Here is a 57,377-nt window from a genome sequence, read left to right as displayed (position 1 = left end):
CGCCGGAGATCAGGACCGCGGCGTACTTGTAGGTGTAGACGTTGACGCCGAGGGACTCCGCGGCCGTCGGGTTCTCTCCGCAGGAGCGCAGGCGCAGGCCGAATGACGTGCGCCAGAGCACGAAGTAGCTGCCGACGATCAGGCCGACGGCGAGGATGGTGATCAGCGAGAGGTCGGTGACCAGGCCGCCGAGGATCCCCGCGGTGTCCGAGATCAGGAACCAGTGCTTGCCCTCGATCGTGGCCAGCCCGTCGGAGAGGCCTGGCACCGTGACGGTGGGCAGCGCCTCGGAGGCCGGTGACTGGCGAGGGCTGCCGCCGCGGGCGGCAGCCTCCGGGGTGGTGAAGCTGATCTTGGCGAGGTACGAGGTGACCCCGAGCGCCAGGATGTTGATCGCCACACCGGAGACGATGTGGTCGACGCCGAAGGTGACGGTGGCGATGGCGTGTATCGCGCCGCCGAGGACGCCGCCGAGCACTCCGGCGAGCAGGCCTATCCAGGGGCTGGTCTGCCAGCCGGCCCAGGCGCCGAAGAAGGTGCCGAGGATCATCATGCCCTCGAGGCCGATGTTGATGACCCCGGCCCGTTCGGCCCACAGGCCTCCGAGACCGGCCATGCCGATCGGTACGGCGAGTTGGAGCGCGCCCGCCACCAGGGCGGAGGAGGTCAGCGTGTTGGTGCCGGCGACGGCACGTACCGCGGAGAGGGCGAGCAGTCCGGCGGCGACGATGAGCAGGACCATCGCCGGTGACAGCTTGCGGCGTCCGCTCGTTCCCGTGTTGGGGAGCTGCTTCACCGTGGTCGTGGCGCTCATACCGTCGCCTCCTGCTTGTCCTTGGTGGCCAGGGCCTGTGCCGCCAGCTCGGCGCCGACCTTCTGCTGCTGTCGTTTGAGCCCGTAGCGGCGGACCACCTCGTAGGAGATGACGACGCACAGCACGATGGCGCCCTGCATGATGCCGACCAGCTCGCGGTCGTACTCCTCGAACTCCAGCTTGCTGCTGGTGCGTTCGAGGAAGCCCCAGAGCATGGCGCCGATCGCGATGCCCACCGGGTGGTTGCGGCCGAGCAGCGCCACGGAGATGCCGGTGAAGCCGATCTCTGTGGGGAAGTTGTTGCCGTAGGAGAAGCTGTTGTTCAGCAGGATGGGCATACCGACCAGGCCGGCCATGGCGCCGGAGAGGACCATGCTGGTGACGACCATCCGCTTGACGTCCACCCCGCTGGCCTGGGCCGCCGGTTCGGAGGCTCCCACGGCCCGCAGGTCGAATCCGAAGCGGGTGCGGCTGAGCACGAACCAGTAGGCGAGGCCGGCGAGCGCGGCCACCACGATGAAGCCCCAGAGGGTGCCGCCGGCGGTCTCGATCTCGAAGAAGTGCGCGGACTCGGGGATGGGGTGGGTGGAGACGGTGGTGCCCGCCTCGTCCAGCTCGCCGAGCCTGCCGTCCTTGAGGAAGTAGACGATGATCGAGGTCGCGATGAAGTTCAGCATGATCGTCGTGACGACCTCGCTGATGCCCCGGGTGACCTTGAGGAGTCCGGCGAGCCCGGCCCACATGGCGCCGACGGTCACCGCGACCAGCATGATCATGAAGATCTGCAGCGGCCCCGGGAGGGTCAGGGCGCCGCCCATGGCGGCGGCGAAGAAGGCTGCCAGCCGGTACTGCCCGTCGACACCGATGTTGAACAGGTTCATCCGGAAGCCCAGGGCGACGGCGAGACCCGCGAGGTAGTACGTGGTGGCCTTGTTGAGGATGTACACCTGGCTGTCGGCCTTGACGCCGTAGTCCAGCATGATGGCGAAGGCGTTGAACGGCTGCTTTCCGGTGGCCAGCAGCACCAGCGCGGTGATCAGGAAGGCACCGAGCAGCGCGAGGAGCGGGGCGGCGATGCCCAGGACCAGCCGGTCTCCGGCCTTCTCCCGCAGGGCGGTCAACTTGTTCATGAGTCCTCTCCCCCGGCCGCCGGGGCGTCGGCGCCCGCTTCGGACTGGTCGAGGTGGCCGGTGCTGGCGCCGGTCATGGCGCTGCCCAGCTCCTCCGGGGTGACGGTCGCGGGGTCCGCGTCGGCGGTGAGCCGGCCGCGGTACATGACACGCAGCGTGTCGGACAGGCCGATCAGCTCGTCGAGGTCGGCGGAGATCAGCAGGACGGCGAGGCCCTCCCGGCGGGCCTGCCGGATCTGCTCCCAGATCTGGGTCTGCGCTCCGATGTCCACACCGCGGGTGGGGTGAGCGGCGATCAGCAGCTTGGGGGCGTGGCTCATCTCGCGGCCGACGATGAGCTTCTGCTGGTTTCCGCCGGACAGCGAGGCGGCGGTGACCTCGATCCCGGGCGTGCGCACGTCGTACTCCTCGACGATGCGCTCGGTGTCCTGGCGGGCGGCCTTGGGGTCGAGCAGCCCTCGGCGGCTGTTGGGGGGCTCGGTGACGTGGCCGAGCATGCGGTTCTCCCACAGCGGCGCTTCCAGCAGCAGCCCGTGGCGGTGGCGGTCCTCGGGGATGTACCCGAGGCCGCTCTCCCGCCGGGTGCGGGTCGGCGCCCCGGTGATGTCCTGGCCGTCGAGGACGATGCTGCCGGAGTCCGGATGCCGGATGCCGACGATCGCCTCGACGAGTTCGGACTGGCCGTTGCCCTCGACCCCGGCGATGCCGAGCACCTCGCCGCGGTGGATGGTGAAGCCGATCTCGTCGAGCACGGTCCGCTCGGTGCCGTCGGAGTCGGTGGCGCAGAGCCGGAGGGCGTCGATGGAGAGCACCGGCACGTCGGTGACGGTGGACTCGCTGGTCTGCGGCGAGGGCAGTTCGCTGCCCACCATCAGCTCGGCCAGCTGCTTGCTGTTGACGCTCCCCGGTTCGACGGAGGCGACGGTGGTGCCGCGCCGGATCACCGTGATCTCGTCGGCGACGGCCAGCACCTCGCCGAGCTTGTGGGAGATGAAGATGACGGTGAGCCCTTCGCTCTTGAGCTCCCGGAGGTTCTCGAAGAGCGCGTCCACCTCCTGCGGGACGAGGACGGCGGTGGGCTCGTCGAGGATCAGGGTGCGGGCGCCCCGGTAGAGCACCTTGAGGATCTCCACCCGCTGCCGGTCGGCCACTCCGAGGTCCTCGACGAGGGCGTCGGGGCGCACCCCGAGCCCGTAGGCGTCGGAGATCTCCTTGATCCGGGCGCGGGCCCTGCCGGCGATGCCGTGCCGCTTCTCGGCGCCGAGCACGACGTTCTCGAGGACGGTGAGGTTGTCGGCGAGCATGAAGTGCTGGTGCACCATGCCGATGCCGCGGGATATCGCGTCGGCCGGGGAGTGCATGTCGACGGTCTCCCCGTCGATCGCGATGGTGCCTTCGTCGGGGCGCTGCATCCCGTAGAGGATCTTCATCAGCGTCGACTTGCCGGCGCCGTTCTCACCGATGAGCGCGTGCACGCTGCCGCGTCGCACGGTGATGTCGATGTCGTGGTTGGCGACCACTCCGGGGAAACGCTTGGTGATCCCGCGAAGCTGGACGGCGGGCTGTTCCGCCGCTGCGCCGGTCGCTGTCTGAGGGGCGCCGGTCGGGGCGCTGGAGGCTTGAATGGCGCACTCCTCGTCGTGGGGAGGGACACGTCTGGGCCCGGGGACCGGAGGCGCGTCCGGCGCGCCTCGCCCCCGGGCCGGTGTGGTCGGCGGCGGCCCGGGAGGGGCTGCCGCCGACCGCCTGGTTACTTCGCGGGGGTGGTCGGGACCTTGATCTCGCCGTTGGCGATCTTCTCGCGGGCGGCGTCGATGTCGGCCTGGATGTCCTTGAGGTGGTCGCCGGTGGTGGCCAGCTTCACCCCGTCCTCGGCGAGCGAGAACGACCGGGTGCCGGTGATCGGCTTGCCGTCCTTGACACTCTTGACCATGTCGAAGACCGCGACGTCCACGTTCTTCATGGCGGAGGTCAGGATGCGGTCCTTGTAGTCGGCCAGCCCCGGGTCGATCGCCTGGTCGGAGTCGACGCCGATGGCCCAGGCGTTCTTGTTCTTCGCCTTGCCGACGGCCTCGATCACACCGGAGCCGGAGCCGCCCGCCGCGTGGTAGATGACGTCGGTGCCGCGGGCCAGCATGCCCTGGGCCGTCTGCAGGCCCTTGTCCGGCATACCGAACCCGGCCTCGTCCTCGGCGAGGAACTCGGAGGTGACCTTGGCCTTCGGGTCGGTGTCGGCGACGCCCTTCTCGAAGCCCGCCTGGAACTTCAGGATCAGCGGGTTGTCGGTGCCGCCGATGAACCCGATGTCACCGCTCTTGGACTTGTGGGCGGCGGCCACACCGGCGAGGTAGGAGACCTCCTGCTCGGCGAAGACGAGCCCGGCGACGTTCTTCGCGTCGACGGTGGAGTCGACGATGGCGAAGTTGACGTCCGGGAACTTCTTGGCGACCTTCGCGAGGGAGGGCTGGTAGGCGAAGCCGACGCCGATCACCGGGTTGTAGCCCGCCTCGGCCAGCTGGGTCAGCTTGTCGACCCGGTCGGCCTCGGTGTCGCTGGTGGTGGCGGTGAGCTCCTTCACCTCGGCCCCGAGCTCGTCCTTGGCCTGGTCCAGGCCGCGGGCGGCGGAGTCGTTGAAGGAGTGGTCGCCACGGCCGCCGACGTCGTAGGCGACGCCGACCTTGAGGCCGTCGGAGCCCTTGGAGTCGCTGTCCGTGGACGAGGCGCCGCAGGCTGCGGTGGTGGACGCGAGGGCCGCGGCGGCGAGGGCCGCGACAGTGATCTTGGATACCCGGCGCAAGAGGACTTCCCCTTCGGACGAAAGCGCCTCTTTCGGCGCTGGTTTTCGCCAGATCGTAACGCGCGTAGATGCCAAGATTCTCCGGCCGTTATCGGATCGTCGCGAAGCTCTGCGCGACAGCGACCGTCCGCTTACGGACGGTGCCCGTCGAGCAGCGCGGCGGCGGTGAACAACTCCACTCCGACCTGCACCGCACCCTCGTCGACGTCGAAGTCGCCGGCGTGCAGATCACCGCGGACGGCCTCGCCCACCGGACGCACACCGAGCCGGACCATCGCCCCCGGCACATGCTCCAGGTACCAGGAGAAGTCCTCTCCGCCCAGACTCTGCTCGGTGCCCTCGACGGACAGCGGGCCGCGCCGCACGCTCATGGCGTCGTACAGCAGCTCCGTCACCGCGGGCTCGTTGACGACCGGCGGCACGCCCCGGATGTAGTTGATGGTGGCCTTGGCCCGGTGCACGGCGGCCAGCTCGTCGATCGCCTCGTGGACGATGTCCGGGGCCGACCGCCAGGAGGGCAGGTCCAGGCAGCGGACGGTGCCGGAGAGTTCGGCGTGCTGCGGGATGACGTTGCAGGCGTGGCCGGCCTCCAGCCGCCCCCAGGTGACGGCGAGCCCGGACCGGGCGTCGATCCGGCGGGCGACCAGGGCCGGCACCTCGGTGGCCACCTTGGCGGCCGCCATCACGAGGTCGGTGGTGAGGTGCGGGCGCGCACTGTGCCCGCCCGGGCCGTCCAGCGAGACCTCCAGCCGGTCGCAGGCGGAGGTGATCGGGCCGGTCCGCAGGCCGATCTTGCCGACCTCGACCTTGGGGTCGCAGTGCACGGCGATGATCCGGCCGACGTTGTCCAGGACGCCGCACTCGATCGCGTCTGTGGCTCCGCCCGGCAGCACCTCCTCCGCCGGCTGGAAGATCAGCCGGACGCGGTGCGGCAGCCGCCCCTGTTCGGCCAGTTCGGCGAGGACCAGCCCGGCTCCCAGCGCGGCCGTGGTGTGGACGTCGTGGCCGCAGGCGTGCGCCCGGCCGGAGACCTTGGAGCGGTAGGGCACGGTCTTGGTGTCCGGGATCGGCAGCGCGTCGATGTCCGCCCGGATGGCGAGGAAGGGGCGGGTCCCGTCCCACGGGCCGATGTCGCAGATCAGCCCGGTACCGGAGGCGAGCACGCGGGGCTCCAGGCCGGCCTGCTCCAGCCGCGCCTTGAGCGCGGCGGTGGTCCGGAACTCCTGGTTCCCGAGCTCGGGGTGCATGTGCAGGTCCCGGCGGAAGGCGATCAACTCGTCCCGGAGGGCTTCGGTCAGCAGGCCGGGCACGGCGGACTCGGCGGTCGGCCGTTCGGCGGCGAAGACAGTGGCGGACCGCTCGGCCCCGGGAGCGAGGGACATCAACTGGTTCACCCTGTGCAGGTTACGGGCCTGGACCTGCCTCTTGTCTGGCGATCAACAAAATTTCAGCCCCCCGAGGGACGAAAAAATCTTGCAGACGGCGCATGACTCCCCTCTGGGTTGGGTATGACCCGTTGCTTACCCTCCTCCTGACCTGCATAGTTATGCCCCTGTTGGCAACCCCCTTCGTGATCATGTGACGACTCCCTGGAGATCACGGGGCCGGATGTGAGTCCGCGCACGTCCACTGCGGTGAGCGCCTGGTCCGGGAGACCGCCTCCACACGCTGAGGGCTCACGCCGTCACCCGTTCATCCGGCGGATCGCCGCCGACCGCCCCGGACCGCCCCGCGAGGCGGCCGTCCAGCGCGGGACGTCAGCCGCTCAGGTGTTCCAGAAGCTTGCTCTGGGCGCGCTCCAGGTGCTGGAGGCCCACCTCGCCGGCGCGGCGGACCTCACCGCCGCGGATGGCGCCGACGATGCTCTCGTGCTCCTCGGCGATCTCCGTGGGAGCCAGGAGGTGCGCGTTCTGCACCTGGGCGAGGCAGAGCCGCATCTCGTTGATGATCAGGCTGTGCACCCGGGTGAGGCGTTCGCTCTCCAAACTGTCGATCAGCGCACGGTGGAAGGCGACGTCGGTCTGCACGATGGAGGCCACGTCGGAGCCGGTCGAGGAGGCCAGGAACTCTTCGTGGGCTGCCAGCACCTCGGACGTCAGCAACCGCCGCGCGGCAAGTAGCTCGTAGGCCCGCACCTCGACGACACCGCGGGTGAAGTACAGGTCCCGGACACGATCCTCGTCGAGCAGCGGCACGCGTGCGCTGCGGTGCGCGGTGCGCTCCAGCAGTCCCTCTCCGACCAGTCGCTCGATCGCCGCCTTGGCGGTCTGCCGAGCGACCTCGTACTTCTGGGCGACCGACGCCTCCGTGACCGCGGTACCGACCCTGATCTCGTCCGTGAGGATGCGTTCGCGCAGGGACGCCACCAGGGCGTCCCCCACTGATTGGGTCACGAGCCGGATCGGCATGGGTCAGGTCCTTCGTCTAGTTGGGCTCTCAGGTTCGCAAAGATTACCGACTCAAGCCTGGACAACCCGACAAGACGAGTGAGATAACTTGACGAACATTTTTTGGAGGGAGGAGCGTTCATGCAGCTAGACGCCGCTCAGCGCGTCGTTCTGGCCCCTGACAAGTTCAAGGGGACGGTCTCCGCCCGGCATCTGGTCGGCGTCATGGCGGCCGCCATCGCCGAACTGTCCCCCACCACGGTCGTCTCCGCGCTACCCGTCGCTGACGGAGGTGACGGAAGTGTCGAGGCCGCGCTCTCGGCGGGCTGGCGTGCCGATACCGTGCCCGCCTCCGATGCCTGGGGCGATGAACTGGTCGCCACCGTCGCCCGGCTCGACGACCGAGCAATCGTCGAGGTGGCGTCCATATGCGGGCTGGGATCCCGGCAACCCACTCCCGACCAGGCAGCGTCCGCTACCACCCGCGGCGTCGGTCGCGCTGTCGCCGTGCTGCTGGACCAGGGTGTCCGGGAGATCACCCTCGCGCTCGGCGGCAGCGTCACCACCGACGGCGGTGCGGGGCTGCTGGAGGCACTGGGCTGCGAACTGTGCGACTCGGCCGGGCAGCCGCTCGCCCCGGGCGGCGCGGCGCTCGGCACCCTGGCACGAGTCCGGACGACCGGTCTCCACCCTGGTCTGCGCGATCTGCGACTGGTCCTGGCCGGTGACGTCGACACGCCGATGGTGGGGCCCGACGGGTCGGCTGAGATGTTCGCCCGCCAGAAGGGGGCCGACGACGACCTGATCGCCCGGCTCTCCGCAGGCCTGGCCCACGCGGCGCCTCTGCTGGAGGACGCCTTCGGGGCTCGGGGAGCGGCGCTGCGGCCCGGCTCGGGCGCCGCCGGCGGGCTCGCCTGGGCAGGGCTGCTGCTCGGCGGTCAGTTGCGATCCGGCGCCGGCGTCTTCCTGGACCTACTGGACGCGGCGGACACCATCCGCGGGGCCGACCTCGTCATCACCGGGGAGGGCCGACTCGACGCACAGAGCCTCCGCGGCAAGGCCCCCGTGAGCGTTGCTCGGCTCGCCGGCGCCTTCGGTGTGCCGACCGTCGCGATCGTCGGCAGCAACCGTCTCCCCCTGGAGTCGACGGGCACCGCGCCTTTCGCGGAGGTCATCGCTTTGGACCGGATCGACCCCGCCTGCGCACGGGACTCCGGCCTGACCTGCCGTTTGGTGGGCCAGGCGACCCGCACCTTGGTCGAGGCCACCCTCGACCTCAGCACCAACACGGAGAACGGAGCCAGACCATGACGGACCGCCCCTGGAGCTGTGACACCGTCGTCGCACTCCCCGACGCCACCGGCCGCCCGGCTGTCCTCTTCGGCAAGAACAGCGACCGGCCAGCAGGCGAGGCCCAGCCACTGCGCCGCCAGCCCGCCCGACCCGCCGGCCCCCCGCTGCGGCTGGCCTACGTCACGGTGGACGACGCGCCTGCCTACGCCCATATCGGCTCGGCCCCCTTCTGGTGCTGGGGATACGAGATGGGTGTCAACGAACACCGGGTCGCCATCGGCAACGAGGCTGTCTTCAGCCGCCTCTGGGCAGAGGCCGTAGCACGGGAGAAGGCGGGCGCGGAGCAGGAGGCGGGCATCCTCGGCATGGAGTTGCTGCGCCTGGGGCTGGAGCGGGGCAGCACCGCGCGTGAGGCCCTGGACGTCATGACCGGTCTGCTGGAACGGTACGGCCAGTGGGGTTCGGCCAAGGTGGCGACACCGCACGCCGAGGGGGCTTACGACAACGCCTTCGTCATCGCGGACCCGCACGAGGCTTGGGTGCTGGAGACGGTCGGCCGCGAGTGGGCTGCCCGACGGCTCACCAAGGGCGTCGCCACTCTCAGCAACGAGCTGTCCATTCGGACCGACGCCGATCTCACCAGCGCCGGACTACGGGAAGCGGCGGCCGCGGCCGGTTGGCCGGCCGACCGGCCTCTGGACGTGGCGGACGCCTTCACCGACCCGGGGACACCGCTCCAGGTTTCGCACATCCGACGCCGCCGCTCCCACCAGTTGCTCTCGGAGAGCGCGGACACCTCGGGGGTCGGTGTCCGGACGCTGAAGCGCGTCCTGCGCGACCACTTGGAGGACACCTTCCTCGGAGGCCCTTCCTTCGACGCCGCCCGCCCGGACTTCCACACGCTGTGCATGCACGAGCACCCGTCCGGTTTCACCTGGGGCAACACCGCCGCCTCACTCGTCGTCGAACTCTCCACCGAAGGCCCGATCACCCTCTGGTGGTGCCCGGTCACCCCCTGCACGGGCGTCTATCTGCCCGTTCCACTGGACGGTGACACCCTGCCCGAGGCCCTGACCCGTCCCCTGCCCCTACCCGCCTCCTCCTGGGATCCCCGGGACCACCGGCAGCCCTCACACGACCCCGCCTCGGTCTGGTGGCAGTGGCAGCACCTGCTCGACGCGGCCAAGGACCCGAGCGCCCAGGACTTCACCGCACGGGCCGCACGCCTGCGCACTGCTTTCGACGCACTGGAGGAGCGCTGGGCGGCCGCCCTCCCCGCCGCTGCCGACACCCCCGCGGCCGGAACCGCGTTCGCCAGCTCCTGCCTGGACGAGGCCCGTGCCACGGCCACCGCACTCGCCCGGGAGTTCGGAGCCGACCCGGCCGTCGCGCTGGACGACCGCTGGTCCGCACCCACCGCCTGATCGCCCGAAGCCCCGAGCAGAACCCTCCCATCTGGAGAACCGCCCATGTCCATCAGAGACGCCTTCCGCGGCCCGGAAGCCTCCATCGACGACCAGGTTGAGAGCTTCGCCACGGACCGGGTGCCAGCCGACAAGCGCTGGCCGATTCCCGCCATCAGCTTGGTGCTGCTCGGCAACGCCACCGCGATGTTCTTCTTCACCTTCGGCGCCCAGCAGAGTTTCCTCGTCGGCTGGCCGATGATGCTCCTGCCGATCGGCTACTTCTTCTTCGGCGCGATCCTCATCGGCGCCCTCACCATGCGGGTGGCCAGCCGTGAAGGGCTCTCGCAGAGCCTGCTCTCCCGCGGGCTGGGTTTCGGCCGCCGGGGCGCGGCCGTGGCGTCCTTCATCTACGCCATCAACTTCGTCTACTACTTCCTCTTCGAGGGCACGATCGTCTCGCACGCCATCGCCTACTACTTCGATATCGAGATCCACTCCCTCGCGGGCATCGGGATCTTCGCTCTCGTCGGCCTCGCGACGATCGCGTTCGTGTGGCGCGGCATGTACGCCATGTCCGCACTCCAGAAGTGGGGTTTCCCGCTCTTCGTCGGCCTGTTGATCTGGGCACTGATCAACCTCGACTCGATGCACGACATAGCCGGCTTCAGCGCCTGGGAGTCCACCGCCACCGGCGGCGGCGCCGCACTGTGGACCGCGATGAGCCTGGCTAACGGCCAGATGATCTTCCAAGGCCTGATCGCCACCGACTACGGGCGCTTCGCCAGTCGCGGTATCCGCTACCGCGGCACCGGCACCATCATGCTGCTGGAACTCGTCCCGATGTTCACCATCATCTTCCTCGGCGCGATGCTGGGCGCCTCCCTTGTCGGGGCATTCGGGGAGGACCGGGCCCAGGACCCCGGCTTCGTCTTCGTGCACCTGATGGGCCTGGTCGGTGTCTTCTTCGTCGTCATCACACAGATCCGCATCAACGTGATGAACCTCTACGGAGGGTCCATCGTTCTCTCCAGCGGTGTCGACGCGGCTACCGGCTACCGGCCCGGACGCCCCTGGTGGATGTTCGCGGTCTGGCTGTTCGGCGTGGTCTTCTACGCCACCGACGTCATCAGCAACCTCGGGACCTTCCTCGCCATCACCGGTGTCCTGACCAACACCTGGGTACTGATCATCCTCGCCGACTACTTCGTCTGCCGCCGGTGGCTGAAGCTCGGGCGGGCGGAGAACATCGAGTTCCGCGAGGGCGAGGTACGCGAGTGGAATCCCTGCGGTCTGGTCTCGCTCGGTATCGCGGTCTTCGCCGGTGCCCTCGGTATCGTGGGCGTCTACCCGGTGGCGTACGCGTCCTTCATCGCCATGTTCCTCGGGCCGATCACCCACGTGGCCATGACCACGGCTACCAAGGGTCGTTACTACACCCCCGTTGCCGGCGAGCCGGTCTCGGAACCTGCCACGGCCGACCGCTGACGCGTCGTGGACGTCCGGACACGGGACACACCGACGGCGGTGCCGCCGCGGTCGCCGGGCGCGGAAGCGGATCTCAGCGCCCGCGCCTGGTCCCCCTTCTTTCTCCGTTTCTTTCTCTGTCGGGCCGCTTCGCGCTCACGGGCTGGTCCCCGGGCTGATCACCTGCGCGGAGGTGAGTCGGCGTACGTCCGAGGCCGCGCGGGTGACCTCCGCGAGGAAGCCGCGGGCCCGGGAGGGGGCGGCGGCGGTGAACCAGCTCGGGTCCACGTCGCAGACGGTCACCCGGGCTCCGGTGTCGGCCAGGACGAGCGGCAGGGTGTGCACCACGGTGGAGGGGAAGCTGAGGACCGTCCGGCCGATGGGCCCCCGTCGACCGATCAGCTCCAGCGGGAGGTCGGGGCGGACGATCTCCACCCCGGTCTCTAGGGCGACCCGGCGCAGCTTGTCCGGGCTCTCCCGGCGGTGCGCGAAGTAGCGGGTGGCCCCGTGGGTCCGGACGAGCGCGGTGACCGCCTGGAGGTAGTGGTCGGGTTCGATGACCCCGCTCTCGACCAGGGAGGTTCCGACCAGGTCGGTGCCCGCGGTGACCGCGGGTGGGCCGAAGCGGGACCTGGTCCAGCGGAAGTCGTTGCGGGTGACCGAGGCGCCGTCCGGGGCCTCGACCGGCATCGAGCTGAAGACCGTGATCCCCCGGTCGCCGCGCGGGCCGGGGGTGAGCCGGCTGCGCGCGGCGGCCGAGACGGGGGTGAACAGCGCGCCCCGCGGTCCGCGGCGTCCGCTCCGGTGCCAGCGCACCAGGGGCACGCCGCGCCCCAGTTGGGAGACGAACTCCAGGGTGGCCGTGCCGTCGTCCACCACGACGACCTGGGGTGCCCGGGTGAGGGCCAGCAGCAGTTGCACGTACTGGGAGAAGGGGTCGCCGATGACGACCCGGCGGGCTCGCCGCAGGGCTGCGGTCAGACCGGCGACGGTCCGCAGCGCCGCGGCCGGCCCGCCCCGGGCGTCCTCCCAGCGCACCGTGAGCCCCTCGTCCCGGGCGAGTCCGGCCATCCGCCGGAGCTGGCCGCGGGTCATGGGGTCGTTCGGCGCCAGCACCACGACGGTGACGGCGTCGTCCGCGGGGCGTTCCCGGTGCCTTTCGAGGTGGTCCCATTCGAGGACGTTCAGCAGTTGGGCGGGGCTTTCGACGAAGGCGAGGGTGCCGGTCGGCCGGCCCCCTCGACGGGGTGGCTGGTCTGTCATGGCCTGTGCCTCCTGGGCGATGGTCGGCCGTTCACACCGTCAGGCCGAGTGGGGTCTGCTCGTCGGCCTCGGCCACGGTGCCCGCCACCCGGCGGAGCTTCCGCATCGGGCCGAGTTCGCTCTCGTAGACCTTCTTGACCCCGTCGCCCAGCGACTCCTCCACCACCCGGATGTCGCGCACCAGGCGCTGCAGCCCCTGCGGCTCCACGGAGGCGGCCTGGTCCGAGCCCCACATGGCGCGGTCCAGGGTGATGTGGCGTTCGACGAAGGCCGCCCCGAGGGCGACCGCCGCCAGGGTGGTCTGGAGCCCGGTCTCGTGGCCGGAGTAGCCGATGGGGACGTTCGGGTACTCGGACCGCAGTGTGTCGATCATCCGCAGGTTGAGCTCCTCGGCCTGCGCCGGGTACGTGCTGGTGGCGTGGCAGAGCACGATGTTCTCGCTGCCGAGCACCTCCACCGCGTGCCGGATCTGCTTCGGGGTGGACATCCCGGTCGACAGGACGACGGTGCGGCCGGTGGCGCGCATCGCCCGGAGGAGTTCGTCGTCGGTGAGGGAGGCGGAGGCCACCTTGTAGCAGGGCACCTCGAACTTCTCCAGGAAGGCCACCGACTCGACGTCCCAGGGGGAGGCGAACCAGGCGATCCCGCGCTTCTCGCAGTACGCCGCTATCGCCCGGTAGCCGTCCTCGTCGAACTCGACGCGGTGCCGGTAGTCGATGTAGCGCATCCGCCCCCAGGGGGTGTCGCGTTCGACGTCCCACTGGTCGCGCGGGGTGCAGATCTCGGGTGTCCGCTTCTGGAACTTGACGGCGTCGCAGCCGGCGTCGGCGGCGGCATCGATCAGGGCGAAGGCGTTCTCCAGGTCGCCGTTGTGGTTGATGCCGATCTCGCCGGTCACGTACACGGGGTAGCCGGGGCCGACGATCCGGTCGCCGAGCTCGCGGAGACGGGAGGGGGTGTTCATTTCGGGGTGAGTTCCTTTCCGAGGATCCAGGAGGCGATCTCGCGGATAGCGCCGCCGCCTCCGGGTGTCGAGGTGACCGCGCGGGCGGCGGCCCGCACGGTGTCGTGGGCGTCGGCGACCGCGACCGGCCAACCGACGAGTTCGAAACAGGGCAGGTCGTTGACGTCGTTGCCGACGTAGAGCACGCGCTCGGGCCGGAGGCCCTCGCGCTCGCACCACTGCCGGAGCGCCTCGCCCTTCCGGTCGATGCCGTGGAGCACGGGTATCCGCAGTTTCCGGGCCCGGGCGGCGACGACCGGGTTCTCCTCGGTGGAGAGGATCAGCAGCTTCAGCCCGGGGGTGCGGCGGAGCGCTGCTATCCCCAGCCCGTCGCCGCGGTGCACGGCGACCGTCTCCCGCCCGGTGGAGTCGATGTAGACCCGGTCGTCGGTCTGGGTGCCGTCGAAGTCGAGCACCACCGCTTCGACGTCCTCCCGGGAGGGGAGGCGCGGCTCGGGCGGCTCCGGCTCGGAGCGCCGTGTGTCGAGGAGGGGTGCCAGGGCTCGGGCCCGGGCCAGATCGTGCGGGTCGTCGATCTCCAGTGCCCGGGCGGGGTCGGTGGCCACCAGGGCGGTGCGGCCGAAGAAGCGGTGACCGGCCTTACGGAATCCCTCGACCCGCATGGCGTACGCGGCTCCGGTCTCCAGGTGGTCCTGCGGCCGGTCCTGGCGGCGTGGGCGGTGCGACCGGTCGTGGTTGACGCCGTGCCCGTCCGCTCCGCCGGGCTCCGCGGCGCGCCAGACGAAACCGTGGAAGGGGGCGACGGTCAGGGCGGTGTCCGCGCCCTCCTCGGTCACGGCTCTGGCCACGCCGTCGAGGTCGGCCCGGTCGAGGAAGGGGCTGGTGCACTGGACGAGCAGCACCACGTCGACGCTCCGCCGGTGCCCGGACTCGTAGGCGTCCAGGGCGTGCAGGACCGCCGCCTCGCTGCTGGCGGTGTCGCCGGCGATCTCCGCCGGGCGGTGCAGGACGTCCGCTCCGGCGCCGCGCGCCGCGGCGGCTATGGGCGCGTCGTCGGTTGAGACCAGGACGTCGGTGACGTACTCGCTGGCCAGGCAGGCGTGGACGGCCCGCACCACGAGCGGGACACCGCCCACGGTGGCGAGGTTCTTGCCGGGCACGCCTTTGGAACCGCCTCGGGCGGGGATGACGGCCAGCACGGTCGGGGCGCTCACAGCTCCCCCATCCGCCGGATGACGGGGGCGACGCGCTGCACTCCGTGGCGGTAGGCGCTGCGCGCCACTCCCCGTACGGCGCCGCGGACGGCCTCCCGCATCCCCCCGCCGCCCACCGCGGCGGGCTCCGCGGTCGGCTGTGGTGAGCCGTCGGGGGCCAGGCCGTGCCGGGCGAGCAGACCGGATAGGTAGGCGGGCGCGGTGCGGGGTGTGTAGTAGGGGGTGATCGGCGGCAGCTCGGTCGCGCCGACCAGCTCGGCTACCCGGTCCCGGGCTGCGCGGAAGGCGTTCTCGTACCGGCCGCCCGTGGTGAGTCCCTGGCGGTCCAGCCAGCCGGGGTCCGGCTCCGGCCGGTGTCCGGCGTCGAGCTGGTCCCAGGACGCCAGGCAGCCGGAGCCGATGAAGTAGTGGTTGCCCAGCGACTCGCGTACTCCGAGGTCGGTGAGGACGGCGGTGGGGATGCGGCGGTGCAGCGCCTCCAGGGCCGCGGTGGAGCTGACGGTGACGAGCAGGTCGGTGCGGTCCAGGACTTCGCCCATGTGCCCGTAGACGAGGCGGCAGTTCTCGGGCAGCCCGCCCGGCCACCGGGCGGCGAGCCGCTGGTACGGCAGCTCCTCGACGTGCGTGGTCTGCTCGCCGGGCAGGCTCCGCAGCTTGACGAGCACTTGCCGCTCGGGATGGCGGCGGGCGTGCTCGATGGCGCGTCCCAGCAGGTAGCCCCGGTCGGTCCGGTTGTTCGGCACCGAGGGCTGGACGGCGAAGACGACGGTCCGGGGGCGGTCGTCGGCCGCCTCGGGGGTGTGCGGGGTGCCGCCGAGGAAGGGCAGCGCCGTCTCGACGACGCTGCCGGAGTCGGCTCCGACGCCCCGGTAGACGCCCCGGAAGCGCTCGGCGTCGAACGGAGAGTTGGCGAGCACCACGTCCGCGCCGTGCCGCAGCAGGAGGCCGTCGGTGAGCTTCTCGTAGACGACCCCGACGTAGCCGGTGACGACCACGGGGCGGCTCCGGCGCCCCTCCCAGGCGCGGGCGAGTCCGTGCAGCATCGCCTGGATGGCGCCGCCGACACAGGCCAGCACGACCACCTGGTAGGCATCCCGGCCCAGTAGCTGGAGGACCTCACCGGTCGTGACCTCGCGCAGCGAGTCGGCGCGCACCCCGACCTCGTCGAGTTGCCGGGCGGTCGGGGTGGCGCGTCCGCGCAGGAGGTAGCCGTCGAGCCGGTGTTCCGGGACGATGCGGCGCACGGTGAGCGCACCCCATTTCCAGCGGGTGTCGGAGTCGGCGAGTACGGCCACCCGTAGGGGGCTGCTGATGCTTTCTGGCACGCTCGGAACGCTAGGAGCGAATTCCGTTGACTGGCCCAACTCAGCCGCAACGGAGGGTTAACAGAACGTCGCCGGACGGCGAATCGAGTGCCGGGAAAGGATGGTTAACCTTTCCGCTGCTCTTCGTTCATGTTCTCTTCCGTCGCAGGTCGAGAAGGCGGCCGGCGGTACGCCTAATGTCAGCCGGGTGGTCAAGCTCTCCGTCATCGTGCCGTTCTACAACGTGCGCGAATACGCCCCCGACACCCTGCGGAGTCTCCGTGCGAACGCGCGCCGGGATTTCGAGTTCATTCTCGTCGACGACTGTTCGACGGACGACACCGCGGAAATACTGGACACGGCCGCGAGATCCCTTCCCGGTGCCGTCGTCGTGCGGCATGCGCGGAACGAGGGGCTGGCCACCGCCCGGAACACCGGGATCGACGCGGCCACCGGGGAGTATCTGACCTTCCTCGACGGCGACGACTGGCTCGCCCCGGGCTACTACCCTGAGCTGGTCGCCGCGATCGAGCGGCTCGGCTGCGACTTCGTCCGCACCGACCACGTCCAGTGCACGGCCCGGTCCCGGACGGTCCACCGGGTGCCCCACGGCCGCCGCGGTGTCGTACAGCCGCCCCGTGACGCGATCCTGCCCGCGGACCGCAGCACCTCCGTCGACTACGCCTACGCCTGGGCCGGGATCTACCGGCGGCGCCTGGCGGACACCGGGCTGCTCCGGTTCGACGACGGTCTGCGCACCGCCGAGGACCGGCCCTGGGTCTGGCGGCTGCACCGCGAAGCCGAGAGCTTCGCGGTCGTCGGACTGCTCGGCGTCTTCTACCGGCGGGGCGTCCCCTCGTCGCTCACCCAGATCGGAGACGTGCGCCAACTCGACTTCATCCGCGCCTTCGACCGGGTCCTGGAGGAGACGGCGGGTGATCGGGAGGCGGATCGGCTGCTGCCGAAGGCGGTGCGCACCTACTGCGCGATCATCGCCCACCACCTGGACCGGACGGAGCGGTTCGAGGCCCCGGTGGCCCGGAGGCTGCGGGCGCTCAGCGCGGCGTCGCTCCGGCGGATGCCGCCGGACCTGCTCCGAGAGGCCCTGGACGCCATGGACGGAGAGCGGGCTTCCCGGCTGCTGCGGACGCGTCGCCGTCCGCTGTTCGGTTCGGCGGAGGTGGCCTGATGAGCGCCGTGCCCGCTTCCCCCGCCGCCAGCCGCCCGCGCCGGCGGACGCAGATCTTCCTCGCCTCCACCCTGTACGGTGCGGCCACGCTGGCCGCCGCCCTGGACGCGGAGTGCTTCGCCCCGGCCGGTCGCCGGCTGCTGCTCGTCACCAACAACGCGGCCACGCCGGAGACCACCCCGCCCCTGGACGCCGCGCCCGGCTTCGAGCGGTTGCGTGACCGCTTCGACCGGGTGGTGTCGTGGAACGAGGCGATCAGCCCGTACCACCCCGGCGGTTGGGCGCCCCGGCCGGGCGACGTACCGCTGTGGGAGCGTCATCTGCGGCTGCTCTGGGCGCTCGGTGACGACGAGGTGGAGCTCGTCGTGGAATCGATCCAGGTTCGGCCGGCGCTCGCGCTCGTCCAGCTCTTCCCGGACGCCCCCGTCGATGTCTACGCGGACGGGCTGATGAGCTACGGCCCGACCCGCAACCGGCTGGATCCGCTGGTCGGCACCCGGGTGCGCCGCCTGCTCCACCTGGACCTCGTCCCCGGACTGCGCCCGCTCCTGCTCGACGAGTTCGACGTGGAGCGGCGGATCGTGCCGGCGGAGGCCTTCCTCTCGGTACTGGACGCGCTGGCCGCGGCCCCGGACGGGTTCGCTTCCGCGGAGCCACCTGGCGAGGAGGCTCCGGCGCTGCTGCTCGGCCAGTACCTGTCGGCGCTCGACATCCTCGACGTCGAGGAGGAGGAGGAACTGCACCTCGCGATGGTGCGCGGAGCGGCGGCCCTCGGGCACCGGCGGATCGTCTTCAAACCGCATCCGACCGCGCCGGCGCACTGGTCCCGGCGGCTGGCCGAGGAGGCGGCGGGGCTCGGCGTCGAACTGGTGGTCCTGGAGGCACCGGTACTCGCCGAGGCGCTCTACCGCAGGATGCGGCCCGCTCTGGTCGTCGGCTGCTTCTCCACCGCCCTGCTGACGGCCCGCACCCTCTTCGGCCTGCCCACCGCCCGGACGGGCACCGGGCTGCTGCTGGAGCGGCTCACCCCGTACGAGAACGGCAACCGCGCGCCGGTGACCATCGTCGACGCCCTCCTGCCCGACCTCGCAGGGGACCGGGACCTCCTCGCCGATCCGGCGACCGCCGGGACCGCCGGACGGGAGCCCGCGGAGGTCCGGCTGGGCGAACTCCTCGACGCCGTCGGTTACGCGATGCAGCCGCTGCTCCGTCCCGACCTGCGCCCCGCGGCCGAGCGGTACCTGAAGGAACATCCGGAGGCCGTGGTCCGGCGCTACTTCAAGCGGCGGCGCCTCACCGCCCTCGCCCTGCCCGGCGGGGGCACGCGGCGGCGGCTCCCGATCCCGGGCGAGGCGGTTCTGCGGCGTGCGGCGCGGTTCGCGCGGCGGCGGCTGACCCGGGCGAGTCGGGCCGGGGCGAAGCCGGTCACATCCGGCTGAACCATCCGCAGGCGTCGCCCTGCCCGGCGGGGCGACGCGTCCGGTGGCCTTGCAGCTTGTGGACAGGCCGGGACTCTTGTCAGGTTCATGGTTCGTCACTTAGCGTGAGCACGTTTTCGGCCGTCGTCGCCGTTCCTGAAGGAGTGTCCCCCCGTGTCCGCACTCAGCCACAGACGCCTGCCACTGGCCTTCGCCGCCCTGCTGGCCGCGTTCGCCGTGCTGTTCGCCCTCCCCGCACCGTCCTGGGCCCGCACCACCGCCGCCACCGGGCCCCAGCTGGCCGCGGCCCCCAACTTCAAGGCCCCCTACCCCTGCGGGCAGAACTGGACCTACAGCCACCACTCCGCCGAGGTCCGCCGCGCCCTGGACTTCGTCCGGGCCGACGGCGGCTCCACCGCCGGCACGCCCGTGCTGGCCTCCGCCGCCGGAACCGCCACCCGGATGTCGGAGCCGAACGGCGCCGGCAACTACATCGTGATCGACCACGGTGGCGGCTGGAAGACGTACTACTTCCACCTCGCCTCCTACTCCGTGCCCAGCGGCTCCTCCGTCGCCCAGGGGCAGCAGATCGGCGTGACCGGCAGCACCGGGAACTCCTCCGGCGCGCACATCCACTACGAGCAGCTCCTCAACGGTGTCGGTCAGAACATCGTCATCAACGGCGTCGCCCTGCCGTACCCGGGCAGCTACTACCAGAACTACCTGACCAGCGACAACGGCTGCGGTGGCGGCGGGGGCAAGGCCTTCACCACCTGGGGCAGCGGGGTCAACGTCCGGGCCGACGCCCGACTCAACGCGCCCATCGTCGCCCAGCTCGCCGGACCTACCAACGTCATGGTGGTCTGCCAGAAGCAGGGCGACACGGTGAACGCCGAGGGCTACACCAACAACTGGTGGAGCAAGCTGCGCGACCAGAACGGCTTCATCTCGAACATCTACATCAACGACCCGGCCGCGAAGCTGCCGGGCGTACCGGACTGCTGAACCCACGGCTGAGCTGAGAGCGAGGGGGCGGGGCTCCGATCACGGAACCCCGCCCCCTCGCAGTCGTCGGGCGTCGCGGCGATCCGCCGTCAGACCACCGCCCACAGGCCGAGCGAGACCACGAAGGCCGACAGGCCGAGCGTCGACTCCATGACCGTCCACGTCCTCAGGGTCGTCTTCTCACTCATCCCGAAGAAGCGGCTCACCAGCCAGAAGCCGGAGTCGTTCACATGCGACAGGACCGTGGCACCGGCCGCGATGGCCATCACCAGCAGGGCGATCTGGAAGTCGCCGAGCTGGGCGTCGGCCACCGAGCCGGCGATCAGCCCGGCGGTGGTCGTCAGGGCGACCGTCGCCGACCCCTGGGCGACCCTCAGCAGGGTGGCGATCACGAAGGCCTGGAAGATCAGCGACATTCCGAGGTCGGAGAGCGACCCGCTGAGCGCAGCACCGATACCGCTGAGCCGGAGCACGCCACCGAACATGCCACCGGCTCCGGTGATCAGGATGATGGAACAGACCGGCCCGAGCGCACCGTCGACGATCCGGGTGATGTCGGCCATCGAGCCACGGGGACGCCCGAGGACCACGACCGCGACGATGACGGTGATCAGCAGGGCCACGGGGGTGTTGCCCAGCAGGCTGAGGAACTCGACCCAGCCCTGCCCCTCGTCCAGCACGCCGGCGGTGACCAGGGTGTCCAGGACGGTGTCGAACGAGATCAGCACCAGCGGTACGAGCAGCAGCAGGAGCACGGTCCCGAAGGCGGGTGGCCGCCTGCCGAACACGTCGCCGTCGCCCTGCTCCTCACCGTCGCCGCGCTTCCGACCGCCGTTCACCTCACCGAAGAGCACATCGGGAATGGCCACATGAATCCTGGTGCCGAGGAATCGGGCCACCAGTACGACACCGACGTACCAGGCCACGATCGCCACCGGAATTCCCACCAGCATGGTGACGCCGATATTCCCGCCCAATACCTCGGTCGCGGCGACCGGGCCGGGGTGGGGCGGTGTCATCGCGTGCATGGCGGCGAAAGCACCCGCCGCCGGGAGCGCGTACAGCAGAAGTGATCCGCCGAACCGCCGCGCCACCGTCAGGATGATCGGCAGGAACACGACGAGACCGGCGTCGAAGAAGATCGGGAATCCGAAGAGCAGGGCCGCGACGCCGAGTGCGATCGGAGCCCTTTCCGCCCCAAAACGGCCGACCAGCGTGTCGGCGAGCACCTGGGCACCGCCGGTGACCTCCAGCAGTCGGCCCAACATCACCCCGAACGCCACCAGCAGGGCTACGGAGCCGAGCGTCCCGGCGAATCCGTGCATCAGCGCGTCGGGGATGTCCGCGAGCGGGAAGCCGACGACGAGCGCCGTCACCACACTCACCAGGACGAGGGACACGAAGGCGTGCAGTTTCACCTTCATGATGAGGAACAACAAGAGGGCGACGGCGCCCGCCGCTATCAGCAGCAGCGTCGCGGTGCCGTAAGCCGGCTCAATTGCTTCCACGAGGACACCTCACAGTGAATTCTCCAAACTCTGCTGTCCGGAGAATTCCGGACGCGTGGCCGATCACCATGCCGGGCACCCAACGGCCACGACAAGCCCCCGAAGTCAGAAAACAAGCGGGGCTAAGCCCCTTTTCGGAATCCGAATGAATGGCGTCATTTCCCGGCTCCACCCCGCGCTGACTCGCGGGGCGCGGAGCCGGAGAGGGCGGCGCGACCGCTGGCCGAGAGCGCGGCCGCGGCTCGCTCCGCCACACGCTCCGGCGCGTCGGTCACCGCGAGCGTCACGCCGGACTCGTCCGCCTGGAGCGGTTCGAGGGCGGCGAGTTGCGAGTCGAGCAGGGCCCCCGGCATGAAGTGGTCCGGGCGCTCCTGCAGCCGTCCGGCGATCAGGTCGCGCTCACCGGACAGGTGGACGAAGAAGAGACCCGGGGCGGCGGCGCGGAGCCGGTCGCGGTACGCGCGCTTGAGGGCGGAGCAGCTCACCACGCCGCCCTGGCCGGCCCGGCTCCGAGCCCAGGCGCCGATGGCGTCGAGCCAGGGCGCGCGATCGCGGTCGTCCAGCGGGCGGCCGCTGGACATCTTGGCGATGTTGGCCGGCGAGTGGAAGTCGTCGGCCTCGGCGTACGGGACCCCGAGCTCGGCCGCCAGCAGCCGGCCCACGGTGGTTTTGCCCGTCCCGGACACACCCATCACGACCACGACCTCGGGGGCGGCCATCACTACCTCGCTAAAGACCTCTCGCTGGCTCGGGTCGGCTTTGACACCGCCCCACACCTAAGCCCATGAGTACGATGTAATCAAGAGTAAGTCCTTAAAAAGTCATACTTAAAATCGGTCTCTGCCCCAACACGTAGGCTGAGTCCTGGATCGGGGGCGGAAGAGCGGACGTGGACGGGGCGCGAGGAAGCATGGGGACCCAGACGCAGGGCCTGCACGCGAAGCTGCTGGACTCCCTCGGGCCCGCGATCACCGCGGGCGAGCACCCTCCCGGCACCGTCCTCCGCACCGACGAGCTCGAAGAGCGCTTCGGGGTGTCCCGCACCGTGGTGCGGGAGGCGGTGCGGGTGCTGGAGTCGATGCACCTGGTGGAGTCGCGCCGCCGGGTCGGGGTCACCGTGCTCCCGCCCGAGGAGTGGAACGTCTACGACCCGCAGGTCATCCGCTGGCGGCTGGCCGGTGCTGACCGACCGCGCCAGCTCCGCTCACTCACCGTGCTCCGCTCGGCGGTGGAGCCGATCGCCGCCGGCCTCGCCGCGCAGTCGGCCTCGGCCGAGGAGTGCGCGGAGCTCACCCAGCACGCCCTGGGCATGGTGGCCACCTCCCGCGGCCAGCAACTGGAGGCGTACCTGGTGCACGACATCGCCTTCCACCGGGTGATCCTGCGCGCCTCCGGAAACGAGATGTTCGCCCGGCTCGGCGATGTGGTGGCGGAGGTTCTGACCGGCCGCACCCAGCACCAGGTGATGTTCACCGACCCGGATCCGGCCGCGGTGACCCTGCACGTCCGGCTGGCGGAGGCCGTCCGCGCCCGGGAGGCCGAGCAGGCCGAGGAGCTGACCCGCAAGATCACTCTCGGCGCGATGGCCGAACTCGAGGTGCTCGCGCCCTGACCTCGGGGGCGCGGCGGCGCTCCACCGACGGTCCGCCCCGGCATCAGCCCGCGCTGCTGCCCGGGATCAGCCCGCGCTGCTCAGGGAGAGCTTCGCGGCGAAGCCGAGGAACAGCGCACCGGCCGCCGAGGTCGCCCCCGCCGACAGCGCCCTCCGCCGACGGAACTGCTCCGCCAGCCGGCTGCCGCAGAAGATGAGCACCGTCAGGTAGAGGAAGCTGACCACCGTGGCGAACGTGCCGAGCAGCAGGAACGACAGGCCCGGGTGGGCGTAACCGGGATCGACGAACTGCACGAAGAACGACACGAAGAACAGGATGGCCTTCGGGTTGAGCAGGCTGATCACCAGGGCTCGGCGGTACGGCCGCTCCGGGGCGCCGGATTCGACCGCGGCGGCCGGTTCGGCCGCCACCGCCGCTCCCCGCTGGCGCCACATGGCCCAGGCCGACCGCAGCATGCCGATCGCCAGCCAGGTCAGGTAACCCGCCCCCGCGTACTGCACCACCCCGTACAGCACCGCGTTGGCCTTCAGCAGCGAGGCCACGCCCACCGCGGAGAGCAGCATCAGCACCGCGTCACCGCAGAAGACTCCGCAGGCGGCCGTGTAACCCCGACGCACTCCGCTCCGCGCCGACACCGAGACCACGTAGAGCGAGTTCGGCCCCGGCAGCAACACGATCAGCACAAGTCCGACGAGATAGGTCGGAAGATCCGTAACTCCCAGCACATTTCGGAGTCTCGCACACCTGTCGGATCCTCGATCAGGCTGCCCCCGCCCTGGATTTGGGAGAGGAGACGCCGCCGCCGCGGAGGCTCCGCCAGGGGGCGTGTGGTGATGGGGTTTGAGGGCGCGGGCGGGGTCGGGGGAACGTACCCCGCCCGCGCCGGGTGCGCGGAGCCTGGGTACGGGGGGAACCCTAGCTCGCGCGCCGCCGATGACCAGTCGGCTCATTCAGTACTGCGTCACCGGCTCGAAAAACGTCACACGTTGATTGAACTGTTGACTGAAAAATCTCTCCGGCCGTCCGCGGCAGCGGAAAACCGCAGGTCAGCCGGGCCGACGGCGATCAACCGCGGCCGACGAGTCCGCCGAGCCCGATCCGTTCGACGGCTCCGCGGGCATCCAGGCCCAGCGGGCCACGGGTGGTCGCCGGGGAGCCGGGAGCCTCCTGGGTGGAGTCCGGCTCGGCCGACTGGCCCGCTCCCCCGGGCCGGGGGGACTCGCTGTGGGGCAGGACCGTCGGGGGCGCCGCGCCGACGGAGCCGCTCTGCCCCGGGATCCCGTCGGGCAGGACGTGGCTGCCACCGTGGCCCTCCCGCTCGCCCGCGCGGCGGAGCACCTCCCCGCAGTAACGCCCCATGGCCTCGGGCGTTCCCACGTGCTTCTCCAGCCACTGCCGGGTCTTCGGCCGCACCTCGCCGGCCTGGTACTCCCGGCACAGTTCGACGAGGGCCTCCAGCCGCTGCTCCGGTTGGCGCCCGTCCAGCCAGCCCTTCGGGCCCCGGTCGGCCTCGCCCTCGCGTCCACCACTCTGCGAGGGACGGCCCGTCGGGCCGCCGGTGTCGCCACCACCGGTCGAGTAGTCCGACTCCTCCGGCCCTCCGGAGCCGTCGTCGGCGTCCCGCGCGGAGCTCTCCGACGGGTCGGGGGGCGGCGTCGTCACGGCGGAGACGCTCTGGGCGGGCGAGGGGTCGGTGTCCCCTTCGCGGAAGGGCAGCACACCGGCACCCGCGGCGACCGCCATCCCGCCGACCGCGCAGCCGGCCAGCGCGGTGGCCACCACCCCGGCCCGCAGTGGGCGCCCCAGCAGGACGGTCCAGCGACGGCGGCCTTCAGCGGCCCCGGCCGCGTACGGAACGCCGGCCCGGGCCGCGCGGAAGGCGGCCAGCGCCGAAGCCTCACCCGGCAGCTCGCCGCCGTCGGGGTTCGCCGGGGACCCGGGCTCAGCCGCCGCGCCCAACACCGCCGAGAGTCGCAGCGCCTGGGTCCGGGCGGCCCGGTCGTCCGCTCCGACGGCGGGCAGGGCGTCAGCGGGCTCACCGCGGAGCAGCCGCTCGGCGGCGTCCTCGTCCAGCCAGCTGTACCAGTCGTCGGCCATCACATGTCCTTCTGCGTCGGCGCGGAGGAATCCGTCACACCGGCGGGCGTCTCCACGCCGGCCCACGGCCCCTCGACGCGGTGGTACCGCACTCAGTTCTCCGCCCCCCTGGCCGCCACGCCCTCCCTCCGGAGGACGCCCGGCTCACCCCCGCCCCGCCGCCTGCCGCCACCGCGTCGTGGCCGGCCGGAGCCCTCCTCACACGGCCGGCGTTCGTCGTCCGGGCCCGCCGGGTCGTCCCCCTGCGCGGTCTCCATCTCCCCCTCGGGAAGCGTCTCCAACAGCTGGGCGAGCCGCCGCAGTCCACGGTGGGCGGCCGTACGCACCGCACCCGGCCGCTTGCCGAGCACCTGGGCGACCGTCTTCGCGTCCAGGCCCAACACCACTCGCAACACCACGGCCTCGGCCTGGTCCTGGGGCAGGGTGGCGATGAGCCGGAGGGTGCGTCCGGTGTCCAGCGCCTCCAGCGCCTCGGAAGCGGTGTCGGTCTCGGCCGCCCGCTCCCGCAGTTCGCTGTCGTCACCGCTGACGGCCGGTCGTCGGCCGCGCATCCGTATGTGGTCCAGCGCCCGGTTCCGGGCGATCCGCGCCGCCCAGCCGCGGAACCTGTCCCCGTCACCGCTGAAGCGGTTCAGGTCCCGGGCTATCTGCAGCCAGGCCTCGGAGGCGACGTCTTCCGCGTCCGGCTCCCCGACCAGGGTCCGGACGTATCCCAACAGGCGCGGGTGGACAGCCCGGTAGACGGTTCGGAACGCGTGCTCGTCCCCGTCCCGCGCCGCGCTCACCGCGGCGGTCAGCTCCGCCTCGTCCCCCTGCACGCCCTCATCCTGCCCCACTGTTCCCCGGCCCTCCGACACAGGGCTCCTCAACTGCGCGTTCCTCCCAAAGCCGGTACACCCCGGCCACGCCGACCACCGTCGGGCACCGTTGCCTGCCGAGTGTGCTCCGAGGTGGGTCGGCGGCTGCCGGCAAGGCGGCCCTCGCTGCTGCTGGGTTCGGGCTCACCGTAGTACGCCCGGTACGCCCGGTAAGTCCCGCGGGCCGGCCGGTCTGCGGAGAGCCGCAGCACGGCGCCGCAGCGGACTCGGGCTCAACCGGCCACCCCCATCCTGGCACTTCCGCCCGGTCCCGGCCGGGCCGAAAAAGGTCTATGGCAAGCACGCCAGAGGCGCGACGAGCACGCTACGGCCTGCGCCGCCACCGCGTCCACGTCCGGCGAGGACAACAATGGGCCAAAACACGTACCGGCCGCCCGTCAAGAAGGCCGCATTCGGTGTGACAGAAATCGCCTGGTCGACGCAGAGTGGGGTATGGGGCTTCTTTTCTGACCCCTCCTGTGACGACGGCCGGGGTCTCTCCTGTGGGGGGTGGCGACCCCGGCCGTCCCAATGTTCCCGAATGGCCTTCCGTCCGCCGCGCCTCGCCCACCTCGGGGAGGCTGCCTTTACGGATCTCGCCGGCTGTTTGCCGGCTCCCGGTCGGAAACGCTGCCGACGACTCACCCCGTACGTGAATTTTCCGTGACGGCGACCGGCCTCCACCCCCAAGGGCCCGGCCCCGACAACACCCCCGCCGCTCCGACTCACTCGACGTTCCCGCGCCCGGGGAGTTCATCGAGCCGATCGCGCGTAGTTCTCTTTGGTTTTCCGCCTTATCACCGAAGGCTGATTCATCCCCATCATTTTTCGGCCACCCGGTCGGCTCATCGGCCCATGGCCCTCCCCCACCCCGGAGGGCTGCTCCCCCCTCGGCATGAGCCCGTCCGCCAACACCCGCCGAGCCCGTCTCCGGTCCGCCGGGCTACGGCGACTCGCGTCGCTGCCAGAGCATCTCCAACCCCAGCATGATCGCGCACAGCACCCCGACGGAGCCCGGGGCCGCCACGAACGCCACATGGATCGGGCTGGTCTCGTCCGGCAGGAAGAGATCCACCCAGCCCAGGGTCAGGGAGAGGGCGGTGGCCACCCCGCCGAGCCGGGAGGCCCATTCGAAGAAGCTCGCCTGCCACGACTTCGAGGCCGCCGACTCCCGGGAGCGCACATCGATGCTGAAGAAGATCAACAAAACGGCCAGGAAGGAGATCAGACTGACCATGTCGGCTGACGGCATCTGGCGCATACCGGGACCATAGCCCCTGTCGTCGGCCACCCACCGCACGTCCGCGTTGCCCGGATTCGAGGGCATCACCGCAGGTCAGACAGTCTGATCTACGGTAGGGCAGGGAACTCTCCCGGCATCCCCCGACCCGCCGGGCGCGGCCCGGCACAGCCCTCACCGCTTCGGAGCGGGCCGGCGGCACCGGACCACGGGGCCGCACCGGTGTGCCACGGGACGGCCCTTAGCCCGTCCGTGCCCCTTTCACCGCACGCGCGGATCCCAGACGATCTCCACCGTCGGAGCGTGGCTACGATGGCGAGGGCCGGTGGACCCTATCCGGCCGGGCCCGGCCGACAGCGAAACCGGCGGTCCTGTTCCCCCGCTCCCGGAGGGTGTCCATGCCGGCTGGAACCCTGTACCGCGGACGGGAAGGCATGTGGTCCTGGGTGGCTCACCGAGTCACCGGCGTCCTCATCTTCTTCTTCCTGTTCGTCCACGTCCTCGACACCTCGCTGGTACGCGTGTCGCCCCAGGCGTACGACACGGTGGTGGCGACCTACAAGAACCCGCTCGTGGCGCTGATGGAGTACGGCCTGGTGGCCGCCGTCCTCTTCCACGCCCTCAACGGGCTGCGCATCATCGCCATCGACTTCTGGTTCAACGGCCCCCGGTACCAGAAGACGATGCTGTGGAGCGTCATGGGCGTGTGGGTGCTGGTGATGGCCGCAGCGGTCTACCCCCTCCTCGGCCACGCCACCCGCGAGATCTTCGGGAGCTGAGCGAGATGGCCCCCACCGACGGCCCCTCGGTCGAACTCACCGGCTCAAGCGCCGGCTACGGCCCTGACAACCCGGCGGCGGTCATCGTGCCGCCGCGCACCCGCACCGCGAAGACCGCGAAGTCGCCGCGGATGAGCTTCGAACTCATCAGCTGGGTGTTCATGCGCCTGTCGGGGATCGTGCTGGTCGTCCTGGTCCTGGGCCACCTGCTGATCCAGTTGGTGCTGGACGGCGGGGTGAGCAAGATCGGCTTCGCCTTCGTCGCCGGCCGCTGGGCCTCGCCGTTCTGGCAGGTATGGGACCTGGGCCTGCTCTGGCTGGCCATGCTGCACGGCGGAAACGGTCTGCGGACGGTCATCAACGACTACGCCGAGCGGTACAACACCCGCTTCTGGCTGAAGGTGCTGCTGTACACCGCCACGGTCTTCACCGTACTGCTGGGTTCCCTGGTGATCTTCACCTTCGACCCGAACATCCGCTAGCGCTCGAAGGCTGACCGACCAATGAAGATCCACAAGTACGACACCGTCATCGTCGGCGCCGGCGGCGCGGGTATGCGTGCGGCCATCGAAGCCACCCGGCGCAGCCGCACCGCCGTCCTGACCAAGCTCTACCCGACCCGCTCCCACACCGGCGCCGCCCAGGGCGGTATGGCCGCCGCCCTCGCCAACGTGGAGGAGGACAACTGGGAGTGGCACACCTTCGACACGATCAAGGGCGGGGACTACCTGGTCGACCAGGACGCCGCCGAGATCCTGGCGAAGGAGGCCATCGACTCCGTCCTCGACCTGGAGAAGATGGGCCTGCCGTTCAACCGCACCCCGGCCGGCACCATCGACCAGCGGCGCTTCGGCGGCCACAGCCGCAACCACGGTGAGGCCCCGGTCCGCCGCTCCTGCTACGCCTCGGACCGCACCGGCCACATGATCCTGCAGACGCTGTACCAGAACTGCCTCAAGGAGGGCGTGGAGTTCTACAACGAGTTCTACGTCCTCGACCTCCTGCTGGACGAGGCCGGCGGCGTCCGGAGGACCGCGGGTGTGGTCGCCTACGAACTCGCGACCGGGGAGATCCACGTCTTCCGGGCGAAGGCGGTGGTCTTCGCCTCGGGCGGCACCGGCAAGTTCTTCAAGGTGTCCTCCAACGCGCACACGCTGACCGGCGACGGCCAGGCGGTCGCCTTCCGCCGCGGACTGCCGCTGGAGGACATGGAGTTCTTCCAGTTCCACCCGACCGGCATCTGGCGGATGGGCATCCTGCTCACCGAGGGGGCGCGCGGCGAGGGCGGCATCCTCCGCAACAAGGACGGCGAACGCTTCATGGAGCGGTACGCGCCGGTCATGAAGGACCTCGCCTCCCGCGACGTGGTCTCCCGCTCCATCTACACCGAGATCCGCGAGGGTCGGGGCTGCGGCCCGGACGGCGACCACGTCATGCTCGACCTCACCCACCTCCCTCCGGAACAGCTGGACGCCAAGCTCCCCGACATCACCGAGTTCGCCCGGACCTACCTGGGCATCGAGCCCTACACGGACCCGATCCCGATCCAGCCGACCGCGCACTACGCGATGGGCGGCATCCCGACCAACGTCCACGGCGAGGTGCTCAGCGACAACACCACCGTTCTCCCGGGCCTGTACGCCGCCGGCGAGGTCGCCTGCGTCTCGGTGCACGGCGCCAACCGGCTGGGCACCAACTCGCTGCTCGACATCAACGTCTTCGGCCGCCGCGCCGGGATCGCGGCGGCCGAGTACGCCGGACGGAGCGAGTTCGCGGAGCTGCCGGAGGACCCGGCGGGCCGGGTGGTCGGCCAGTTGGAGGCGCTCCGGGAGGGCACCGGCACCGAGCGGGTCTCCGACATCCGCAGGGCGCTGCAGGAGACCATGGACACCAACGCGACGGTGTTCCGCACCGAGCAGACCCTGAAGGCCGCGGTGGCCGACATCGGCGCCCTGCGCGCGCGCTACCGCCACGTCTCCGTGCAGGACAAGGGCAAACGGTTCAACACCGATCTGCTGGAAGCCGTCGAGCTGGGCAACCTCCTGGAGCTGGCCGAGGTGATGGCCGTCTCCGCCCTCGCCCGCAAGGAGTCGCGCGGCGGGCACTACCGCGAGGACTACCCCAACCGCGACGACGTCAATTTCATGCGGCACACCATGGCCTACCGCGAGGTGGGCGCCGACGGCGCGGAGCGCATCCGGCTGGACTACAAGCCCGTGGTGCAGACCCGCTACCAGCCGATGGAGCGTAAGTACTGATGAGCATCCGCACACCCGGGAAGCGAGGCCGGAAGCCCGAGCCGGCGGCCCAGGGGGCAGCTGCGCACCTGGTGCCGGTCACCTTCCGGATCCGGCGGTTCAATCCGGAGGTCTCGGCCGACGTCCACTGGGAGGACTTCACCTTCGAGATCGACCCGAGGGAGCGGGTCCTCGACGGACTGCACAAGATCAAGTGGGAGTTGGACGGGACGCTCACCTTCCGCCGCTCCTGCGCCCACGGCATCTGCGGTTCCGACGCGATGCGGATCAACGGCCGCAACCGGCTGGCCTGCAAGACCCTGATCAAGGACATCAACCCCGGCAAGCCGATCCTCATCGAGGCGATCAAGGGTCTCACCCTGCTCAAGGACCTGATCGTCGACATGGAGCCGTTCTTCCAGGCCTACCGCGACATGATGCCCTTCCTCGTCACCTCGGGTAACGAACCGACCCGCGAGCGGCGCCAGTCGCCCGAGGAGCGCGACCGGTTCGACGACACCACCAAGTGCATCCTCTGCGCCGCCTGCACCTCCTCCTGCCCGGTCTTCTGGAACGACGCCCAGTACTTCGGGCCGCAGGCGATCGTGGGCGCCCACCGGTTCATCTTCGACTCCCGGGACGAGGCCGGGCAGCAGCGGCTGGAGATCCTCAACGACAAGGAGGGCGTCTGGCGCTGCCGGACGATCTTCAACTGCACCGAGGCGTGCCCGCGGGGGATCGAGGTCACCAAGGCCATCCAGGAGGTGAAGCGGGCGCTGATCACGCGTCGCTTCTGAGGCCGTCGCCGCGGCCGCCCTGGCCGCGGCGGCGGGCTCAGGTCCGCTTCGACGCGAGGGTGACGACGGTGATGTCCGATTCGGCCCCCACCCGGACCGGCGGCCCCCAGGCCCCGGCCCCCCGGGTGACGTACAACTGGGTGTCCCCGTAGCGCTCCAGGCCCGCCACCGTCGGGTTGGCGAGTTCGGCGAGGTAGTTGCCGGGGAAGAGCTGGCCGCCGTGGGTGTGGCCGGACAGCTGCAGGTCGACACCGTGCTTCACCGCGTCGTGGATGACCACCGGCTGGTGCGCCATCAGCACCGATGCCCGGGACCGGTCCCGGTCGCCGAGCGCCAGCCCGAAGTCGGGACCGACCCCCACGCTGCCCCCGCCGGTGGCCGAGACGTCGTTGACCCCCGCGAGGTCGAAGTCGGGAAGCTCCGCCCGGGCGTTCGCCAGGGGCCGGAGCCCCAGCTCCTGGACGAAGTCCACCCACTCCTCGGCTCCGCCGGAGTAGTACTCGTGGTTCCCGGTGACGAAGTAGGAGCCGTCCGGCGCGCTCAGCTGGGCGAGCGGTTCGGCCGCCGGGCCGAGATCGCCCACGCTGCCGTCGACGAGGTCCCCGACGACCGCGACGAGGTCGGGCTGCGCCCGGTTGATGGTGTCCACGATCCGCTGGGTGTGCGAGCGGCCGAGGATCGGACCGAGGTGGATGTCGCTGACGACGGCGATCCGGTAGCCGTGCGCCCGTCGGGGCAGTTTCGCCAGCGGCACCGTGACGTGTTTCAGTCGAGGGCCGCTCAGCACGCCGTAGGCGCCGTACCCGACGGTGCCCAGCGCCGCCACGGAAGCGGCGGCGGCCACGCCGCGGGCGACGAAGAGCCGCCGGCTCGGGCCGGTGGCCGGGATGCTCACTCCCGTGGCGTCGCCCGCCGGAGGCGGACCGTCCGCCTCACCGACCGCACCGCCGCTCTCACCCGCCCGCTCCAGCCGGCCGGCGCCCGCCGGGAGAGGCACGCTCCGCGAGCCGCCCGCCTCGGCCTCCCCGGCCTTCTCGGCGGCGGCCCGCGCCGCACGACGCTCCAGCATCCGGCGGAGCAGCGGCCGTACCGCCTCCCCCACCAGCAGGGCGAGCGTCAGGTAGAGCAGCACCGCCAGCCACAGGAAGCCCGGCCAGGCGAAGACCCGCTCCACCGCGAACGGCGCGCCGGCCCGCCCGCTGACCAGCGCCCCGAGCGAGGTCAACGGCGCCAGGACCAGCACAGCCGTACCGAGCCGCCGCACCACACCGCCAGGCGCCGTGGTGTCCCGCACCAGCCGTACCCAGAGGTACCGGTGCACACCGACGAGAAGGCTGAGCAGCAGCAGGACCGCGAAGATCCCCATCAGAACCATCGCGGCCCTCACCGCTCCGCGCCGGCGGAGAGTCTCCGGTGCGCCCGGACGCCCCGCAGACCGATCAGCCCGATCGCCGTGCCCAGCAGGAAGGATGTGACGGCCAGCAGCAGGTGGACCCAGAAGTAGCCGGTCGGATCACCGGCGTCGTCGAACGCCAGGCCGCTGCCGTCCTTCCAGAGGTTGCGGACGAAGGTGACCCAGAGGAACCAGCTCCAGCCCCCGAAGGCGAGCAGGAACCAGGATGCGGAGCGGCTGAGTCGCGGAGCGCTGGGATCCGATGGGCGCGGCATGCTCCCAGTATCGCCGGGCGTGTCCGGAGGCCCGCGGCGGGGTGGAGCCGGCCACGACCGCTCCCGGATATCGTGGCGTTCCCGGGCGTCCGCCAAGTGGTGCAGAGAGTTGGTCCGACGGGGCGGAACCTTTCCCACCGTGCCACCGAACAGCCAATCACACTGTACGTTCAGCACCGTGCATGGATTTCGCGCTCAGCCGTCCACCGTCCTGTCCCGACTCCCGCTGTGCCGCACGCTGTTGACAGCGACGGTCGCCGCGGTGCTGCCGCTGCTCGCCCCCGCGCCGGCGCTCTCCGCCGGCCGGGACGACGGCGGCGGGGCGGAGCCGCCCGCGAAGATGTCGACGGTCGGCGGCGAACGGCTGGGACTGCCGGGGACCCAGGTCGACTTGGGGACCGGCGCGCCCAGGCTGCCGAAGGACCTGACCGGACGCTCCTGGATCGTGGCGGACGCGGAGTCCGGCGAGGTGCTCGCCGCCCACAACGCGCACTGGGAGCTGGCCCCGGCCAGCACCCTGAAGATGCTCTTCGCCGACACCGTGCTCCCGCACCTGCCCAAGGACGAGGTACACAAGGTGGTGCCGTCCGACCTGGCGGACGTCGGCCCCGGCAGCAGCCTGGTCGGGATCAAGGAGGGGCTGAGCTACTCGGTGCACGACCTGTGGCTGGGCGTCTTCCTGCGCTCCGGAAACGACGCGGTCCATGTGCTCTCCGAGATGTACGGCGGCACCGAGAAGGCCGTGCGCGACATGCAGGAGCACGCCAAGGAACTGAACGCCCTGGACACCCATGTCGTCACCCCCGACGGCTACGACGAGAAGGGCCAGGTCAGCAGCGCCTACGACCTGACCCTCTTCGCTCGCTCCGGGCTCCAGAAGGCCGACTTCCGCGAGTACTGCTCCACCGCCAGGGCGCAGTTCCCCGGCAAGGAGAAGAAGGCGAAGAAGGGTGAGAAGCCCAAGCGGGAGACGTTCGAGATCCAGAACACCAACCGGTTGCTCACCGGTGATGTGGGCCTGGAGCCCTACGACGGGATGGCCGGGGTGAAGAACGGCTACACCTCGAATGCCGGCTCGACGTTCACGGGCGTGGCGCAGCGGGGCGACCGGGTGCTGCTGACCACCGTCATGAACCCCGCGAGCAACGAGGGCCTCGCGGTCTACCGGGAGGCCGGGCGCCTCCTCGACTGGGGGTTCAAGGCCGCCGACAAGGTGGAGCCGGTCGGCACACTGGTCGCCCCCAAGACCGCAGAGACCGGGAAGGCCGGCAGTGAGGCCGGGGGCAAGGAGGGCCGGCCGGAGAAGAACCCGCACGGCCCGGGCCCGGTCAGCGCCTCGGCCGCCGAGGACCCCTCCGCCGGTATGTGGACGGCGCTCGGCGTGGCCGGCGGATCCCTGGTGGTCCTGGGCGCGGGCGCCATGCTGGTGCACCGCCGCTGGCCGCTTCCGGAGCTGGTACGGCGCGAGCCGAGGGACTGACCCCCTCAGCCCTCGGCGACGGGCGGTCACCGGTCCTCCGATGACCGCCCGTCGCCGTCCCCGGCGGCGGGGCGCGAAACCTCGCCGCCCTCCCCGCCTCCCTGGGCTCCGGCGGACACCGCGGTCCAGGCCGAGCAGTACAGCAGCAGCTTCACCATGAAGTTGATCCAGAGCAACAGCGCGATCGGCACCCCGAACGCCCCGTACATGCTCTTCGCCGCGACCCCCCGGAGATAGCCGCTCAGCAGCAGCTTCAGCACCTCGAAGCCGACCGCCCCGATCAGCGCGGCGACCACCGTGGACCGGCGGTCCGGATGGACGCGCGGCATCCTGGTCAGCAGGTAGACCAGCAGCAGGAAGTTGGCGGTCACCGCGATGGCCACCCCCGCCACGACCAGCAGGACGCGGCTGGCGCTGCCCTCTGCGAGACCCATCCGGTCCGCGACCCACCCCACGGCGCTGCTGGCGAAGGCCGAACCCGCCATGGCCACCAGACCGACGGCACCGAGCCCGAGCAGCGCCCCGCCGTCCGTGAGCTTGAGCAGGACGGGGTTGCCCGGGTCCTCCTCCTTCCGCCACACCGCCCGCAGGCACTCACGCAGCCACGCCACCCACCCGATACCGGTGTAGAGCAGCAGCGCGCCCGCGATGCCGCCGACCGTTCCGGCGTTGTTGAGCAGGGCGTCCAGATCGAGCTTGGAGCCGATCCCGGGCACCTGCTTCGACAGCTCCCGGCTGAGCCGGTGGACTCCGCTCTTGCCGAGCAGCGCCGCGGCCACCGCGGCCATCACCGCGATGAGCGGGAAGAGGGTGAGGAAGCTCTTGAAGGTCAGGGCCGCGGCGAGCCGGCTCCAGCGCACCGCGTCCAACCGTTCGTACGCCCGCCAGGCGTGGGTCCGCATCGCGCGGGAGACCACCGGGCCGATCACTGGAAGTCTTTTCAGCCACTCCATGGAAGCAGGACTACCCGCTTCTCAGCGGCACGGCGCGGTCGACGCGCGGCACGGTCGACCGAGAGGGGCCGTCCCGGTGGCGTCGCCCCCGGAGCCCCGGGGGCCGAGCGGCGCCGGTCAGCCCCGGTCAGGTCGGCAGCGACGGAGCGGCGGTGTTCCGGGGCGTGCCCTGCGCCGGGACGCCACCCGCGGCCGTCGTCCCGCCGAAGGGGTACTCGTCCAGCATCCGCCAGCGCCCGTCCGCGCCCTGCTCGTAGAGGGCGAAGCTCTCTACCGTCCAGTCGGCGGTGTAGTCGGCGAGGGCCCGGTGGGCGTGGTCGAGCGCCGCGTCGTCGATGCCGTGGGCGATGGTCACGTGCGGGTGGTAAGGGAACTCGAGCTCCCGGGTCACCGGCCCGGAGCGCACCTGCTCCTGGAGCTTGGCGGACTCCGCCGCCCCCTCGACCAGCTGGACGAAGACGACCGGGGAGAGCGGCCGGAAGGTGCCGGTGCCCCGCAACCGCATCGGGAAGGTGTGGCTTCCGGCGGCCACCGCGGTGAGGTGGTGCCGGAAGGCGGGCAGGACCGCGGTGTCGACCTCGGTCGGCGGAAGCAGGGTGACATGCGTGGGGATGCCGTACGCGGCGGGATCCCCGAAGCTCGCGCGCCGCTCCTGGAGCAGGCTGCCGTAAGGCTCCGGGACCGCGATCGAAACGCCGAGCGTTACGGTCCCCACGTTCTCCTCCTCTGCGTCCGGATGTGCGCTGCGCGGCAGCGCACGGTCAGTGCCCAGTGTCGCCGCTGGCACCCGCCCCCGGGAGCGTCTTCGGTCCCTGACGCGCGGGCCGAAGGTCCTCTCCGGGTTTCAGCGGTCACCGCCTGCTCTCAGTGCTTCGCGGCGAGGAAGCCCATTCTGTCGTACGCCTGCGCGAGGGTCTCGGCAGCGACCGCCCGGGCCTTCTCCGCCCCCTTGGCGAGGATGGAGTCCAGCGTCTCGGGGTCGTCGAGGTATCCCCGGGTGCGCTCGCGGAACGGCGTCACCCACTCGACGACGACCTCGGCCAGGTCGGTCTTGAGCGCACCGTAGCCCTTGCCCTCGTACCGCTGCTCGAGTTCCGGGATTCCGGTACCGGTGAGGCTGGCGTAGATGGTGAGCAGGTTGCTGACGCCCGGCTTGTGCTCCTCGTCGAACCTGATCACGGTGTCGGTGTCGGTCACCGCGCTCTTGATCTTCTTGGCGGAGGCCTTGGGCTCGTCGAGCAGGTCGATGATGCCCTTCGGTGTGGAGGCCGACTTGCTCATCTTGACCACCGGGTCCTGGAGGTCGACGATCCGCGCCGTCTCCTTGAGGATGAACGCCTCCGGCACCGTGAAGATCTCCCCGTAGCGGCTGTTGAACCGCTCGGCGAGATCCCGGGTCAGCTCCAGGTGCTGCCGCTGGTCGCCACCCACCGGCACCTGGTCCGACTGGTAGAGCAGGATGTCGGCCGCCATCAGCACCGGGTAGGTGAACAGCCCGACGGTGGTCCGCTCCACCCCCTGCTTGGCGGACTTGTCCTTGAACTGCGTCATCCGGGAGGCCTCACCGAAGCCGGTGAGGCAGTTCAGCAGCCAGCCGAGCTGGGCGTGCTCGGGCACATGGCTCTGCACGAAGAGCGTGCAGCGCTCCGGGTCCAGCCCGGCGGCCAGCAGCTGGGCGACCGCGAGCCGGGTGTTGGACCGGAACTCCGCCGGGTCCTGCGGAACGGTCACCGCGTGCAGGTCCGCCACCATGTAGAACGCGTCGTGCGTCTCCTGCTGGGCCACCCACTGCCGTACCGCACCCAGGTAGTTCCCGAGATGGAAGGAGCCGGAGGTGGGCTGGATACCGGAGAGCACGCGAGGTCGTTCGATGGCCATGTCCACATTCTCGCAGGTGCGGAACCGATCTCGGGCCTCTGGTGTAAGAAGAGTGTGATGGCACGGGGAGGGGGCGTTCTCATCGCCCCGGAGAGCGCGGCCGAGGCCGCGGTGATCAGGCGGGTACGCGACGGGGACCCGGAGGCCTACGCGCAGCTGGTGCGGGCCCACAGGCCGGTGGCCGAGCGGACGGCGCTGCTGCTCGGCGCGGGTGCGGACGCCGAGGACGTGGTGCAGATCGCCTTCCTCAAGGCGTACCAGTCGCTGGGGCGCTTTCACACGGGCGCGGCCTTCCGCCCCTGGCTGCTGCGGATCGTCGCCAACGAGACGAGGAACACAGTCCGCTCCCGGCGTCGGCGCCAGGCCGCCGAAACCCGGGAGGCCGCCCGGTTCGCGGGCGACCCGGTGATACCGGAACTGTCGGACCCGGCGGTCTGGGCAGTGGCGGGCGAATGGCGCGCGCAACTCCTGGCTGCGCTGGACCGGCTGAGCGAGGACCACCGCCAAGTGGTCATCCACCGCTACCTGCTGGAGCTGGACGAGTCCGAGACGGCCGAGGCCCTCGGCTGGCCCCGGGGCACCGTGAAGTCCCGCCTCAACCGCGCCCTGCATCGACTGCGCCTGCTGCTCTCCTCGCCCGACCCGGAGGCGGTGCTCCGGACGGCCGAACAGCGGCCCTCCACACATCTGAGCCGCCGCACCCGTCACTCCCCCTCCCACCCCCGCTCCCGACCCCGCAGGCAGAACTCCCCGCCCACCACTCCCCGCCGCTCCTCCCTCCACCCACCGGCCCCGGGACGGCCGCCGGCCTCGAAGCCCGCCCGCAGACCCAGCACGACACCACGCCGCGGGAGAGGTTCTCCCTCCCCAGGAAGTTGATCAGGGAAGTGGCTCAGCGAATGTTTCGTGTCCCGTCCTTGGAAGTGCGGGTTGGTGGGTGGTTGCTGTTGGTGGGTTGCCGGGTGGGTGGTGCGGGGGGCGGGTCCTGCGTGGGTGGGGGTGCCGCGACCGTCTATTTACGGGGCCGTGCGGGCCGGTGGGCATCCTTCTGGTTGTAGAGCCCCGCAAATACACGGCAGCGTCTCGGCACCCCCACCCACTCCGGCCCCACCCCCTCCCGCCGTCCCGCCCCCAGGCCAATCCGTCCCTGTCGCTCAGCAAGGCGTCTCATCGGGCCGCCACCGCTGCCGACAGCGCTGATCAAGTCGCTCGCTGATCTGACCGGGTCAGGCCACCCGGGGGCCGGGGCACGCAGATCAGCCGGGAGAAGGCCCACCAGCGGATGACCGCGTTCCCAAAAGTTGAGGTTGCAGACGCGGTACGGGACGTCAACGACGAACAGGCGCTCAGCTTCCACGCGTTTGCCGACCGTGGGAGACCGACGGACTGGCCGGGGCCATGACGACGGGACCGGGGCGGGACGGCGGGAGGGGGTGGGGCCGGAGTGGGTGGGGGTGCCGGGACGCTGCCGTGTATTTGCGGGGCTCTACAACGGAAACGGCTCCCACCAACCCGCACGGCCCCGTAAATAGACGGTCGCGGCACCCCCACCCACGCAGGACCCGCCCCCGCACCACCCACCCGGCAACCCACCAACAGCAACAGCAACAGCGACCCACCGCCTCCAGACCCCTCACGCATCCAAGAAAGTTTGCGGGCATTCCCGCCGAGCGACGATAGAAAGGGGCAGCAGACCCCTCTCTGACCGAATGGAGCAGCCGTGATGACTACCGACCGCAGCATTTCCGCCGCCCAGGAGTACAGCGCGCACAACTACCACCCGCTGCCGGTCGTGGTCGCCTCCGCGGAGGGCGCGTGGATGACCGATGTCGAGGGCCGCCGCTATCTCGACATGCTCGCCGGCTACTCCGCGCTGAACTTCGGTCATGGCTACCGGCCGCTCATCGAGGCCGCCAAGGCGCAGCTGGACCGCGTCACCCTCACCTCCCGGGCGTTCCACCACGACCGGTTCGCCGACTTCTGCACCGAGCTGGCGCAGCTGTGCGGCATGGAGATGGTGCTGCCGATGAACACCGGCGCGGAGGCCGTGGAGACCGCCGTCAAGACGGCGCGGAAGTGGGGCTACCAGGTGAAGGGGGTCCCGGACGGCAAGGCCAAGATCATCGTGGCTGAGAACAACTTCCACGGCCGGACGACCACCATCATCAGTTTCTCCACCGATCCGGAGGCCCGCGCCGACTTCGGCCCGTACACGCCCGGTTTCGAGATCGTGCCCTACGGGGACCTCGCCGCGATCGAGGCGGCGATGGACGAGAACACCGTGGCGGTGCTGTTGGAGCCGATCCAGGGTGAAGCGGGGGTGCTTGTTCCGCCGCCGGGGTACCTGACCGGCGTCCGGGAACTGACCCGTGAGCGGAACGTCCTGTTCATGGCGGATGAGATCCAGTCCGGGCTGGGGCGGACGGGGCGGACCTTCGCCTGCGAGCACGAGGGCGTGGTGCCCGATCTGTACCTCCTCGGCAAGGCGCTCGGCGGCGGGGTGGTGCCGGTTTCGGCCGTGGTGTCCTCGCGGGAGGTGCTGGGGGTCTACCGGCCGGGTGAGCACGGCTCCACCTTCGGCGGGAACCCGTTGGCCTGCGCCGTCGCCCTGGAGGTGATCGCCCAGTTGCGTTCCGGGGAGTTCCAGCGGCGCGCCGAGGAGCTGGGCGACCATCTCCACCGGGAGCTGGGGCTGTTGGTCGGTGGTGGCGGTGTGGAGGCGGTGCGCGGCCGTGGTCTGTGGGCCGGGGTCGACATCGTGCCGACGCACGGGACCGGTCGGGAGATCTCGGAGCGGTTGCTGGAGCGGGGTGTGCTGGTGAAGGACACCCACGGCAGCACGATCCGGATCGCTCCGCCGCTGGTGATCAGTAAGGAGGATCTGGACTGGGGTCTGGAGCAGCTGCGCACCGTGCTCCAGGGCTGACAGGACGGTTTCGCGGTGCTTTCGGGCCGGCCCCAAAGCACCGCGACCACCGGTCGTCAGAGGATGACGTGCGGGAGGAAGCGCGCGTAGCCGTCGGTGATGAGTCCGGCTGATTCGCGGATGCCGAGCCCGGCGGCCTCGTCTTCGACGACCCAGGCCCCGAGGACGACCCGGTTGCCGTCGAAGTCCGGCAGCGGGGCGAGCTGCTGGTAGCAGCAGGTCTCGTCCGGGTCTTCCGGTCGGGTGCCGCCCGCTTCGTGGACGGTCACCCCGGCGCCTTCCCGCCCGAGGAGCGGCTTGGTCACGTATCCGGTGGTCTCCGCGAGTTCGCGGGGGCCGTCGAGGTAGGAGGGGAGCAGGTTGGGGTGGTCGGGGAACATCTCCCAGAGGATCGCGAGCAGCGCCTTGTTGGACAGCAGCATTTTCCAGACGGGCTCGATCCAGCAGGTGGAGCCGGTCCCTCCGCCGTTGTCGAGTGTCTCCCGCACCTGCTGCCCGAACTCGTCGGTGACCAGCCACTCCCACGGGTAGAGCTTGAAGCAGCTGCGGATGAAGGCCAGTTGGTTGTCGACGAACCGGCCGCTCATCGGGTCCCAGCCGATGTCCTCCACGGCGATGGCCTCGGTCTGGACACCGGCCTGTTCGGCGGTCTCCTGGAGGTAGGCCACCGTCATCAGGTCCTCTCCGGACTCGTCCCACACCGAGTGCGCGAAGTACAGCGGGCTGCCCGGCGGCAGTAGCGAGGCCTGTCGTTTCCAGGCCGCGACGAGCCGTTCGTGGAGGGAGTTCCACTGGTCGGCTTCGGGGAACCGCTCCTCCATCCAGAACCACTGCGGGCTCGCGGCCTCCACCAGTGAGGTGGGGGTGTCGGCGTTGTACTCCAGCAGTTTGGCGGGGGCGGTGCCGTCGTAGTGCAGGTCGAACCGGCCGTAGACGCTGGGCTGGTCCGCCCGCCGCCGCCAGGAGTCGGCTATCAGTGCCGCTGTCTGCCGGTCAGTGATGCCGAGGTCGGCGAAGCGGTCGTGTTCGACGATGAAGTCCGCCGCCGCCAGGCACATCTGGTGGAGTTCCGCCACGACGTCCTCAAGCGCCTCCACCTCGGGCAGTGAGAAGGAGTAGTAGGCGCTCTCGTCCCAGTAGGGGCGGAGTGAGTCGTCGGGGTAGCGGGTGAGGGGGTAGACCAGCCCTTGCTCCTCCACCGTCTGCTGCCAGTCGGGGCGCGGTGTGATGGTGTGCCGTCGCATGGGCGCTCAGCCGCCGTAGTATCCGCCGGAGCCGCCGATGCCGCCGCGGTGTACGCCGGAGCCCTTCCTCGGTTTGGTGAAGCTGCCGCCCTTGGCCCAGCCCTTCTCCTCCTCCCGCGACTTGTAGTACCAGGCGCCCCTGCTGCTCGAACCGGAGCAGGCAGAGCTGCTCAGGATCCGGTAGCCGCGGTCGTACTGGTAGCTGTTGCGGTCCACGCAGCGCCGGTCCGCGTCCGAGCTGCACGCGGTGAGCATCGCGGCAAGCGCGCCCATCCCGCCCAGTACGACCGCTCCGGACCTCAGACGCCTCTGCACTTCCGCCATCAGGCAACCCCCGTTGTCATGGACGTTGAAATTACGTCAGCAATGCTAGGGGGACGGGGGCGCCCCGCTCACCCCCGGGGGACCCGGCTCGGCAGCGCGGGTGCGGCGCGGCCCCGACAGGGTCGTGACGCGGTACCGCATACGGGCGGAAACCGGCCCGATCCCAACCGGATCGGCCGTACGGTAGGGCCATGACTACGAACGAGAGCGCCTCGGCCCCCGCTCCGCGAATGAACCTGGTGCAGCACGTCCCCGACGTCTACCAGGCGATGGTCGCGCTCGACCAGGCGGCCCGCAAGGGCCTGGACCCGGTGCTCTGCAAGCTGGTGAAGATCCGTGCCTCTCAGCTCAACCACTGCGCGTTCTGCATCGACATGCACGTGGGGGAAGCCCGGAAGGCCGGTGAGTCGGACCAGCGCATCCATCTGCTCAACGCCTGGGAGGAGGCTCCCGGCGTCTACTCCGAGAGGGAAAAGGCGGCGCTGGCCCTCACCGAGGCGGTCACCGTCCTGACCGACGGTTTCGTGCCGGACGCCGTCTACGAGCGGGCCGCGGCCCACTTCGACGAGGCGGAACTGGGGCGGCTGATCTCCCTGATCACGGTCATCAACGGCTGGAACCGGCTCTCCGTGACCACCCGTCTGCCACCCGGTGCCCACTGACCCGCAGCCGCTGGCGGGCGGCCCGGCGCGCCCCCAGGGACGCGGCGCCGGGCCAGGCCGCCTACGGCAGCCACGCCCGCCAGACGTCCGGGTGCTTCCGTACCCACCGCTCGGCGGCCTCCTGCGGGCTGAGCTTCTCCGAGGCGATCATCGCGGAGACCTCGTTCTGGTCCTCCTGGCTCCAGTGGAAGTTCTCCAGGAACGCGGCCGCCGCACCGCCGTTCTCCGCGAACCGCGCGTTGAGGTACTTCTGCAACGGCGTCCTGGGGTAGGCGCAGTCGATGTCCTCGGGCGCCTTGGCGGCGCACTCCTCGGTGTACTCCGGCAGCTGCACCTCCACCATCGGCACCTTCTCGAACAGCCACTGCGGTTCGTACCAGTAGCTGAGGAACGGCCTGCGCTCCTTGGCGAACTGCTGGATCTGGGTGATCTGGGCGGCCTCCGAGCCGGCGAACACCACCTCGTAGTCCAGCTCCAGGTTCCTCACCAGGGCCTGGTCGTTGGTGACGTACGAGGGCGAGCCGTCCAGCAGCTGGCCCTTGTCGCCGCTCTCGGCGGTGCGCAGTTCCTCGGCGTACTTGTCGAGGTTCTTCCAGTCGGTGACGTCCGGGTGTTCGTCGGCCCAGTACTTGGGCACGTACCAGCCGATGTGGCCGGTCACCCCGAGGTCCCCGGCCGCCCGGATCGTCTTCTTCTCCTTGACGTACCGCCGCTCCTGCTCGGGGTGCCCCCAGTCCTCCAGGATCGCGTCGACCCGGCCCTGGCTGAGGGCGTCCCAGGCCGGCACCTCGTCCACCTGCACGGTGTCCACCCGGTAGCCCAACTCGTGTTCGAGCAGGTACTGGGCGACGGCCGCGTTGGCTTGCGCACCCACCCAGGACTGCACCGACAGCGTCACCGTCTTCGCGGTCCGCGCGTCGGCGTACGGCGAGGTCTGCCGGGTCATGTCCGCGGCGCCGCAGCCGGTCGCCGCCAGCAGCGTCCCGGTGGCGAGCAGCGCCGCCGCCTTCCCGCGCGCCCTCCGGCGCCGGCCGGTGGCCGGGACCGCGGGCGCGGCTGCCGGTTGGTCGTTCCGAGCCATCTCAGTTCTCCTTCCGCTGCCGGCCGCGGGTGGGCTGGGTCACCCGGTCGAGCATCAGCCCCAGGCAGACGATGGCTGCCCCGGCGATGAGGCCGGTCGGCAGGTCGCCCTGGGCCAGTCCGTAGAGCACGTCGTAGCCCAGCGCCCCGGAGCCGACCAGCGAGCCGACGATGACGACCGCGAGCACCAGCACCACGCCCTGGTTGACGGCGAGCAGCAGCGCCGGGCGGGCCAGCGGCAGTTGCACCTGGCGCAGTTGCTGGCCGGTGGTGGCGCCCATCGAGCGGGCGGACTCCAGCGCCGCCTGGTCGACCTGGAGCAGGCCCTGGGTGGTGATGCGGACGACGGCGGGCAGCGCGTAGACGACCGCCGCGGCGGCGGCCGGTGCCCGGCCGACCCCGAAGAGCGCCACCACCGGGATCAGGTAGACGAACTGCGGCATGGTCTGGAAGACGTCCAGCACCGGCCGCAGGGCCCGCTCCAGCCTGCTGCTGCGGGCGGCGGCGATGCCGATCGCGAAGCCCAGCAGCAGGGTCACCGCGACGGCCGCGAGCACCTGCGAGAGGGTGTCCAGGGAGGGCTTCCACACCCCGAGGACCCCGATCGCGGCCATGGCCAGCACCGCGGTGAGCGCGGTGCGCCAGGTGCCGATCAGCCAGGCGAGGGCGGCGACCAGCAGCAGCACCGCCCACCAGGGCAGGGCCAGCAGCCCGCCGCGGAGCGGGTCGAGGATCCAGGAGGTGAAGCGGCCGGCCCAGTCGGCGGTGCCGCCGACCACCGGCACCCCGGTGTAGAGGTGGTCGACCATCCAGTCCTTGACCCGGTTGACCGGCTCGGCGATGGCCACCACCCATCCGTCCGGCCACAGCAGGTGGCCGGCGTGCCGGACGGGCAGCGCGACCGCGGCCGTCACCAGGGCGAGCAGGCCCCAGCCGAGCGGACCGCGGAGTAGGCGCGGGCCGGTCGGTTCGGAGCCGATCCGCTCCCCGGCGGCGGCCGTGGTGCGGTCCAGCACCACGGCGAGCAGCACGATGGGGATGCCGGCGGCGAGCGCAGCACCCACGTCCACCGAGGACAGCGCCTGGTAGACGCGGTCGCCGAGCCCGCCGGCGCCGATCACCGAGGCGATGACGGCCATGGACAGCGCCATCATGATGGTCTGGTTCAGGCCCAACAGCAGTTCCTTGCGGGCCAGCGGCAGCCGTGCGGTCAGCAGCCGCTGGCGGCCGGTGGCGCCGAGCGAGGTGACGGCCTCCATGACGCCCCGGTCGGCGTTGCGCAGGCCGAGCGCGGTGAGCCGGGCCATCGGGGGCGCCGCGTAGACGACGGTGGCCAGTACGGCGGCGGGCACCCCGATGCCGAAGACCAGCACCACCGGCAGCAGGTAGGCGAAGGCTGGCAGCACCTGCATGGTGTCGAGCAGGGGTCGCAGTGCGCGGTGGAAGCGCTCGGAGAGGCCGGCGGCGAGCCCCAGCGCTCCGCCGGCCAGGACGGAGACGGTGACCGCCACCACCATCAGCGCGAGGGTCTGCATGGTCGGCACCCACATGCCGAGCGCCCCGCAGCAGCCGAAGGCGAGCAGGGCGGTGGCGGCGAGCCGGAGGCCCGCGACCCGCCAGGCGAGGAGCGCCGCGCCGGCGGTGACCCCGGCCCAGCCGAGGGCGAGCAACACCAGGTAGACCGCGCGGACGCAGACCACGACGGCGTTGCTGATGTGACCGAAGAAGTAGAGGAAGAGGGGGTGGCTGTCCCGGTGGTCGATGATCCAGTCGCTGGCCCGGGTGATCCGGTCGGTCAGGTCGACGGTCAGCGCCTGCGGCCAGCTGCCGCTGGCCCACTGGGCGTGGGCCAGCGGCACCAGTGCGGCGGCGAGGACGGTCAGCAGCAGCAGTTTTCGAGCGGCCCGGCCGCGCAGTGCGTCGGGCAGCGCGGCCGGGGACCGCATGGCGCCGCCCGCGCCGGTCGGCCCGGCGGAGGTGGCTGTGCTCATGCCGCCACCCCTGCGGGTTCGGTGCCGGCGACGATGCCCAGCAGCCGTTCCCGGTCGACGACCCCGATGAGCCTGCCCTGTGCCATCACCCGGGCCGACGGGGCGCCGGACCGGGCGACGGCCTCGATCGCCTCGGCGACGGTGGCCGCCGGGTCGACCACCGGGCCGCCCTCGGCTTCCTCGGCGCGGGGCGACCGCATCGCCGAGCGCACCGTGATGACCTGCTGGCGGGGTACGTCCCGGACGAAGTCGCGCACGTAGTCGTCGGCCGGGGAACCGACGATCTCCTCGGGGGTGCCGAGTTGCACGATCCGGCCGCCGCGCATCAGGGCGATCCGGTCCCCGAGCCGCAGTGCCTCGCTCAGGTCGTGGGTGATGAAGACCATCGTCCTGCCCTCCTCGCGGTGCAGCCGGACGACCTCCTCCTGCATGTCGCGGCGGATGAGCGGGTCCAGTGCGCTGAACGGCTCGTCGAAGAGGAGCACCTCCGGGTCGACGGCGAGTGCGCGGGCCAGCCCGACGCGCTGCTGCTGCCCTCCGGAGAGTTGGCCCGGACGGCGGCTCTCCAGGCCTTCGAGACCGACCTTGGCCACCAGTTCGACGGCTTTCGCCCGGCGTTCGGCCCGGCCGACGCCCTGGATCTCCAGGCCGTGGGCGACGTTGTCCAGGACGCTGCGGTGCGGCAGCAGGCCGAAGTGCTGGAAGACCATGGCGGCGCGGTGCCGGCGCAGTTCGCGCAGTCGGCGCCGGTCCATCTCGATCACGCTCTCGCCGTCGATGTCGATGCTTCCACTGGTGGGTTCCACGAGCCGGGTCAGACAGCGGACCAGGGTCGACTTCCCGGACCCGGACAGCCCCATGACGACGAAGGACTCACCCCGGCGCACCTCGAAGGAGACGTCGCGGACCGCGGCGGTGCAGCCGGTCCGCTCCCGCAACTCCCGTGTCGACAGCCGCCCCTCGGGGCTGACGGGTATGCGGTGGGCGCGGGGGCCGAAGACCTTCCAGAGGTCGCGGACGGAGAACACCGGCGGCCTCGGGTCGACCGACCCGTCTGCGGAGGTGTCCTTCCGGGGGTCGGTGGCGGCGCCGCTCATCGCTGGTCACCGCCGTCCCGCGAGGTGGGCCGGGCGTCGGCCGGCTGATCGGCCCGGAGCAGGTCGGCGCACTTCTCGCCGACCATCAGCACGCCGATCATCGGGTTGACGGCGGGCATGGTGGGGAAGACGGAGGCGTCCGCGATCCGGATCCCCGCCAGTCCTCTGATCCGCAACTCCGGGTCGACGACGGCGAGTTCGTCGTCTGCTGCACCCATCCGGCAGGTGCCGGCCGGGTGGTAGACGGTGTGGGCGACCTTCCGGGCGTACTCGCTGAGCTCCTCGTCGGAGGTGATCTCCGGTCCTGGGCAGACCTCGCGCTTGAGCCAGCCGGCGAGCGGCTCGGTCCGGGCGACCTCGCGGGCCGTCCTGATGCCCTCGACGAGGGTGCGCCCGTCGTAGTCGTCCTCGTCGGTGAAGTAGCGGAAGTCCAGTGCCGGTTTCTCGGCGGGGTCGGCGCTGGTCAGGTAGAGCCGGCCGCGGCTGCGCGGTTTGGGGATGTTGGGGGTCATCGACACCCCGTGCGGCGGCTTGGTGTAGCCCAGCCGCTCGGGGTTGTCGGTGAACGGGATCTGGTAGAAGTGGAACATCAGGTCCGGCCCGCGGGAGGTGGGGTCCCGCCGTACGAACAGGCCCGCGTCGGAGTCCATCGCGGAGTTCTCGGGTATGGGGCCCCGGGTCTCCCAGACGATGACCGACTCCGGGTGGTCGAGCAGGTTCTCGCCCACCCCGGGCAGGTCGTGGACGACGGGTATGCCCAGGGCCCGGAGGTCCTCGGCCGGCCCGACGCCGGAGTGCAGCAGCAGCCGCGGGGTGTCCACCGCCCCCGCGCAGACCAGCACCTCGCGACCGGCCTCGATCAGCACTTCCTCGCCGTCCGCGGTGCGCGCCCACACCCCGGTGGCCCGCCCGTCGGAGAGTTCCAGCCGGAAGGCCCAGGTCTCCAACATGAGGTGCAGGTTGGGGCGGTCGCCGGCCGCCATGTGCGGGTGGAGGTAGGCGACGGAGGCCGAGGAGCGCTTGTTGTCCTCCGGGTGGTAGGCGAGGTCGAAGAAGCCGACGCCCTCGTGGAAGGGCGCTTTGTTGAACCCCTCAACCCGGGGCACCCCGAGGGCCTGCTGGGCAGCGTCGACGAAGTCCCGGGCGATGGCGTTCCGGTCCTTCTCGTCCACCGCCACGATGTTGTTGCGCAGCTTGCCGAAGTACGGCTCCATGGCCGCCGAGTCCCAGCCCTCGGCGCCGGCCTCGGCCCACTCGTCCCAGTCGCCGGGCAGCGGCTTGAAGGAGATCAGCGTGTTGTGCGAGGAGCAGCCACCCAGCACCCTGGCCCTGCTGTGTCTGATGTGGGAGTTGCCGCGCGGCTGCTCGGTGGTGGGGTAGTCGTAGTCGAGTTCCCCGCCGAGCAGGCCGAGCCAGCGGCGCAGGGTGAGTACCTCGGGCCGGTCCACGTCGGACGGGCCGCCTTCGATGACGACCACGCTGGTGTCCGGGTCCTCGGCCAACCGTGAGGCGATCACCGATCCGGCGGTGCCGCCGCCCACCACGACATAGTCGTAACCGTGGGAACGGGTCATGGGGTGTCTGCTCCTTGTCGCTTCTTCAGTACGGCGCCTCTTCGGTGCGGCGCTCGGCGGTACACCGCCGCGGGCCGTTCGGGCCCGCGGCGGAAGGCAGGGTGCGTAGGGGTGTGCCCGGGGTCGGGCCCGTGAAGTGTCCTGGGCTGCCCGGGGGGCCGGGGCGTTGTCCGGTGCGGCCGTCTCAGCCGCGGAACCAGCGGACCGGCCGCGGCTGGAGGTTCTGGTACACGTGCTTGGTCTCCCGGTACTCGGCCAGTCCGGCCGGGCCGAGTTCCCGGCCGACGCCGGACTTGCCGAAGCCGCCCCACTCCGCCTGCGGCAGGTAGGGGTGGTAGTCGTTGATCCAGATCGTGCCGTGCCGCAGCCGGCCGGCGACGCGGCGGGCGCGTCCGGCGTCGGGGGTCCAGACGGCTCCCGCGAGCCCGTACTCGGTGTCGTTCGCCAGCGCCACCGCCTCCTCCTCGGTGTGGAAGGTCTCCACGGTGAGGATCGGGCCGAAGGTCTCCTCGCGCACCACCCGCATGTCACCGTGGCAGTAGTCCAGGACGGTGGGCGCGTAGAAGTACCCGCTGGCCGGGCGGGTGGCGGCGGGTTCGGGGCGGAATCCGCCGCAGCGCACCACGGCCCCGTCCGCGCGGGCGGAGGCGACGTACGCCTCGGTCTTGGCGAGTTGCTCGGCGGAGACCAGCGGACCGCACTCCACGCCCGGTTCGGTGCCGCGTCCGAGCACGATCTTCTCGGCGCGACGGGCGAGTTCGGTGACGAACCGGTCCCGCACGCTCTCCTCGATCACCAGCCGGGACCCGGCGGAGCAGACCTGGCCGCTGTGGATGAACGCGGCGTTGAGCGCCTGGTCGACGGCGGTGTCGAAGCCCTCCTCGGTGGCGCAGGCGTCGGCGAAGACGACGTTGGGGTTCTTGCCTCCCAGTTCCAGGGCGACCTTCTTGACGGTGGGCGCGGCGGCCTGGGAGACCTTGGTGCCGCTGGCGAGGCCGCCGGTGAAGGAGACCAGGTCGACCAGCGGGTGCTCGGACAGCCGTGCGCCGACCGGGTCTCCGGCTCCGGTGACCAGGTTGGCGACCCCGCGCGGCAGCCCCGCCTCGATCAGCAGCTTCACGAGGTGGACGGTGGAGAGCGGGGTGATCTCGCTCGGCTTGACCACGAAGGTGTTCCCGGCGGCGAGCGCCGGCGCGATCTTCCAACTGGCCTGGAGCAGGGGGTAGTTCCAGGGGGTGATCAGGGCGCAGACCCCGACGGGTTCGTGCACCACGACGCTGTGGACGGTGCTGCTTCCGGCGTCGACGACCCGCCCGGTCTCGTTGGCCACCAGGTCGGCGAAGTAGCGGAAGGCGCTGGTGACGTCGTCGACGTCGGTCCGGCCCTCCTCCAGGGTCTTGCCGGTGTCGCGGCTCTCGATGAGCGCGAGGTCCTCCCGGTCCCGCTGCAGCAGTCCGGCCACCCGCCGCAGCAGATCGGCGCGCTCGGCGACCGGGGTACCGGGCCAGCGGCCGGAGTCGAAGGCCCGCCGGGCGGCCTCGACGGCGGCGTCGGTGTCGGTGGCGTCCGCCTCGGAGACCTTGGTGATGGTGGTGGCGTCCGCGGGGTCGAGCACCTCCCGGGTGGCGCCGGAGGCGGCTGCTCGCCATGCCCCGTCTATGTGGAGTGTCTCGAGTTCCGACACGTCTTCGTCCGCCTTCCTGCCGAAAACCGCCTCGCCTCACCGCCGCTGCGGTTGGGTCCGGTCCCGTGTTGCCTGGTGGGACGGCCTTTGAGGCACCACCGACATCTCCCCGATAGGTCCGAACATATGCCGGGCAGCTCGTCTCACGTGTTCCGTTTCACGTTCCGCGGTCCGGCTGCCCGGGCGGCCGGACCGGGGAAAGCCGAAGGCCCCGGCGGACCGGGGCCTTCGGTTGGCCGTGCTGGTTCGAGGTGCCGCTGCCGCCTCCGGCCGGGGCGGGCCGCCGTGGGGCGGTACGCGGGGCGGACCCCGCCGGGCTCGGAACTGGTCAGAGCAGGCCGAGACCGCGGACCGCGTCGCGCTCCTCGGCGAGTTCCTTGACGGAGGCGTCGATGCGGGTGCGGGAGAAGTCGTTGACGTCCAGTCCCTGGACGATCTCGTACCGGCCGTCCGCGGCGGTGACCGGGAAGGAGGAGATGAGCCCTTCGGGCACGCCGTAGGAGCCGTCCGAGGGAACGGCCATGGAGGTCCAGTCGCCGGTCGGGGTGCCGTTGACCCAGGTGTGGATGTGGTCGACGGCCGCGTTGGCCGCCGAGGCCGCTGAGGACGCGCCGCGGGCCTCGATGATCGCCGCGCCGCGCTTGGCGACGGTGGGGATGAAGGTGTCCGCGAGCCACTTCTCGTCGTTCACGACCTCGGCCGCGTTCTTCCCGCCGATCTCGGCGTGGAAGATGTCCGGGTACTGGGTGGCGGAGTGGTTGCCCCAGATGGTCAGCTTCTTGATGTCCGAGACCTGGGCGCCGGTCTTCTGGGCGAGCTGGGTCATCGCGCGGTTGTGGTCCAGCCGGGTCATCGCGGTGAAGCGCTCGGCCGGTACGTCCGGCGCGGCGGCCTGGGCGATGAGCGCGTTGGTGTTGGCCGGGTTGCCCACCACCAAGACCCGTACGTCGTCCGCCGCGTGGTCGTTGATCGCCTTGCCCTGCGGCTTGAAGATGCCGCCGTTGGCCTCCAGCAGGTCGCCGCGCTCCATGCCCTTGGTGCGGGGGCGGGCGCCGACGAGCAGGGCGACGTTGGCCCCGTCGAAGGCCACGTTCGGGTCGTCGGAGATGTCGATGCCGCGCAGCAGCGGGAAGGCGCAGTCGTCGAGCTCCATCGCCGTGCCCTCCGCGGCCTTGAGGCCCTGCGGAATCTCAAGGAGCCGGAGCTTCACCGGCACGTCCGCTCCGAGGAGCTGACCGGAGGCGATGCGGAAGAGCAGCGCGTAGCCGATCTGACCGGCGGCGCCGGTGACGGTGACGGTGACGGGAGTGCGGGTCATGGCGATCTCCTGCTGAAAGCTGGCGGTAGGTGTCCCTGCCCTGTTTCCTCGGGTCTCCCGCCAACGCCCTGCCTCCGCCCGGCAAGGGGAGCAGGGCGCCCCTGCGGGGGAACAAAGCACGCGAGACCCGGCGGTCAGGCTATCCGACCTGGAGCGTTCTACACCGTCACCCGGGTGTGGTAAGGCTCACCGCGACGGTTGCCGCCGACTCCCCGTCGGAGGACCGGACCGGCTCGCAGGGCACGGACGGCCGCTCGCGCGGAGGGAGGGGATCGCGAGCGGCCGCCGGGTGCGCCGCACCCGTGGGGGGGTTATCCCGCACCTGCCCATGCTTCCCGGTCGCCATGCGTCGGTTTCCGGACTCGTATGGGCAAGCCGCTTGCCTGACGGGCGATCACCCGACTTGTGATCACCCCGGTTTCGGGGTCAGCCGGTCCGCGATCCGTTCTCCGGAGCCGGACCGCCGTCCGGGCCGTCCGTGTCCTGTGCGCCCGCGTCCTGCCCGGGGGTGGTGCAGCCCTCCTCGCCCCCGACCGTCCACACGCAGGCCCGGACCTGTCCCGGCTCCCGCGCGGAGACCATCCGGGTGTACGCCTCGTCCCCGACCACCTCACTGCTCTGGGTGACGTTGCCCGAGTTGATCCGCACCAGGTCTCCGGGCGCCGCCTCGGTGATGCGGGCCCAGGCCGCGCCGCACGCCCGGCTGTGGCGGACCTCCACCGTGACCGCGCCAACCGAGGCCGTCGACACCGTCCGCGCGTTGCCGCCCGCGCAGCCCATGGCGTCGGGGTCCCCGCCGTCGCACTCGGCACCGGTGCACTTCGCCTCCGCGGCGGGGCTGCCGCCGGGGGTCGGCTCCGCGCTGGAGACGGGTTTCTCCGGTCCGCCGGAGACCGCCGGGGCGGGGGAGGCGCCGGCTCCCGCTTCGCTGCTCTCCCCTGAGCCCCCGTTGGACATCGCCGAGGCGGCGGCGAGGCACAGCACGACGACGGCCAGGACGCCGACGGCGGTCATCCGCCGCCGGCGCTTCCGCGCCGCACCGGCCTGCCCCTCCTGGGCGAACCGGATCGCCTCCAGGGTGTGGCCGCCGCCGGTTTCGGAGCGGTTCCAGGCCTGTTCGGCCACCTGCCACACCCCGATGAGCTGCTCAGGGTTGGCTCCGGCCGTTTCTGCGAGCGCCACCACGGCGCCCCGGGGCGGGAGCAGTAGACCGCCCAGATAGCGCTCCCAGGACGTCTTGCTGTAACCGGTGCGGTCGGCGACCAGCGCGACGCTCAGCCCGCTGTGGTCGACGAGCCCTCGCAACTGCTCGGCGAGCTCCCGCAGTTGCGGATCGAGCCCGTCCGGTAGCGCCCTCCAACGCGGCATGACCTTCCCCTAATTCCCCACGAGTGCGGCTTCTCCGGTTGTGGCGCCCTGTTGGCCTGCGCCGACGGGCCGGGACGCTCCCACCGGAGCTCAATCCCATGGCACGGCGCACGGGAGCACAGAGGGTGGATACACACTGATCGCACGCCCCTGAAACGTCCTCAGTCTCCCATGGGGAAGAGTCGGCTCATGCTCCCGGCCGTACAAGTGGCCGACCGGATCGGGGAGGACCTCGGCCTCAGGTGGTCAGCCACACGCCCAGATAGCTGACCGAGGCGATGATGATCCATGAGCCGAGGCCGAGCGCGGCCGTCCTGCCACCGGAGCGGGCCAGGGTGGGCAGATGCACGGCGCTGCCGAGTCCGAAGAGCGCCGCGGCGAGCAGCAGCCCCTGTGCCGTGTCGGCCGCGTCCAGCACTCCGGCGGGCAACTGGCCGGTGCTGCGCGCCCCGATCATCGCCAGGAAACCGAGGACGAACAGCGGGACGAGCGCGGGCTGCCGGTCGCCGGCGTGGGCCGTTCCGTCCGCTTCGGGGCTCCGGGCCCGGCGGCGCCGGGCCAGCGACACCCCGGCGACCAGCGGCGCGAGCAGCACCACGCGGATCAGTTTGACCATCACCGCCTCACCGAGCGCCTCGGGTCCGGAGGTCTGGGCGGTGGCCACCACCTGCCCCACATCGTGCACCCCGGCGCCGACCCAGCGGCCGAACTGGAGGGCGTCGAGCCCGAGGGGGGCGCGCAGCAGCGGGAGTACGGCGATCGCCAGCGTGCCGCAGAGCGTGACGAGGGCGACGGACGCCGCCACGTCGCTGGCGTGCCGCCGCCCTTCCTCAGTGTCCTCATCCCGGCCGAGCGCCCCGCTGACCGCACCGATGGCCGAGGCCCCGCAGATCGCGTACCCGGTCGCCACCAGCAGCGGCTGGTCGCCCGAGAGGCCCAGCCTCCGCCCCAACCAGCGGGTGCCGAAGAAGGTGGCGAGGACGACGGCCACCACCATCGCGACGGTGCTCCAGCCCAGGCCCAGCACATCGCCGAGGCTGAGTTTCAGCCCGAGGAGCACGATGCCGAGCCGCATCAGCCGCTTCCCGGCCGCCGACAGCCCGGCCTGTCCCCGGCCGCGGACGAACGTACGGACTCCGGGGAGGTGTGCGGCGGCGACGCCCAGCACCACGGCGGCGGTCAGTGTCGGGACGGCCGGCAGCAGCCCGTGCACGGCTTCGGAGACTCCGAGTCCGAGGGCGGCGAGCGCCAGTCCGGGCAGGGCGCGCCGCATCGCGGCGGTGCGGCGCGGCCTCGGTGGGGGCGTCGCGGGTCGGGGTTCCGGGTTTCTGCGGCTCTTCGGGGTGAAGGTCATGGTGAGACCAGGCTCCGCCCGGTGGGCGTCCCCCGGTAGGCACCGACTGTTGGGCAGCTCATAGGGTTCCCCTATGAGCAAGGACCGACGTTGACCGGGACGCCCGAGCGGGACGAGCCTCCGGAGAGCCGGCCGGAGCGCGTGAACGGCGCCAAGGGGTTCGCCTCCGGGACCCTGCCGGACCTGCCCTCGCTGCAACTGCTGGTGGCGGTCGCCGAGACCGGGAGCCTCGGCCGGGCGGCGGTGCGCATGCGGATCAGCCAACCGTCCGCGAGCAGCCGGCTGCGCACCCTGGAGCGGCGCCTCGGCCTGCATCTGCTGGACCGCTCCCCCTCGGGCTCGCGACTGACCCCGGCAGGCACGGTGGTCACCGACTGGGCCCGCGCCGTACTGGCACAGGCCGAGGCGCTGCTGGAGGGCGCCGCGGCGCTGAGGTCCCGACAGGAGAACCGCCTGCGGGTCGCGGCGAGCCTCACCATCGCCGAGGAGCTGATGCCCGGCTGGCTGGTCACGCTGCGCGAGAAGGCGCCGGACGCGCACGTCGGCCTGACCGTCACCAACTCCTGGGGGGTGGTCGAGGCGCTGCGGCGCGGCGAGTGCGACATGGGCTTCGTGGAGGGACCGCAGATCCCGGACGACCTGCACCGCTCCCCGGTGGGGCAGGACCGGCTGGCGATCGTGGTGGCCCCGGGCCACCGGTGGGCCCTGCGCCGTCGCCCGATCCCGGGCCAGGAGCTGGCCGACACCCCGCTTCTGGTACGCGAGGCCGGGTCCGGCACCCGGGAGACGCTGGAGCGGGCGCTGCGCCGCTACGACGGCATCGCCGTCCCGGCCCTGGAGCTGGGCTCGACCGCGCCGCTGCGCAGAGCGGCCGCCCAGGGTGTCGCTCCGGCGGCCCTCTCGGTGCTGGCGGTCCGGGAGGAGCTGGAGAACCACCGCCTGGTCGAGGTGGAGGTGGATCCGGCGCTCCCCCTCCGGCGGGTGCTGCACGCCGTCTGGCCCAAGGGCCGGGAGCTTCCCGAACCGGCGCTGCACCTCCTCCGCGCGGCCTCCGCCTCCGACAAGCAGCCCTGAGCCGACCGGCGGTCGGCCTTCGTTACGCGTTGGCGATCACACCGGGACACCGTCCCGGTGTGATCCTCGCTGTGCCACGGGCCCGCACCGCGCCTTGATCCCCAACCGCGCTTCGAACAGGCTCGATCACGCAGCGGCGTCCACTCTCCGAACCGGGGGAGAGAGTGGACGCCGTCCTGCACCGTCCCGCGAGGCCGCCGCTGTGCGGACGAGGCCGCGGCGGCTGTCCCAGCGCCGCCGCCACCAGCCGTCGGAGCGCCCCTTCGGCCACGCTTCCGCCGTGCACCAGGCGATCGAAGAGCAGCCCGTCCACGCAGGTCAGCAAGGTGACGGTGCGGCCCGCCGGATCGGTGGTGCCGCACACGCCATGAACCCGAACCTCGGCCAAGGCGCCTGCCAGGTCTTGGAGGACGCGGCCACCCTCGCCGCCGCCCTCGACACCGAACCCACCCTCGCTTCGGCCCTGGCCCGGTACGACGTCGAGCGCCGTCCACACAGCCAGACCCGGGCCCGGGTCGCGGGCCGGACCGGCCGGCTGGGCCGGCGGCTGACCCAGCCCCTGGCAGCGCAACCCGGGCCTGCGACTCGCTCCGTCCCGTGCGACCGCCCGGGCCGTCCCGCACCATGCCGACTGGAGCCCGCCGAGCCTCGGCTGAGGACCCGCCGGTTGACGCGAGGCGCGCCTTCCATCCAGCGCGAGCCCCGCCGGCTACCGGGGAGCCGACACCCCGACACACTCCCGACCGGCACCGGAGTCATGGACCAGACAGGCCCGCAGCCCCAACCGGTCCGACGCCCCCGGCAGCCCCAGCATCGGGGTGTGCAGATAGCCCTCGACGTCCACCCTGCCGACGGCCGCCGCGGCCCGCTGCACCCGGTCCGCGGCAGCGGAGAGTTCGATCCGGTCTCCGGCCCGGGACCGCCGGACCAGCGCCCAGACCGCCCGGCAGTCCGCGCTGTACCGGATCTCCAGCCCGCCCGCGGTCGAAGCCCGCCCCGCGTCCAGCCGCTCCGCCCCGCCATGGCAGGCCATGACCTCCGGGTCCTCGCCGTCACACGACTCCCCCCGGCAGCCCACCTCGACGCCGCCGGCGGACCGGCCCGCCCCCGCCGGGACGACGGAATGCCCGCCGATCTCCCCCGGCCACACCAGCGTTGCCAGCGACAGCACCAGCCCGAGCACCGCGGCGATCACCGCGAATCCGGTCACCGTCCGGTGCCGCCGCCCCACCTGCCGCTCCCCACCGAGCGGGCAGCCGGCCCCGCCCTCCCCCACCGGCTCGGAGCCGGGCCGCTCCGGAGCCCGGCGGCCACCACCGGCCCGCTGCTCGCCGCAGCTCTCCGCCGGGCGCTCACGCCCCCATCGCTCGAGATCCGCCAGCTCCCACAGCGCCGGCAGCCGCTCGCCGTTCTCGCCCGCCAGCCGGCACAACGCATCCACCGCCTGCCGGGGCACCGGCTTGCGGCCGTCCAGGAACCCCTTCCAGGACGCCTTCCCATAAGGGGTGCGGGCGGCCAGTTCCGTGACGCTCAGACCCGCCCGGGCAGCAAGTCCCCGCAGTTCCTCGGAGAGCCGGGCGCTCGCCGGAGCGGCCCCGGTCGCCCCGCGCCCGGCATCCCCCGTCACCGGCGCTGCCCCGTCGGACCTCCCCGGAACGGGTCAGCCCCGACGATCAAGTGAACGCCGACCGCCCCCGGCCCGGCCCACTCCGGCAGACCGGCCTGATGCCCCCTCCGATCCGACATGATCCACCTCGTCCGTCTCCACACTCAACGAGACCTCCAGGGCCTTTTGTCCCTGTACGACGGCGTGTGCACCACGAACGGTTGCCGCGACCGGAACGTGGGGTCACCTTCTGGTCACACCGGCCAACGGCGCCACCCCCACCCCCGCAACGAACGCGGCAGGCCACAGCAACGACCCGACAAGCCCCGCCGCCCACCAAGAAGCCCGGAAGGGGCGGAAAAGGGGCGCCGAACCTGCGACCTCGCGTAATCGAGAGTCGCGTGTTCCTTGGCGGCGCGGGATCGCGGTCACCGTGAGTGGCCGTGGGGCGTAGCGACCCCGGGTCCCTCCGGCTTCTGCGACGATGCGGGCATTCAGACCATTGGGTGGATCGGCCACCGGTCGCCAGCCGCCCGACATCGCCTCGAAGGCCTGCTCCGCCGGCCGCTGCAGCTGCGCTCCCTCGGCCAGGTGCAGCTCGACCCCGGGCGTCGCCCCGTCCTTCCGGCCCCGCCGCAGTGGGTCCGGCGTCTACCGCGACGGCGGCAGCGTGGTCGGCTGCCCGGGCACTCTCTTCCTATATCGTGCGCCGTTGCGGGGGCCGTAACGGCCGCGGCCGTGGTTGAGGAGCGAGCGGTGGGCACGTCGGCATCTACCGAAGCGGGGGTGCTGAAGCGGCACCTGGGCCTCTTCGACGCGGTGGTGATCGGACTCGGATCGATGATCGGCGCGGGCGTCTTCGCCGTGCTCGCGCCGGCAGCCGACGCGGCGGGGTCGGGGCTGCTGCCGGGCCTGGCGCTGGCCGCCGTGGTCGCGTACTGCAACGCCACCTCCTCCGCCCGTCTGGCCGGCTCGCTACCCGCAGTCCGGCGGCACTTACGTCTACGGCCGTGCGCGGCTCGGGGACTTCTGGGGCTACCTGGCCGGCTGGGGCTTCGTGGTCGGCAAGACCGCTTCCTGCGCGGCGATGGCCCTCACCGTCGGCTCGTACGTGTGGCCGGGCCAGGCCCACGCCGTGGCGGTCGCCGCGGTGGCGGCCCTGACCGCGGTGAACTACGTCGGTGTGCAGAAGTCCGCCTGGCTGACACGAGGGATCGTCGCGGTCGTCCTGGCGGTGCTCGCGGCCGTGGTCACCGCCTGCCTGACCGGCGGCACGGTGCGGGCCGCGCGGCTGGACATCGGTACGGACGCCACCTTCGG

At 71.5% G+C, this 57,377-nt stretch carries 47 protein-coding genes and 3 pseudogenes (2 of these 50 only partly in view); 17 read left to right on the top strand and 33 right to left on the bottom strand.

The features are described from left to right. The 6 genes from BGP73_RS14050 to BGP73_RS14025 all read right to left on the bottom strand — a co-directional run. A protein-coding gene (locus BGP73_RS14050; protein ID WP_069814673.1) for an ABC transporter permease crosses the window boundary here: on the bottom strand, positions 1–814 show its 5' portion. The gene continues 461 nt to the left of window position 1, outside the view; only the first 814 of its 1,275 coding nucleotides appear in the window; the start codon lies at positions 812–814; its stop codon lies beyond the left edge, outside the window. Then, entirely contained in the window at positions 811–1,944 is a 1,134-nt protein-coding gene (locus BGP73_RS14045; RefSeq protein ID WP_069814672.1) for an ABC transporter permease, read from the bottom strand. The genes BGP73_RS14050 and BGP73_RS14045 overlap by 4 nt, the downstream gene beginning before the upstream one ends. After that, a complete protein-coding gene (locus BGP73_RS14040; protein WP_079127509.1) occupies positions 1,941–3,569 on the bottom strand; it encodes an ABC transporter ATP-binding protein in 1,629 nt (542 codons plus the stop codon). The genes BGP73_RS14045 and BGP73_RS14040 overlap by 4 nt, the downstream gene beginning before the upstream one ends. Before the next feature lie 125 nt (positions 3,570–3,694). After that, entirely contained in the window at positions 3,695–4,741 is a 1,047-nt protein-coding gene (locus tag BGP73_RS14035) for a BMP family lipoprotein (protein ID WP_069814670.1), read from the bottom strand. A gap of 131 nt (positions 4,742–4,872) precedes the next feature. Further along, the gene (locus BGP73_RS14030; RefSeq protein ID WP_374701144.1) at positions 4,873–6,135 is read right to left on the bottom strand and encodes an amidohydrolase; all 1,263 of its coding nucleotides are present in this window, start codon (positions 6,133–6,135) and stop codon (positions 4,873–4,875) included. A 363-nt stretch (positions 6,136–6,498) separates the two neighbouring features. Beyond that, positions 6,499–7,149 carry a GntR family transcriptional regulator gene (locus BGP73_RS14025; protein ID WP_069814668.1) on the bottom strand — a complete coding sequence of 217 codons (651 nt, stop codon included), beginning with the start codon at positions 7,147–7,149 and terminating at the stop codon, positions 6,499–6,501. Between the two features lie 120 nt (positions 7,150–7,269). Here BGP73_RS14025 and BGP73_RS14020 point away from each other — a divergent pair, with 120 nt between their 5' ends. From BGP73_RS14020 to BGP73_RS14010, 3 genes are read left to right on the top strand one after another with little or no spacing between them, the layout of a single operon-like run. Continuing rightward, a complete protein-coding gene (locus BGP73_RS14020; RefSeq protein ID WP_069814667.1) occupies positions 7,270–8,439 on the top strand; it encodes a glycerate kinase in 1,170 nt (389 codons plus the stop codon). Then, positions 8,436–9,845: a C69 family dipeptidase gene (locus tag BGP73_RS14015; protein WP_069814666.1), complete on the top strand. Its 1,410-nt coding sequence runs from the start codon at positions 8,436–8,438 to the stop codon at positions 9,843–9,845. The genes BGP73_RS14020 and BGP73_RS14015 overlap by 4 nt, the downstream gene beginning before the upstream one ends. Before the next feature lie 45 nt (positions 9,846–9,890). After that, positions 9,891–11,312: a purine-cytosine permease family protein gene (locus tag BGP73_RS14010; protein WP_069814665.1), complete on the top strand. Its 1,422-nt coding sequence runs from the start codon at positions 9,891–9,893 to the stop codon at positions 11,310–11,312. Positions 11,313–11,447: 135 nt separating this feature from the next. Here the strand turns inward: BGP73_RS14010 and BGP73_RS14005 are convergent, their stop codons facing one another. From BGP73_RS14005 to BGP73_RS13990, 4 genes are read right to left on the bottom strand one after another with little or no spacing between them, the layout of a single operon-like run. Then, a complete protein-coding gene (locus tag BGP73_RS14005) occupies positions 11,448–12,554 on the bottom strand; it encodes a hypothetical protein (RefSeq protein WP_069814664.1) in 1,107 nt (368 codons plus the stop codon). A gap of 31 nt (positions 12,555–12,585) precedes the next feature. Beyond that, positions 12,586–13,518 carry an N-acetylneuraminate synthase family protein gene (locus tag BGP73_RS14000; protein ID WP_069814663.1) on the bottom strand — a complete coding sequence of 311 codons (933 nt, stop codon included), beginning with the start codon at positions 13,516–13,518 and terminating at the stop codon, positions 12,586–12,588. Next, positions 13,515–14,732, bottom strand: coding sequence for an acylneuraminate cytidylyltransferase (locus BGP73_RS13995; protein WP_069814662.1), 1,218 nt, complete (start codon positions 14,730–14,732; stop codon positions 13,515–13,517). The genes BGP73_RS14000 and BGP73_RS13995 overlap by 4 nt, the downstream gene beginning before the upstream one ends. Then, positions 14,729–16,057, bottom strand: a complete 1,329-nt coding sequence (locus BGP73_RS13990; RefSeq protein WP_069814661.1) for a DUF6716 putative glycosyltransferase — start codon at positions 16,055–16,057, stop codon at positions 14,729–14,731. Before BGP73_RS13990 ends, BGP73_RS13995 begins: the two co-directional genes overlap by 4 nt. Before the next feature lie 187 nt (positions 16,058–16,244). Between BGP73_RS13990 and BGP73_RS13985 the strand changes: the two genes are divergently transcribed. The 3 genes from BGP73_RS13985 to BGP73_RS13975 all read left to right on the top strand — a co-directional run bounded on the left by BGP73_RS13985 (position 16,245) and on the right by BGP73_RS13975 (position 19,648). Further along, positions 16,245–17,225: a glycosyltransferase family 2 protein gene (locus BGP73_RS13985; protein ID WP_069814660.1), complete on the top strand. Its 981-nt coding sequence runs from the start codon at positions 16,245–16,247 to the stop codon at positions 17,223–17,225. After that, positions 17,225–18,664: a polysialyltransferase family glycosyltransferase gene (locus tag BGP73_RS13980; protein WP_069814659.1), complete on the top strand. Its 1,440-nt coding sequence runs from the start codon at positions 17,225–17,227 to the stop codon at positions 18,662–18,664. The genes BGP73_RS13985 and BGP73_RS13980 overlap by 1 nt, the downstream gene beginning before the upstream one ends. A gap of 153 nt (positions 18,665–18,817) precedes the next feature. Continuing rightward, entirely contained in the window at positions 18,818–19,648 is an 831-nt protein-coding gene (locus BGP73_RS13975; protein WP_374701143.1) for a peptidoglycan DD-metalloendopeptidase family protein, read from the top strand. An 89-nt stretch (positions 19,649–19,737) separates the two neighbouring features. Here the strand turns inward: BGP73_RS13975 and BGP73_RS13970 are convergent, their stop codons facing one another. Then, on the bottom strand, positions 19,738–21,156 hold the full coding sequence (locus BGP73_RS13970; RefSeq protein WP_069814658.1) for a GntP family permease: 1,419 nt from the start codon (positions 21,154–21,156) through the stop codon (positions 19,738–19,740). Between the two features lie 155 nt (positions 21,157–21,311). Next, positions 21,312–21,875, bottom strand: coding sequence for a gluconokinase (locus BGP73_RS13965; RefSeq protein WP_069814657.1), 564 nt, complete (start codon positions 21,873–21,875; stop codon positions 21,312–21,314). A gap of 191 nt (positions 21,876–22,066) precedes the next feature. Between BGP73_RS13965 and BGP73_RS13960 the strand changes: the two genes are divergently transcribed. After that, positions 22,067–22,768: a FadR/GntR family transcriptional regulator gene (locus BGP73_RS13960; protein ID WP_069814656.1), complete on the top strand. Its 702-nt coding sequence runs from the start codon at positions 22,067–22,069 to the stop codon at positions 22,766–22,768. A gap of 66 nt (positions 22,769–22,834) precedes the next feature. Here BGP73_RS13960 and leuE read toward each other — a convergent pair whose 3' ends face one another. From leuE to BGP73_RS13940, 4 genes are all read right to left on the bottom strand, one after another. Beyond that, the gene (gene leuE, locus BGP73_RS13955; protein ID WP_069814655.1) at positions 22,835–23,494 is read right to left on the bottom strand and encodes a leucine efflux protein LeuE; all 660 of its coding nucleotides are present in this window, start codon (positions 23,492–23,494) and stop codon (positions 22,835–22,837) included. 340 nt (positions 23,495–23,834) lie between these two features. Further along, positions 23,835–24,866, bottom strand: coding sequence for a hypothetical protein (locus tag BGP73_RS13950; RefSeq protein ID WP_069814654.1), 1,032 nt, complete (start codon positions 24,864–24,866; stop codon positions 23,835–23,837). 92 nt (positions 24,867–24,958) lie between these two features. After that, a complete protein-coding gene (locus tag BGP73_RS13945) occupies positions 24,959–25,684 on the bottom strand; it encodes an RNA polymerase sigma factor (protein WP_069814653.1) in 726 nt (241 codons plus the stop codon). 982 nt (positions 25,685–26,666) lie between these two features. Then, positions 26,667–26,984: a hypothetical protein gene (locus BGP73_RS13940; RefSeq protein ID WP_069814809.1), complete on the bottom strand. Its 318-nt coding sequence runs from the start codon at positions 26,982–26,984 to the stop codon at positions 26,667–26,669. A 377-nt stretch (positions 26,985–27,361) separates the two neighbouring features. Between BGP73_RS13940 and sdhC the strand changes: the two genes are divergently transcribed. Genes sdhC through BGP73_RS13920 form a run of 4 tightly spaced genes read left to right on the top strand, consistent with a single transcriptional unit; the run spans position 27,362 to position 30,776 of the window. Beyond that, positions 27,362–27,742: a succinate dehydrogenase, cytochrome b556 subunit gene (gene sdhC, locus BGP73_RS13935; RefSeq protein ID WP_069814652.1), complete on the top strand. Its 381-nt coding sequence runs from the start codon at positions 27,362–27,364 to the stop codon at positions 27,740–27,742. Between the two features lie 5 nt (positions 27,743–27,747). Next, entirely contained in the window at positions 27,748–28,224 is a 477-nt protein-coding gene (locus tag BGP73_RS13930; RefSeq protein ID WP_069814651.1) for a succinate dehydrogenase hydrophobic membrane anchor subunit, read from the top strand. Positions 28,225–28,245: 21 nt separating this feature from the next. Beyond that, positions 28,246–30,000: a succinate dehydrogenase flavoprotein subunit gene (sdhA, locus tag BGP73_RS13925; protein WP_069814650.1), complete on the top strand. Its 1,755-nt coding sequence runs from the start codon at positions 28,246–28,248 to the stop codon at positions 29,998–30,000. After that, positions 30,000–30,776: a succinate dehydrogenase iron-sulfur subunit gene (locus tag BGP73_RS13920; protein ID WP_069814649.1), complete on the top strand. Its 777-nt coding sequence runs from the start codon at positions 30,000–30,002 to the stop codon at positions 30,774–30,776. The genes sdhA and BGP73_RS13920 overlap by 1 nt, the downstream gene beginning before the upstream one ends. Before the next feature lie 37 nt (positions 30,777–30,813). Here the strand turns inward: BGP73_RS13920 and BGP73_RS13915 are convergent, their stop codons facing one another. Together BGP73_RS13915 and BGP73_RS13910 are read right to left on the bottom strand one after the other, a co-directional pair. After that, positions 30,814–32,151, bottom strand: coding sequence for a metallophosphoesterase (locus BGP73_RS13915; RefSeq protein WP_069814648.1), 1,338 nt, complete (start codon positions 32,149–32,151; stop codon positions 30,814–30,816). Between the two features lie 8 nt (positions 32,152–32,159). Next, complete coding sequence (locus tag BGP73_RS13910; protein ID WP_069814647.1) at positions 32,160–32,444, bottom strand: SCO4848 family membrane protein; 285 nt, start codon at positions 32,442–32,444, stop codon at positions 32,160–32,162. Between the two features lie 178 nt (positions 32,445–32,622). Between BGP73_RS13910 and BGP73_RS13905 the strand changes: the two genes are divergently transcribed. Beyond that, positions 32,623–33,924: a D-alanyl-D-alanine carboxypeptidase family protein gene (locus BGP73_RS13905; RefSeq protein WP_244501190.1), complete on the top strand. Its 1,302-nt coding sequence runs from the start codon at positions 32,623–32,625 to the stop codon at positions 33,922–33,924. Between the two features lie 26 nt (positions 33,925–33,950). On the opposite strand, the gene BGP73_RS13900 is transcribed toward BGP73_RS13905, so the two are convergent. The 3 genes from BGP73_RS13900 to trpS form a co-directional block, all read right to left on the bottom strand. Then, positions 33,951–34,877, bottom strand: a complete 927-nt coding sequence (locus BGP73_RS13900; RefSeq protein ID WP_069814645.1) for a YihY/virulence factor BrkB family protein — start codon at positions 34,875–34,877, stop codon at positions 33,951–33,953. A 127-nt stretch (positions 34,878–35,004) separates the two neighbouring features. After that, entirely contained in the window at positions 35,005–35,592 is a 588-nt protein-coding gene (locus tag BGP73_RS13895) for a 2'-5' RNA ligase family protein (RefSeq protein WP_069814644.1), read from the bottom strand. A 149-nt stretch (positions 35,593–35,741) separates the two neighbouring features. Beyond that, positions 35,742–36,761, bottom strand: a complete 1,020-nt coding sequence (gene trpS, locus BGP73_RS13890; RefSeq protein ID WP_107474041.1) for a tryptophan--tRNA ligase — start codon at positions 36,759–36,761, stop codon at positions 35,742–35,744. Positions 36,762–36,812: 51 nt separating this feature from the next. On the opposite strand from trpS, the pseudogene BGP73_RS22120 reads away from it, so the two are divergent. After that, positions 36,813–37,385 (top strand): annotated as a pseudogene (locus tag BGP73_RS22120) (RNA polymerase sigma factor); the annotation flags it as partial. A 1,093-nt stretch (positions 37,386–38,478) separates the two neighbouring features. After that, the gene (gene rocD / locus BGP73_RS13880; RefSeq protein WP_170837834.1) at positions 38,479–39,681 is read left to right on the top strand and encodes an ornithine--oxo-acid transaminase; all 1,203 of its coding nucleotides are present in this window, start codon (positions 38,479–38,481) and stop codon (positions 39,679–39,681) included. A 56-nt stretch (positions 39,682–39,737) separates the two neighbouring features. On the opposite strand, the gene BGP73_RS13875 is transcribed toward rocD, so the two are convergent. Both BGP73_RS13875 and BGP73_RS13870 read right to left on the bottom strand, forming a co-directional pair. Next, on the bottom strand, positions 39,738–40,925 hold the full coding sequence (locus tag BGP73_RS13875; protein ID WP_069814640.1) for a glutathionylspermidine synthase family protein: 1,188 nt from the start codon (positions 40,923–40,925) through the stop codon (positions 39,738–39,740). Between the two features lie 6 nt (positions 40,926–40,931). Then, positions 40,932–41,249, bottom strand: a complete 318-nt coding sequence (locus BGP73_RS13870) for a hypothetical protein (protein WP_069814639.1) — start codon at positions 41,247–41,249, stop codon at positions 40,932–40,934. A 191-nt stretch (positions 41,250–41,440) separates the two neighbouring features. On the opposite strand from BGP73_RS13870, the gene BGP73_RS13865 reads away from it, so the two are divergent. Beyond that, positions 41,441–41,911: a carboxymuconolactone decarboxylase family protein gene (locus BGP73_RS13865; protein WP_069814638.1), complete on the top strand. Its 471-nt coding sequence runs from the start codon at positions 41,441–41,443 to the stop codon at positions 41,909–41,911. A 61-nt stretch (positions 41,912–41,972) separates the two neighbouring features. On the opposite strand, the gene BGP73_RS13860 is transcribed toward BGP73_RS13865, so the two are convergent. The 8 genes from BGP73_RS13860 to BGP73_RS13825 all read right to left on the bottom strand — a co-directional run bounded on the left by BGP73_RS13860 (position 41,973) and on the right by BGP73_RS13825 (position 53,377). Next, positions 41,973–42,992 carry an ABC transporter substrate-binding protein gene (locus BGP73_RS13860; protein ID WP_069814637.1) on the bottom strand — a complete coding sequence of 340 codons (1,020 nt, stop codon included), beginning with the start codon at positions 42,990–42,992 and terminating at the stop codon, positions 41,973–41,975. Between the two features lies 1 nt (position 42,993). Further along, positions 42,994–44,982, bottom strand: a complete 1,989-nt coding sequence (locus tag BGP73_RS13855; RefSeq protein WP_069814636.1) for an ABC transporter permease — start codon at positions 44,980–44,982, stop codon at positions 42,994–42,996. After that, positions 44,979–46,079, bottom strand: a complete 1,101-nt coding sequence (locus tag BGP73_RS13850; RefSeq protein ID WP_069814635.1) for a quaternary amine ABC transporter ATP-binding protein — start codon at positions 46,077–46,079, stop codon at positions 44,979–44,981. Before BGP73_RS13850 ends, BGP73_RS13855 begins: the two co-directional genes overlap by 4 nt. Beyond that, complete coding sequence (locus tag BGP73_RS13845; RefSeq protein WP_069814634.1) at positions 46,076–47,653, bottom strand: GMC family oxidoreductase; 1,578 nt, start codon at positions 47,651–47,653, stop codon at positions 46,076–46,078. The genes BGP73_RS13850 and BGP73_RS13845 overlap by 4 nt, the downstream gene beginning before the upstream one ends. Positions 47,654–47,837: 184 nt before the next feature. Next, positions 47,838–49,337, bottom strand: a complete 1,500-nt coding sequence (locus tag BGP73_RS13840) for an aldehyde dehydrogenase family protein (protein ID WP_069814633.1) — start codon at positions 49,335–49,337, stop codon at positions 47,838–47,840. A gap of 328 nt (positions 49,338–49,665) precedes the next feature. Further along, a complete protein-coding gene (locus BGP73_RS13835; protein ID WP_069814632.1) occupies positions 49,666–50,655 on the bottom strand; it encodes a malate dehydrogenase in 990 nt (329 codons plus the stop codon). Positions 50,656–51,081: 426 nt separating this feature from the next. Next, complete coding sequence (locus BGP73_RS13830) at positions 51,082–52,023, bottom strand: helix-turn-helix domain-containing protein (RefSeq protein WP_069814631.1); 942 nt, start codon at positions 52,021–52,023, stop codon at positions 51,082–51,084. A gap of 238 nt (positions 52,024–52,261) precedes the next feature. Next, positions 52,262–53,377: a YeiH family protein gene (locus BGP73_RS13825; RefSeq protein ID WP_069814630.1), complete on the bottom strand. Its 1,116-nt coding sequence runs from the start codon at positions 53,375–53,377 to the stop codon at positions 52,262–52,264. A gap of 141 nt (positions 53,378–53,518) precedes the next feature. Here BGP73_RS13825 and BGP73_RS13820 point away from each other — a divergent pair, with 141 nt between their 5' ends. Further along, positions 53,519–54,451 carry a LysR family transcriptional regulator gene (locus BGP73_RS13820; protein ID WP_244501205.1) on the top strand — a complete coding sequence of 311 codons (933 nt, stop codon included), beginning with the start codon at positions 53,519–53,521 and terminating at the stop codon, positions 54,449–54,451. A 229-nt stretch (positions 54,452–54,680) separates the two neighbouring features. Here BGP73_RS13820 and BGP73_RS23590 read toward each other — a convergent pair. Both BGP73_RS23590 and BGP73_RS13815 read right to left on the bottom strand, forming a co-directional pair. Next, positions 54,681–54,809 (bottom strand): annotated as a pseudogene (locus BGP73_RS23590) (TetR family transcriptional regulator); the annotation flags it as partial. 351 nt (positions 54,810–55,160) lie between these two features. Further along, a complete protein-coding gene (locus tag BGP73_RS13815; RefSeq protein ID WP_069814629.1) occupies positions 55,161–56,078 on the bottom strand; it encodes a helix-turn-helix domain-containing protein in 918 nt (305 codons plus the stop codon). A 735-nt stretch (positions 56,079–56,813) separates the two neighbouring features. On the opposite strand from BGP73_RS13815, the pseudogene BGP73_RS13810 reads away from it, so the two are divergent. Next, positions 56,814–57,377, top strand: a pseudogene (locus BGP73_RS13810) (APC family permease); it runs 703 nt beyond the window's last position.

It is taken from the genome of Streptomyces sp. TP-A0874 (genome assembly GCF_001748085.1).
In the GTDB taxonomy this organism is placed as follows: domain Bacteria; phylum Actinomycetota; class Actinomycetes; order Streptomycetales; family Streptomycetaceae; genus Streptomyces.
Note: the sequence above shows the minus strand (reverse complement) of the source record. Positions and strands in the feature narration are given on the sequence as shown.

Bases quoted from the DNA above. Each gene is read 5' to 3' on its own strand.
- BGP73_RS14020 (WP_069814667.1), top strand. From the start codon at position 7,270: ATGCAGCTAGACGCCGCTCAGCGCGTCGTTCTGGCCCCTGACAAGTTC.
- BGP73_RS14005 (WP_069814664.1), bottom strand. From the start codon at position 12,554: ATGACAGACCAGCCACCCCGTCGAGGGGGCCGGCCGACCGGCACCCTC.
- BGP73_RS13870 (WP_069814639.1), bottom strand. From the start codon at position 41,249: ATGGCGGAAGTGCAGAGGCGTCTGAGGTCCGGAGCGGTCGTACTGGGC.
- BGP73_RS13855 (WP_069814636.1), bottom strand. From the start codon at position 44,982: ATGAGCACAGCCACCTCCGCCGGGCCGACCGGCGCGGGCGGCGCCATG.
- BGP73_RS13830 (WP_069814631.1), bottom strand. From the start codon at position 52,023: ATGCCGCGTTGGAGGGCGCTACCGGACGGGCTCGATCCGCAACTGCGG.
- BGP73_RS13865 (WP_069814638.1), top strand. From the start codon at position 41,441: ATGACTACGAACGAGAGCGCCTCGGCCCCCGCTCCGCGAATGAACCTG.
- BGP73_RS14010 (WP_069814665.1), top strand. From the start codon at position 9,891: ATGTCCATCAGAGACGCCTTCCGCGGCCCGGAAGCCTCCATCGACGAC.
- BGP73_RS13860 (WP_069814637.1), bottom strand. From the start codon at position 42,992: ATGGCTCGGAACGACCAACCGGCAGCCGCGCCCGCGGTCCCGGCCACC.
- BGP73_RS13845 (WP_069814634.1), bottom strand. From the start codon at position 47,653: ATGACCCGTTCCCACGGTTACGACTATGTCGTGGTGGGCGGCGGCACC.
- BGP73_RS13965 (WP_069814657.1), bottom strand. From the start codon at position 21,875: ATGGCCGCCCCCGAGGTCGTGGTCGTGATGGGTGTGTCCGGGACGGGC.
- BGP73_RS13835 (WP_069814632.1), bottom strand. From the start codon at position 50,655: ATGACCCGCACTCCCGTCACCGTCACCGTCACCGGCGCCGCCGGTCAG.
- BGP73_RS13900 (WP_069814645.1), bottom strand. From the start codon at position 34,877: ATGGAGTGGCTGAAAAGACTTCCAGTGATCGGCCCGGTGGTCTCCCGC.
- BGP73_RS13960 (WP_069814656.1), top strand. From the start codon at position 22,067: ATGGGGACCCAGACGCAGGGCCTGCACGCGAAGCTGCTGGACTCCCTC.
- rocD (WP_170837834.1), top strand. From the start codon at position 38,479: ATGACTACCGACCGCAGCATTTCCGCCGCCCAGGAGTACAGCGCGCAC.
- BGP73_RS13910 (WP_069814647.1), bottom strand. From the start codon at position 32,444: ATGCCGCGCCCATCGGATCCCAGCGCTCCGCGACTCAGCCGCTCCGCA.
- BGP73_RS13825 (WP_069814630.1), bottom strand. From the start codon at position 53,377: ATGACCTTCACCCCGAAGAGCCGCAGAAACCCGGAACCCCGACCCGCG.
- sdhC (WP_069814652.1), top strand. From the start codon at position 27,362: ATGCCGGCTGGAACCCTGTACCGCGGACGGGAAGGCATGTGGTCCTGG.
- BGP73_RS13940 (WP_069814809.1), bottom strand. From the start codon at position 26,984: ATGCGCCAGATGCCGTCAGCCGACATGGTCAGTCTGATCTCCTTCCTG.
- BGP73_RS14045 (WP_069814672.1), bottom strand. From the start codon at position 1,944: ATGAACAAGTTGACCGCCCTGCGGGAGAAGGCCGGAGACCGGCTGGTC.
- sdhA (WP_069814650.1), top strand. From the start codon at position 28,246: ATGAAGATCCACAAGTACGACACCGTCATCGTCGGCGCCGGCGGCGCG.
- BGP73_RS14025 (WP_069814668.1), bottom strand. From the start codon at position 7,149: ATGCCGATCCGGCTCGTGACCCAATCAGTGGGGGACGCCCTGGTGGCG.
- BGP73_RS14015 (WP_069814666.1), top strand. From the start codon at position 8,436: ATGACGGACCGCCCCTGGAGCTGTGACACCGTCGTCGCACTCCCCGAC.
- BGP73_RS14000 (WP_069814663.1), bottom strand. From the start codon at position 13,518: ATGAACACCCCCTCCCGTCTCCGCGAGCTCGGCGACCGGATCGTCGGC.
- BGP73_RS13875 (WP_069814640.1), bottom strand. From the start codon at position 40,925: ATGCGACGGCACACCATCACACCGCGCCCCGACTGGCAGCAGACGGTG.
- BGP73_RS13930 (WP_069814651.1), top strand. From the start codon at position 27,748: ATGGCCCCCACCGACGGCCCCTCGGTCGAACTCACCGGCTCAAGCGCC.
- BGP73_RS13920 (WP_069814649.1), top strand. From the start codon at position 30,000: ATGAGCATCCGCACACCCGGGAAGCGAGGCCGGAAGCCCGAGCCGGCG.
- BGP73_RS13980 (WP_069814659.1), top strand. From the start codon at position 17,225: ATGAGCGCCGTGCCCGCTTCCCCCGCCGCCAGCCGCCCGCGCCGGCGG.
- BGP73_RS13915 (WP_069814648.1), bottom strand. From the start codon at position 32,151: ATGGTTCTGATGGGGATCTTCGCGGTCCTGCTGCTGCTCAGCCTTCTC.
- BGP73_RS13950 (WP_069814654.1), bottom strand. From the start codon at position 24,866: ATGGCCGACGACTGGTACAGCTGGCTGGACGAGGACGCCGCCGAGCGG.
- BGP73_RS13850 (WP_069814635.1), bottom strand. From the start codon at position 46,079: ATGAGCGGCGCCGCCACCGACCCCCGGAAGGACACCTCCGCAGACGGG.